We start from the raw sequence: 57,671 nt of genomic DNA, 5'->3' as shown, positions 1-57,671 counted from the left end.
CGACCGAACCGTGGTCGATAACGCCATCCCCGTGATGAAGCACTACAACTTCCCCTTCACAGCCTTCATCATCACCGGCAATACCGGCGAGTACCGCGAGGGAACCCAACTGGCAACTTGGCGCCAAATTACCGCAGCTCAGCAGTCCGCTGGGGCTCTCATGACTTTAGGGTTACACACCCACAACCTGCACCACTTGAACGCTCGTTTTCAACCAGTCTTTATGCAGCCACATTTTGCAGGTCGTTTCCAGCGCGATTTCGATCTGTCTAAACGAGAACTACGGCAACACACCGGCGTCTTGGCCACCTCGTTTGCCTTTCCTTACGGTTCTGGCACCACCCAAATCAATCGCTTTTTGGCGAGTCAGCACCTCGATTGGGTCGCTACCCTAAACTCCGGAATCGTGACCGACCAAACCGATCTCAACGTGACCCCACGAATCGTGGTTAACCAAGAGAGTTGGCCGTCTATGAAGACGTGGTTATCGTCAACCAAGCCGCAAAAAGACTAGGCACCCTGCCCGAACGATCCTGGGTCTGGGCGCTTAGTTTTTAAATCTCCGCCAACATCTTCCAATCGTCCCAAAAGTCAACTATGATAGATCTAATTACTCAGAACAGCGAGTTACCTGAACTTCAACTCATATTGGAGGAGAAATCATGACTAAACTCTACCTAAATCAAAAAGTTCTATCTTTGCGGGACAAGTTCGATATTCTTGATGAACATGATAATCCTGTCTACCACGCGGTTGGTAGCGTCTTTCGGATTCCTAAACACTTTGACATCCTCGATCTCAACGACCGCGTCGTCGCCAGCGTGACGAAGAAGCCCCTCACCCTGATGCCCCAATTCACTCTGGAGATCGGTGGTCGGGCAGTGGCAACAATTCAAAAGCGTTTCACCTTTTTGAAACCCCACTACGACCTGACAGCAGCCGGCCTCACGGTTTCCGGTGACTTCTGGGACATGGACTTTGACGTCTCGCGCCAGGGGACGGTTGTCGGCCAGATTCGTAAGCGTTGGTTTAGTGTCGGCGATAAGTACGAAATCTCGGTCTTAGATGATCAAGCCGAACTCCTATTAGTGGGCTTAGTCATTGCGATTGACTACGTCAAGAAGCAAGCGGAAGCCGCCGCTAGTGGCGCCGCGGCTGGCCATTAGGAGCACATCCCAGATACCAACAGCTAATCCACAAAAATACGTTTCGACAAAACAAACTGGTACCCATCGTTTGGAGACTTCCAAGCCATGGGCACCAGTTTTTAATTTCGTTTTATCCAACTTAAACATTTAGTAGTTCAAATGACGGCAATTCAGACCAGACCTTCTGTAGCACGGTTAAAGTCTAACCCTAACCTTAGCAGGCGGTAAACTTGAACTAGCTTACCTGCTCTTCACCGTCGACACGAGAGGTAGTGGCTGTCACCGACATCCCAATCCAGTAAATCAAAGCCGTCAAAACCATGGCAATAAACGTGGCCCCGACAGTATCCGCAATCACACTGACCTGCTTAAGTCCCCAGTAAGAAGCCACTCCAAGCGCCCAGCTAGCCACGGCTACCCAATTCACCCCATGGGCATACCAGTAAGCCCCGCGGACGGCCGTAAATTCCTTAAGTTGGTAACGACGGCGTTTCAGGACAAAGTAATCAAGTAGGAAGATGGCAATCTCCGGCCCTAGAAACATGCCAATCCCATCGAGGAAGGTTTCGAAGACGTCCAGGAAACTAGCGAGATACACCGGAATGAAACTCACTGCGGTTGCCAGAATCGTTACCACCCATAGGCTTACATTTAAGGACAGGCGATGGGTGATGTTGGTTAGGGCCGACCCCGCTGACATCAAATTGACGGCATTCGCTGTCGTACTCGTCAGGACAATCACCAGCAGAGCAATCACGCCCAGGCCTAGTTTAGCCGCCACCGTACTGGGGTCCGAGTTATTCGGGTCAAAATGGTTCAACGATACAGCCGTGCCAATCGTGGCGAAGAGGCCAATCAGTGCGAACCAGAAGAGCCCGATGTTGGCCCCTAAGAAAGACGCCGTCGTAGCCGCCGAACGTTTATTGGTAAAGCGACTGAAATCGGAGGCCGCCGTCACCCAGGCTAAGTTAAAGGCCGCCAGCGTATCCGCCGCCACACCGGATGACATCTTCAAGGCATGGGGTGGTTGCCAACTCACGATGTCGTGGAACGAGACCGTTTGAAAGACCACTACCGATTCCCAGAGAACGAAGACAACAACCAGGATAATCCCGACTCGTTCGATCAACCGCACCGATCGTTCCCCCATCGAGATGCTCAAGAGGTGCAACACACTCATGATGACAATCCCCACGACGAGGCCAAAGGTCCCGCCCGGCTTACCATAGAGCGGCCAACCGAACAGCTCGCCAAATATGTAGCTGATTGACGTCGCGGCAATGAAGGTATTCACCGCGGCCCAACCAATGAACTGAACGACATTGATTACCGATGGCACGATGCTTCCGCGCAGGCCAAACGAGGCCCGGGTCAGTGCCATCGCGGGTAATCCGGTACGATAGCCCATGTAGCTCGCCGCGGCCAGAAGAACGTAAGCTAGAACCCCCACGATCATCAGCGTCGTCGAGGCTGTCAAGAAACCACAAGCCGCGATCACCCCACCGATATACCAGGTCCCGTTGTTGGCGTTAGCCCCAATCCAGGTCGCAAACAAATCCCAGTTTCCCATACGGCGACTCTCACGCGGTACCGCATCGACGCGGCCATAAGTTTTGGCCGGCGCTTTGACTAGCGTTTTAACTTCCTGTGCCATAATTAGCCCCTCCTTGATGATCGTGAATTACAGAACTTTACCGGTAAACTCATTGCCGGGTAGTTGTTGAAAATCATAGGTAGCAAGGGCGTTCACATCTTGAGTGTACCAGTGCAAACTTTCCGAAATCATCAAGTTGACCTGTTCCGTCTTCTCTTGGAGCACGATGATTGGCTTGTGACTCATCGTGGCCACCCCCAGTTCGTAGGCCGTACCAGAATCCACATTCTCAGCCTCAAAGTCAATCACCGTCACCACGATCTGAGCCGCTGCGATCTGGTCCATGTCACGGTGATAGATCTCAGTCGCCCAAGGCTTGGTAAATTGTTCGTGTTCGGCGTCTTGATGCAGCCGTGGTGAGTAGAAATCAACGACCGTGGGATTAGCTTCTAAGGCCTGTTCAACCCGTTGAACGCGGTCGATTTGTTCGGGACTAAAGAACGGACTTGCAACGTAGATTTGTGCCATGATGAATTCCTCCAAGTGAGTTTAATTCAGTCCTGGGCCATAAAAAAAGCGGCCGAATCCCGCGAGGATTCCAGCCGCTAGCCCCCACTGGTTCCCCAGTGGTTTCTACCGTACCTTTGTTAGCCTCACGGGACTAACTTCAAAGGACTGTTTACTTATTGGAGAGTATTATACGGGCTCATCGCCAAGTCGTCAAATCCAAAATTGAGGTTATCACGCCAGGTTAATCGTTTCACCTGCCGCGATAACTGGTCTAGATCAACCTAAAAAATATTTTCCTCAACAGTGCCAATTTGCTGCGACCAACCGCCTCTGCTACACTGTTTCTAACAGGAGAGGAAGTTTACATATGTCACAAATCCGAAACCCACTGCCCAATCGAATCAAACTGATCTGGGGAATCAGCGCCATCGGTAGCCTACTGGTGCTACTCATCGTAACCGGCTTATTCTGGTTGGCTCAAACCTACTGGAATTGGGCGGCCTGGCTGACCGTCACCATGCTCGTCATTGCTATTGGTGAACCCATCGTTGAAACCGCCCTGATTCCCTATCGTTATCGCTTCACCCGTTACATGATTTCCGACACTGCCGTCGAGATGCAGGCTGGCTTTATCTTTAAGAAGCGCGTCGCCATCCCCATTGCTCGGGTCCAAAATGTGACGCTCAATGCAGGACCGCTACTCCAGTGGCAAAAACTCTCTAAAGTCACCGTGGCCACAGCTTCCACGACTCATACCATCGAAGGATTGGAGCTAGCGATCGCCGAGCAGCTACGCGATCAGATCATGCAACTCGCTCGGGAGGCCCGCCATGACCAAAACTAAACGGACCCATCCCTTAGGCTTACTTGATCACCTCGCTAAATCGGTTAAAAACTGGTGGCCACTCTTACTTATTATTCTGGCTCAGAATCAATCCTGGTGGGGTAAACTTCTCATCCCCGCAGCGATTCTGATCTTTGTCATCTGGCCCCTGATTAGCTGGTGGTCAATTAGCTACCGCATCACGCCAACGGCCCTAGAATTTCACTCGGGCATTTTAGTTCGTCATCACGAGCACATCCCATATGCCCGCATCCAAACAGTCCAACGAAAACAGTGGTTCTATTTGGCCCCGTTTCATTTAGAAGAGGTCTCAGTCGAAACGGCCAGCCATGAAGACGGCAAGCCAGAAGTTCGGCTAGCCGCAGTGACGCCCGATGTGGCGGCTTTAATTGACCGCTATCGTCAAGCAGCCAACGCAATCCCAACCGACAATAGCACGGCAACTTCAGCTGAACCGGTTGCGACGCCGCCCGTTCAGGCCACCTATGCTTTGACATCCCGTTCCAAATGGCAATTTATTCTCACATCGACGGGATTCATCCCCATTCTCTTAGTGGCCTTGGGAATCTACGGTAAACTCCCACATGATCTCATCGAACGCCTGGGATCGGACCTCGCACATTTCAGTGTTCTGCTCCTCATTGGTGGTGCGCTGGTGATTGCTTTGGGGGCCTGGCTCTTCACCGCGGTCATGCTGTTAATTCGCTATTACCGCTTTCGGGCCACTCGCACAAACGATCAAATTCAAGTCGCCAAGGGGCTCTTTCAACGCAATACGATCACCGTCCCTTTGCAACGTATTCAGGCCATCCGCTTCAAGCAGACTATCTTTCGCCAGTGGATTGCGATCCAAACGACCCAGCTTCTCTTGGCCTCCCGCGCGGCGGCCGAAGATAATAACGACGACTTGGTCCTATTGCCCGCCGTCACGCAGCAACAGAGCTATGCCGACCTGCACCCCTTCGTCGACTGGACACCAACCACCGCACCCGATCTAACTGCCCTCAGCGTCACCAATGGTCGACGCTGGTTACTGGTCCGCAACGCGCTTCTCATCGCCTTAGTTCCCGTCGCCATCGCTACTTGGCTCTGGCCCACTTGGAACGCTCTCTTTGACATCGTCTTGATTATTGCTTTTGGTCAGGGATTGTTTGCGGCCAACAACACCGGGGGCAGTCTAGTCAATCATCACCTCTTGGTCTTACAAACAGGCCACTGGTGGACCCGAGAAACTTACTTGGTGCCGCTGGCTAAGATCCAGTCGGTTCGCCTCCGTCAGTCGATCTGGATGAAGCGAACTCACCTGATGCACCTCACCGTCAACGTGCGTCACGGCAATAATAACCAAGCCATTGCCCTGCGTTATCTGACAGCGCAACAGGCCGAATCCATCTATGATTGGTATCGCATGAACGCCAATTGAAAGGAGTTTTCCCCATGTCAACACCCCGCATCTTTACCATGCCGTTTGCCAAGGTCTATCCCCTTTATCTCAACAAAGCCGCTAAAAAACACCGATCGGCGGCAGAAGTCAACGCACTTATCTTGTGGCTCACAGGCTACGACCAGTCCGGTCTCGACCACCAGCTACAGGCCAACGTGGCTTGCCAGACCTTCTTCGAACAAGCCCCGGCCTTTAACCCACGAGCTATTTTGATTACTGGATCTATCTGTGGCGTACGGGTCGAGGACGTGGCCGATCCCACCATGCAGCGCATCCGCTACCTAGATAAACTGATCGACGAACTCGCCCACGGCAAGACGCTCGACCAAATCTACCGTTAGATCAAAAAACAGGCGCCGCCGACAAGATTGTCAGCGGTGCCTGTTTTTGTCGTCCAACCGTTCCCCAACGGTCACACGCTCCCCCTGGACGGCTGACTTCCCCCAGTCATGACCATCCGCTATTACCATTTTAAATTCCTACTCTCTAGCCTGTTTACTTTCTCGCCATTGATGCCACATCTCACCCAAGCGGGGCCGCCAAAGCCAGCTGTACCCGAAGAGTGCTGAAAAGATAAACGCGCCCACCATGGTCGTCACATCGGAATCGTAGCTGTACAACCACGTGACGTACACCACAAAGACCACGTATACCGGAACCCGCAAACGTGGGAACAAGAGATATTCCCCATTGTGCTCGAGTGACAAGTGTTGATACAAAACGGCACCCCAGATAAAGAGAACCACGGCAGCAACGAGCCAAACACCCGCGCCAATCCACGGCAAAGCCGATCTGGAAATCCTGAACCAGGGCCCACTTAAGATATTACCACCAATTCCACTTGAGCCAACTAAAGAAAGAGTAAAGCCTGCAATCGTCACAATGAGTGACCCTGTCTGCCCGACAATGGTCGAAGCAAACCAACTCAGAGAAAACATCCCAATCGAAACGACCAGGCCCATGGCCCAAGACGTGATGAGTCCTGGCCAGGCCAGTGTGAAGGTCGCACCACTCGGTTTACTCAGCCAGTACAGGAGATATTGAATGGCAATGACTACCGCCGCCATCCCCAGCAGGGCCCCAAGGGCCATCCGTAGCTTAGCCCAGTAGACCCTCAACCGACTGAAGCCGCTACTAAAGAGAAACTCGTTGAAGTGATCTCGCAGGTCGAGATGCATGATTTCCAATCCACCTAGCCAAAAGGCAAGAACCAGCCACCAGGAATATGCATTAAAGTAGTCTCCTCTGTACACTTGCCACTTATGAATCGACCCCGAGACAATCTGCATATTGGGCTCGGGATTCTGCTTCATCGTATGAAGTAAAATCAACGTCATCATGACGGTTCCCAACAGGGCAATACCACCAATCACGGCCATCAACTTGCGATGACGCCGCCAAATTAAACGATCTAATTTACTGCTAAACATGTCTGCCCCTCCTACTTCATCATCTGGTAACCTGTCTCGTGAGCTAGGTTAGCCCGGAACAGGTCTTCCAATGTCAATGGTAATTCTTCAAACAACACAGGCTTCAAGTCCTTCAGGGCCTGATCAATTTCCGGCGTGTAATTAGTAATGACCACCACCAAGACCCGGCCAGAAACCCGAATTAATTGGCTGTGTTCCTTTAAGACCGCCGGAATCACCCGGTCATTTAATACCAGCTGAATCTTCTTAGCCTTAGCCCGGATGTCTTCCAGATTGTAATCGTGAACCAATTTGCTGTCCTTTAGCAACAGCACCCGGTCACTTAACCCATCGAGTTCATTCAGGTCATGTGATGAAATCAGGAAACCCTTCTGTTGGTCGGCTACCTCGTCAATCACCATCGAGGCAATATTTTCGCGAATAATTACGTCTAAGCCATCGAAGGGTTCATCGAGAATGATATACGTGGCATTAGAGGTCAAGGCCAACACCAAGTTGACCAAGGCCCGCATCCCCTTGGATAGGCGACGATACTGGCTATTCCGGTCGAGTTTGAACTCAGCTAATAAAGATGTGAACCGTTGCTCGTCGAAGCGCGGATAGACAGCCCTGAAGAAATCTGGCAGTTCCCATAACCGATAATTATTTAAAAAGTTATATTGGGTATCGATAAAGAATAATTGCTGTTGCCGGCTGGGAACCCGCTGGGTATCCTGACCATCTACCGTCACGTGACCGGCTTCTGGCACGTAGTGATTCATCATGCTCCGGAACAGTGTGGTTTTCCCCACCCCATTCCGGCCGACTAACCCGAGAATTTCTCCGGGTGCCCATTCAAAAGTAATGTCTTGGATGATCTGTTGACCACCGATTTCCTTACTGAGTCCTGTTACATTTAAAGTCACTGTGCTTCCCCCTCATAGGCCACTTTGATCCAACTCACGACATCCTCTAAAGGCACGCCGAGGTATTGGATTTCCGTCAGTAGCGTTAATAATTGCTTCTTGGTCGCGACGACTTGGGCGGAATCTCCCGCTGGCGCCGTGGCCTCCCGTACGTAGGTCCCTTTACCATGGACCGTTGAGATGACGTGTTGGGATTCCAACTGTTTATAAGCCTTGCTCACCGTGTTCGGATTCAACTGTTCCTGACGCGCCATTTCACGCACCGACGGTAACCGGTCTCCCGGTCGCAAGATTCCCTGAACGATTTGCTGTTTTACCCGCAATACCAGTTGCTCGTAGTATGGCAGACTGGATTGATCGTTAACTTGCATGCTCTTCACCCCTTGGTTTGGCTACCTGTTCTGTGTGTACTATTATACCTAGTACAGTTAAAAAGACAACCCCTCGGGACGAAATAACCCAGCGAAACCCGTTTCAAAAGAAAGAGGGCCCGCTAAACCGCGTTGCCCTCACGTTTTGCTTTTTTAAATTAAGCTTCTGGCCCTTGATCCCCATCGAAGGTATCTGCAGCCGGCTGGTCTTCGTCTCTGATCACGAGCTGGTTATAAAACTTAGCCCGGGTCTGGTCATAGTACGGCTGAACAAAGAGTGCCGCAAAGCCAAAGGTAATCCCCTGCAACAGTATCCACCCGATAAAACTCAGGTCCATGATGAACAGAAAGGCCTTGTTGCCGTCCATCAACCGCCGAGATTCCGTAATCGCCTCTAGTGGCGTGATCGGATCATTTCGGTCGATAGCGTCCCGGTAAATATAAAATGATTGCGAATATGCATAGGCTTTAATCATTCCTGGGATAAAGAATAACAGGCTCCACAGAAAGGTGAAAATTCCCACTAAAATGGCAATAAAGAGCCAACCTAAGAAATACTGACCCTTGTCAAATAAGGCAAAGCTTCGTTGAATCGGGTGGTCCATCGTGATCTTACCCCGGTCCAAGTCAATCATGGTCAATTGGGACCCCACCCGCATGATCGAAGAGGCAATTGTCAGAACCCCAGCCAACGACAGGCCTCCGCCTAAGACAAATCCGGAATTATTGTTAACGGCCATAATCCAATTCATACTGCGTTGATAGGTCAGACCCCCAATGAAACCCAAGGCCAACCAAAGAATAGTCAACAAAAAGTAGAATTTAAAATGATCCAACACCTGAGCCTTGGCCCCGAGTTTGAAATCAATGCGATCCTGTGAATCCATAGCGAATCTCCTCCTCTGATGATTGCCTCATTGTAACATAATTGTAACAATAAGTTTAGGGGGGCTCCGGAATTCAACCAAATTTGCTATTGCCAAGTTAATACCAGGCCGCTGGGGCTACAATCCACCAAAAATCAGCGACTTAATTTCCAAGTCGCCGATTCCAAATTTTCTTTACTGATTACGCGATCCAGTGTGGCTGGGCAGACTGCTGGACTTGCTAGGACGCTCCCCACTCATCCCCTTAGGTGCGTTCTTCATCTGCTGAGTTTGGGCCGACTTGGCCTGTTGTTGACCCAGTAGGTAACCCGTTCCACCACCGCCAGCAAACAGAAGGAATCCTGCCATAACAAAGACTAACCAACGCTTGGGACCTTGCTGACTTGATTTCATGACACCCTCATCCTTTCGGCAGCTTATGACTTCGTTCATAAAAATTAGTCTAGCATCGGGAACTTAATGGGAACTAAACTGGGCGCATTGCGGCATTAAAAAGGGGATGACGGCTGTCATCCCTTTTGGTGATTTGAATTTAGATGGTCGAAACGTGCGCCAGAAGGCAGCCAACTCCGCTTAAACCTGCTAACTAAATAATCCAAGACCGGGATTATTCAGTTAGCAGCCTTAATGCTCTCTGGCTAACCGCCTTCTGTCACATTCTATTCAGCGTACAACGCCGCAACCTGATCCTGAACCTGTTGGTGGCCCAAGAACTCGTCGTAAGTCGTATCGGCGCGATCGACAATCCCCTTTGGTGAGACTTCAATGATGCGGTTGGCAATCGTTTGAATGAACTCGTGGTCATGGGAAGTGAAGAGAATACTACTCTTGAAGGACACCAGCGCGTCGTTTAACGCCGTGATGGATTCCAAGTCCAAGTGATTGGTTGGGTCGTCTAACAAGAGAACGTTCGCCTTGCTCAACATCATCTTGGATAACATCGCCCGCACTTTTTCGCCCCCGGACATCACGTCAACTTCACGGTTGACGTCGTCACCGGAGAACAGCATCTTCCCAAGGAAACCACGGAGGAAGGTGTTGTCACTTTCTTCCTTGGAAGCAAATTGCCGTAACCAGTCGATCACAGACATCTCGTTGTCGGCGAAGTAGTCGTTAACATTCTTAGGTAAATACGTCGTACTAGTCGTCTGACCCCAGGTAATCGTTCCGTTGTCTGGTTCCAACTCACCGGAAATGAGCTGCATCAGAATCGTGGTCGTTAAGTCATTACGACTGATGAAGGCTACCTTCTCACCGGGACGCAGGGTAAAACTCACATCGTCGAGAATCGTGACCCCATCAACGGCCTTGCTCAAATGTTCCACGCGAACCAGGTCATTCCCGAGCTCCCGTTCTGGATTGAACGAGATGAAAGGATACTTACGGGAAGATGGCTTGATGTCATCCAACGTAATCTTTTCCAATTGCTTCTTCCGGGATGTCGCTTGCTTAGACTTCGAGGCGTTGGCACTGAACCGAGCCACGAACTCTTGTAATTGCTTAATCTGATCGGCCTTCTTAGCATTGGCGTTAGCCTTCAGCTTAGCAGCCAATTCGCTAGATTCCATCCAGAAATCGTAGTTCCCAACAAACAGGGTAATCTTCCCAAAGTCCACGTCACACATGTGCGTGCAGACCTGGTTCAGGAAGTGTCGGTCATGGGAAACGACAATAACGGTGTTTTCGTAACCCGCCAAGAAGTTTTCTAACCAACTGATAGATTGAACGTCTAACCCGTTGGTCGGTTCGTCCAAGAGTAAAACATCGGGGTGACCGAACAAGGCTTGGCCCAGTAAGACTTTCACCTTCTGGGGTTCCGTCAGTTCACTCATTGGTAACTGGTGAAGTGATTCATCGATACCTAAGGATTGTAGCATCTGGCTCGCTTCGGCCTCGGCTTCCCAGCCACCCATTTCGCCAAATTCGGCTTCGAGTTCAGCGGCACGAATCCCATCTGCATCGCTGAAATCAGCCTTCATGTAGATGGCATTTTTTTCAATCATGATATCGTAGAGCTTCTTGTAACCTTGCATCACGGTGTTCAAGACCGTTTCATTTTCGAAGGCAAAGTGATCTTGGTTCAAGCTGGACATCCGTTCATTCGGGCCCATGGAGACCGTCCCCGTCGTTGGCTTGAGTTTGTTCTCAATGATTTTCAGGAACGTGGACTTGCCGGCGCCGTTAGCGCCAATGACCCCATAACAATTCCCCGGGGTGAACTTAAGATTGACTTCGTCGTAGAGCTTCCGGTCGGAGAACTGCATACTGACATTATTGACGGTTAACATGAACGATACCTCCTGTGATTTTCGCGTAAAAAACCAACGTGTCAATTAACGGCAACGTTGGTTCTGCACTCGTATTCGTTGTGTTATGTTGGCTCAGTCTACCATAAATACCCCATACAAGCAATGGTTATGCTACGACCAAGCCCGTTGTGCGGCATAGCGTTCGCGATAAGTCATCGGCGTCATCTGGAAGTGCTGTTTGAACGTCACGAAAAAGTTCTTTTCCGTCCGAAAGCCCGTCTTGGTCGCAATGGTTTGAATTGAATCTTGGGAGGTCATCAGGAGTTCTGTCGCTCGTTCCAAGCGGATCTGACCCAGATAAGCCTTGGGGGCCACCCCCATATATTCCTTGAAGAATCGGGAGAAATACACGCTGGAGTAATTGAGTCGTTCGGCTAAGTCGGCAATTGAGAAGGCCGTGCCATACTTTTCTTGAATCTCGGTAACGGCCTGCCGGAGTGGCTCTGGCAGAGGTAATTGGTCATTGCTGACCTGCCCATTAACCTGCAAGTGCTTTAACAATTGACCCACCAATTGATATTCCGCACCTAGACTCGCAAGATAGTCCGCCCGCTGATCCGGCTCCGTCACAGCATTGGTGGCTAATGTGTCCACAGCGCGTCCCAAGTCACGATACGGCTCTGCTCTTAGATTCAGGTCCAACGGCCCCCAGATCGGTAACTGTTCGTCCTCAACCACATTGCGGAGCCAGGCTGCGGGTAAAAGAAGCGTCACGATCTGATTGTCCTCATCTAGGTACGTTTCATAACTGTGCACCACTTCTGAGTTAACCACGTAGAGGTGGTGATCTTGCATTTCAAACGTCGAGCTCCCAATATGAACGGTTCCTGGATGGCCCCGATACGCATAGGCTAATTCAACCGAATTGTGCCAGTGCGGCAAAACCATTTTTGGTCCACAAGTGCCGTGATCGATAACTCTCAGCGGCAGTGCCATCGTATAATTCAGTCGTTCGTGATACGGCTGTGGCATGGTGATTCCTCCCTTTCAAATTTTGAACAAACCCAGCCATTTCTGGCGTCATGATTTAACTAGACCAATCTTCTCAATTACGCTTAATATTAGCATACCACGTACAGGACCAACTAGGTTAAAATTAGTAACTCACTCCTTAAATTACGGGATTCACCAAACCCTTAATCCCCCATATAATGTACTTGTAACATCCGGATGGATACAAATCATTTGATACCTGATGGGCCTTTCCAACGGGACCAATTCGGGGTCAAGATGCTTTGTTTGCCGCTTCAACTTGTTTATGCGCTACTGGGGGGTAACGCATAAATACCGCGACCGTTTAGTTTGTTCGAGCCGTAACTCAACAGCTGGCGCCATCCTGGTTCATGACCACACGTTGTCCCTTTGGGGAGAGACAATGTGGCTGACACCAACCAACTATTTATTACTGGATCACTGATTCTCTTGGGGAAGAGACCAGTGATACGGTTGTTCCAACAGAATAGGCCATGGCCAATCGGAGGCTTTGGGGGAGGCAGCTAGCTTTGCTAGCTGCTTTTTTGTGTTCTCGGTGGAATTAAAAACCGTTTAGAACCTAGTGGGGCTGCGTGTTTGGTCCCTTCGTTTAATCCTTTTATAGATGAAAAAGAGCCTGGAAACTAGTCCCAGGCTCTTCTGTCGTTGGTATTTATTTGGTGGAAACGTGTGAAAAAGGGCAGTCAGTTCCGCTTAACACTGATAACCAAATAATCCAAAACCAGGATTATCTGGTTATCACCGTTAATGCTCGCTGACTAACCGCCCCTTTCCACACTCTTTTTCTTTTCTATTCTACCGATTGCATCGCTTCGGGCCGTTTCAACAGAAACGCCATCAGGTAAGAAACGATGAGGAAGCCCGCTACCACGAGGTATGGGTAGTGCGGGTTCATGTCTAGTAACATCCCCGACATGATGGGGCCGACAATGTTACCGATACTGGTAAGCGACATGTTCAATCCATTAATCAAGCCTTGGTTGGATTCGCTGGCTTTGGTTAACAGCGTGGTAATCGCTGGGCGTAATAGGTCAAATGAGGAGAAGATAATTAGTGTCGCAATTATCACGGCAATCTTCCCGTGAGCCTGAGTAATCCAGACTACACAGATGGCTGCCAGGAAGAAGCAGGCCCGAATAACCCGCCGTTCACCCCACCGACTCACCAGGGTATCAAACATCGCCACTTGCAGGAATAATGAGATTAATCCATTAAGGGTCAACACTAACGCGATGTTGCTTAAGCTAAAGTGGAACACCTCGTTGACGTAGATACTGTAGATACTTTCGAACCCTTGGAGACCAAACGAGGAAACCAAAATCATCGTAAAGAGAATGATGATGGGAACCGTCCAGAAAGCCCGACTCATGGGATGGGCTGAAGGTTCGGCAATTGGATCATCAACCTCAGCCATGGTCTTCTTAGTTTCAGCATCACTGGGTAAGAGGCTAATCAGGACAATTGCACTAACTAAGCCTAACGCACCAGCAGCCCAGAAAGGCGTCTTATAACTGATACCAGCCAAGATTCCTCCGATTCCGGGTCCCAAGATGAGTCCCCCACTAAAAGCCGCAGACAGCCAGCCAATGACTCTTGCTCGCTGATGCTTCGTGGTAATATCGGCGGCCAAGGCCATCGCGGTTGGCACTACCATGGCGGCGGATAACCCACCGATTAACCGCGAAATGTTGAAGACCATTAACCGGTTGGTCAAGGCAAACAACACCTCGGACACCATGAATAACAAGAGCCCGGCGGTTAATACGGGCTTCCGGCCGATGCGATCGGAGAGCCGCCCAATGATTGGCGAAGCCACAAATTGGGCAAAGGCAAAGAGGGAATTCATAATCCCCATATCGGTGGCGGTCAGATGCAACTCATTCTTGATGAATGGCATGACCGGAATCACTAAACTAATCCCCAGACAGACTAGGAATTCACTAAAAATTAAAATAAAAATGGCCCGTTTCGTTTTTTTCGTCACGGCGGCTCACCCCTTCTCTGATTTTTGACGACAATAGTACTACTATATCAATATTTGATAGTGTTTGTCTAATCATCTGCTCAAAAGAGTACGAGAAAAGGCGTTTTGCCGGCGAACATTAACGGGGACTGCTGGCTTATTCGCACGTTTTGCCAATATAAATTTTAGGAGGAACCTACCCTTGGTGCCCTCGCAGCCATGCTCCCCAGTTCCGATAGTCACGTGCCAGATAGCTATCACGTGGATAGACCAGATCGAGATCATGGTTGAGTTGGCCGGCCGCTAGAGGGAGTACCCGCAGGTCACCGCGGGCAATCGCGGTCGCCGCCACGGAACGATACACGAAGCTCACGCCACTCCCTTGGGCTACCAACTCCCGAATTGCCGTGGGGTTGTTCACGGTGATGACCTGGGAAAATTCCGCCAATGAGACGTTGGCCGCCCCAGCCAAATGTAGCAAGATTTCACGACTACCAGAGCCGACCTCCCGCACAATCAACGGGTATTTAAGAAGGTCAGGCCACCCCACAGTCGGCAGATCCGCCAAGGGATGATTGGCCGCCACCACACCAACAAACGGTTCTTGCCGGACGACTTGATAGTCATACTGGCTCTTATCAAAGTTCCCTTCAATCAGGGCAAAGTCACTTTCACCAGTAGTCAATGCCCGCAAGGCCGCCTGGGTATTCGTTACCCGGCAGGTGATTTCCTGGTAGGACCCGGCTAACTGAAGGTGCCTGATCAGTTGCGGTGCGAGAAATTCACTGAGCGACAGCGTTGTACTGAAGGTCAGCCGTTTCGGGGTTCGCGGATGCTTGAGGTGATCCAACACCTTATCCGTCTGAACTTGGACCCGCTGAATCAGATCCGCCAGCTCCCGTCCAGCCGGGGTAATTGTGAGATGAGGCCGCTGATAAGTGACGAGTGTCACCCCCAGTTCTCCCTCCAGACTCTTGATCTGCTGGGAAACGGCAGGCTGGGTAATGTAAAGCTGTTGTGCCGTCTGAGTATAGGACTTCGTGGTGGCAAGTACTAGAAATGTTTGATAGCGATTGTCGAGCATGTTTTTTTCCTTCTTCCAATCATAAGGTGCCCTTATAACGTCATTATTCATTACAATTTTAACTTATGATGAGTTTCCGGTAAACTAGGACTTATCATTTTTGAGGAGGATAACATCTTGGATATTCGAACAACCCTTAGTACGCGTAGCTTCTGGTTTGCCGCCGGTGCAACTCTGATTTGTGCCGTCCTAGGTAGTGAACTCGCCCAGCTCCCTTACTTAAACTTGGTAGGTGCCTTAGTTCTGGCGCTTTTGCTAGGTATGCTGTGTCAGCTGAGTCCCCGGACCATCGCCGTCAGCCGTGATGGGATTGGCTTCATTAGTAATAAATTTCTGCGTTTAGGTATTATTTTATTAGGATTCAAATTAAACCTCATTCAATTGGCCCAGGCCGGCGTTAAGACCATCGCCTTAGCCGCTGTCGTCGTGACCGGCATGGTCTTATTGACCTACAATCTTAGCCGGAAGCTTGGCGTCGATCGTGAGCTCGCAATTCTCACGGCCACGGGGACTAGCATCTGTGGGGCCGCCGCCGTCATGGGTGTCTCACCTCAGATCAAGGTCAGCCCCGACAAGGCCGAACGTCAACGGGAAAACGAAGTCCTGGCTGTGGCCATCGTGGCCATTTTAGGAACGGTGTTCACACTGATTGAGATTGGCTTGAAGCCCCTGCTTCACTTGACCGCCGTTCAATTTGGCGTCATGACCGGGGGATCACTTCATGAGATCGCCCACGCTGTTGCCGCCGGTAGTGCTGGTGGTCCGGTCAGTCTAGACACGGCCATCATCACTAAACTTTCTCGGGTTCTCTTGCTCGCACCGGCCGCCCTGATCATTGGCTGGTGGTACCAGAAACAAACGACCACCACAACTACTAATGAACATACGAAGCTCCCAATTCCCTGGTTCATGGCCGGCTTCCTACTGACTAGTATTCTAGGCACCTGGTTACCACTAAGTGCCGCTGTCTTAGCTGGTTTAGTCAAATTGGCCTACGTTTTCTTGGGAATGGCCATGGCCGCTCTGGGAATGAGCGTCAACTTCCGGGTCATCTTCCAACGCGGGGGCAATGTCTTTCTTGCCGCCACGCTATCCTCAGTGGTTCTCCTGACTGGGGTCACCATTGCTAGCAAATTATTCTTCTAACAGTAAAAATGCGACCAGGATAACCGCCCGATCGCATTTTTTATTTACACTAATAAGTGAATCAGATGGGGCACCGTGCCACTATCCCATAAGATATACAGTCCAATTAGAATGTAAACAGCCACGGTGATATAGCGGCCTTCTTTTTCGAGAATATCCGCCACGCGGGGCAAGCACGCCAGTCGATACCCAATCTCCCAGAAAATCACAACCATGACAGCAAACGTCAGGAGGATCAGGGGAATCGTGCCGGGGGCCACCGTGGTAAACAACGGCACGTAGATCCCTACGTTGTCTGCCCCACAAGTGGCCATGGTGATCAGGGCCACACTGCCAATTAACCGTTTCGGGTCCGCCACCTTGGCCGCAATGGCCTCGGTATCGTCATCATCTCCGGCAACCCACAACTTGATTCCCAGAAAAATCGGAATTAATCCCAACAGCCCTAGCAACCACGGTGCCGGAACAAAACCCAAGAAAAACGCTATGGCTAAAGAGCTGCCGACCAAGACGACTGTCCCCAAGAAGTCCCCGATTAAGACCAGCCACCGGTCTTCATGCTTTACGCGGCCAAAGATTACCATTAGAATAATTAAGTAGTCGAGTCCAGTTGACACATACGCTGTGACTCCTGTTAAAATTGTTTTTATCATGACGCATCTCCCCACATATGTTGTTCATAACATATGTTATCATGATCATATGAAAGGAGCAAGCCTTTTTATGTCGGCAACCACTCAAAACGTTCATTTAATCCAAGAACCCGCACTTGATGCCTCTCAGGATATCTTCAAGCTCTTGAGTAACACAACGCGGTTACAAATCCTTTACCTCTTAGAGCAAAAGGAACTCAACGTCAGTGAACTTAGCAATCTGCTCGCCGTGGAACAATCGGTCATCTCCCACCAGCTTGCGCTCCTGAAGAAGGAACAGTTGGTGACCTCGCGGCGGGTAGGTAAACAAAATTTCTATCAGCTCGACGATCCTCACATTCTGGATATCGTGAATGAAACCCTGGCGCACGTGGATCACGTGTTGCGGGGGAAGAAACATGGACAGTAAAAGCGCTTGGAATTTAAATTCCAAACGCTTTTTTTATTCCTATTTTGCCACTGATTACATGAGCTAATTCAGGCTATGTTTACGTTCGCCCTTGTAGTAGTGATTGCCGTACTTTTTCGCTAACTTTTTCGTATGGTAACCATGACCGGTCGTCCAATACCCGGTGGTAGGACCACCAGCTATCTGTAAAACCGGCACCTTATGGCCACCAAGCTTATGAGTCGTCACACGATAGGCAGCACAGTCGCCGCCCCATTGTTCCCAGCCCCAAACGGTAACCCAAGTTTGTTTCTTGGCCTTCGCATTCTTCGCAATAAACCAAGATGGATGTTTCGAGTTTGTCGTGTGTTTGACAACGTACGACGTCTTCCGCGAATGCAGACGCTCTACAAAACCGTTATCGACAAGTTTAGTCGCTGTAATCTTATACTTATACATCGTGTTGTACTGATAAGAATACCAAGTTCCCCGCATACGCTTTGGAAAAGTCTTTAACGTCGTCTTTGCTTTCGCATGGACAACTTGTGCTGGACTGGTAGTTGCAACACCCACGCCAATGAATAACGATAATCCTGTGACCAACAAGACACCGAACCGTCCTAATTTCATGAATATCCTCCTATAGAAAATTATTCAGTATGTACATTGTAATTATGGCACAAACATTCGCGGTCAACAATACTTTCCACTAGCCGAACATCACCTAATTATTTTGGTACTTATACATTAATTTTTGTTGGTTTTTCTGTCTCTTCTATCACGAAAAAGGTATTCGCTCAATCGTTATTGTTGGACCGACTTACTTGCGTTGGTTGACCGGATCTCGCCACTAGATCCGGAAACTTGCTGCCTCTGAAACGTGCTACGCGAGCCAGACTCCTGCGCTTAGCAAAAGAAAGGACTCCCGGTCGACGTTGTCGACCAGAAGCCCTTTCTTCGCTAATGCTCAGAGTCTAAGCGGCTCACTTCGCACTCTCTTACATTTTCATTCCCATCTTCTCATAGGAACTCATCCCCGCTAAACGGAGGTCCTTAACGTCAATTCCACGTTCTTCAGCGATCGCGTTCATTAACGTGTCCATATCCATTAGCTTATAAGTCTTCGGATTATCGGGATCGTACGCTTCGATTTGCGCCATCATCCCGCCATCTTCATGTTCGATGATGTGGCAGTGATACATGTAAACCCCAGTGTGTTCGAACCAGACCTTGATGCGAACCGTTTCACCTGGGTTGACCCCAACCGTATCCTTTAATCCGTGTTCATTGGCATAAGGTTCGTGGCCATTTCTGGATAACACTCTGAATTGCGTCCCGTGCATGTGGAATGGGTGAACCATTCCGCCATCCATATCATTCGTGTTTGTAATATCCCACAATTCAACATTGCCAACCTTCTGGCGGGCGTCGATACGTTGCATTTCAAATTTTTTGCCGTCCATCATGACCGCTTCATCCATCCCGGACATGACAACCTTCCGGACTGGGGTATCGGGCGTGACTTCTGGATCAGGGATGTCGACCAAGTGCTCTGGCAACGTCACATCATCTGCGGCAAAGTCGTGAACCCGGAACCGAACCAGTGGCACATCATCCGAGTAAAGCGTCACCGTCTTCCCAGGTTGAATCTTCCCAAAGTCGACAATGATTTCGGCCCGTTCGGCACAGGTTAACATCAAATGGGTAAATTCAACTGGACTTGGCAAGATCCCACCATCGGAAGCGACCTGCGTGAATGGTAAATCGTCACTAAAGTGAAGCCGCCATTCACGCCGGTTGGCCCCATCCAAGATCCGTAGCCGAAGCCGTTGCGTAGTGACATCAAAGTAAGGATTGATAGTCCCATTGATCATCGCCGTTGGTCCTTGGACCCCATCGGGATCGTAGTCGGCGTCGTAGTCCCACTGATTATCTTCGTGGAAGCGCCGGTCCTGTAAGACTAACGGAATGTCATCGACCCCGTAGTGACGTGGAAATGGCAATTTAGCCTCGACATCGTCGGTAACCAAGGCCAGACCAGCGAGTCCATGCCAGACCTGTTCGGCCGTTGATGGACATGGATGGGCATGTAGCCACAGCGTCGCAGCGGGTTGATCGACCTTGAAGTCGATGTGGCGGGTCTTCCCAGGATATACGGGCGCGTGACAGCCACCGTCCGTGTAAGGACCAGGAACGTTCAGACCGTGCCAGTGGAATGTGGTCAGTTCCGGTAAACTATTTTTCAAATCAATATGCATGGTCTTGCCTTTAGCGAAGACGATCGTTTGACCCAGCAGACTCCCATTGTAGCCCCAGGTCTTGGTCTTCTTACCCGGTAGGAGTTGTGTTTCTCCTGCTTGGGCTTCGACCGTATAGTAAGTATCCGTTGCGGTTTCCTTATCCGGTTTCAATAACGGTGGAATCCGCAAAGGTTGTTCAGGCGTGGTGGGTTCTTCCAAAGGAACATAGCCACCATCGTGGGTGTTATAAGCCGGTTCATCAAAGAAATAATCGGTGTAGATAGATTTTGTCATCTTTCAGGCTCCTCTTCGATTTAATTGAAACCACTTACAGCTTTATCATACCGCAATCAACCTGACTTAGGAAAGTAACGTTCTCTCCAAATGGGTGCCTAGCGATCCACTCGGGCCCGCAAGGCATAAAGGATCGTGACGGTGTCAACAACTTCTTGAAAGACAGCCCCAATGATGGCGGGAATCACCCCAAAGCTGGCAATCAGCATCAATCCGGTACAGATAAAAATTCCAATCAAGACGGCTTGTTTTGCCACCCGCATCGTATCCTGCGCAATCTTTCTGGCCACACTGACCCGCGTCAAATCATCCTTAAGGACCACCGCATCGGCGGACTCGCTGGCCGCCGTGGCACCGTGTGCTCCCATGGCAATGCCAACATCGGCCGTTGCCAGTGATGGGGCATCGTTAATTCCGTCTCCAACCATCGCGACTGGTAACTGTTCCACTGGGAGACCCGCCAACACCTTAATCTTATCGGCTGGCAAACACTCCGCGTGAACCTGGTCGATCCCAACTTCTTTGGCGATAATTTCCGCTACGGGACGGCGGTCTCCCGAAATCATGAGGAGGTGTTCCACACCGCTGTCACGCAAACCGCCCATGGTTGCTTGTGCCTCAGGCCGAACGCGATCGGTAAAGCTCACGTACCCTTGATAAATACCGGCCACGGTTACGTATACTGCCGTTTGGTCCGGCTGTTCCACTTTATTTTCGGTGACAAAGCTACGCTTACCGACCCGGACTGCTTGCCCGTCGATCGTCGCCGCCACCCCTTGAGCTGTGGTTTCATTAACCCCACTGGCTACTAGAAGTGGTTCCTGGTTAGCGGCAACTAGCGACTGCGCCAAGACGTGACCCGAGTGCTGTTCTGCACTAGCCGCGAACTGGAGGAGTCGATCATTACTGAGCGCAGTGACGGGCACCACTCGATCGACTACAAGACGTCCTTGGGTAATCGTTCCGGTCTTATCGAAGGCCACCGTTTTAACCTTGGCTAACTTTTCTAACGTCGTCCCGGTCTTCACGATAATTCCATTTCGACTAGCCCGACTCATCCCCGAGATCAGAGCAATCGGTGCCGCTAAAATCAGCGGACAAGGTGAAGCGACGACCAAGACTTCGGCAAACCGCACGGGGTCCTTTGACACCGCCCAGGCAATCCCCGCAATCACATAAGCTAATAGGGTAAAGGGCACTGCATACCGGTCGGCCAACCGAACAAATTTGGCCGGCCGTTCCTCGGCTTGTTTAACCAGCCGGACGATGTTTTGGTACTGACTGTTACCGGCCGTCTGATCGGCTCTAAGTTCCACCGCAGCCTCACCGTTCAAACTCCCGGACATCACGGTCATTCCGACTTGCTTGTCTATTGGCCGAGCTTCCCCCGTCAGTGAGGACTCATTGACCGAGGTTGGCCCCGTCAGTAAGGTTCCGTCCACGGGCATCACCTCACCAGGCTTAACTAGGAGGCGATCGCCCACGGAAATTTCACCGACAGCAACGTCTTCCCAGGATTCGTCCCCGGCTCGATGGGCAATCTGGGGCGAATTATTTAGCAGCTCCTGAAGTTCACTGTTGGCCTTACGCGCCGCAAAGTCTTCCAGTGCGTCCCCACCAGTCAACATTAGTAACACAATCAGTGCCGCCCAATATTCGCCGACGGCTAGGGTTGCTAGGACCGCCGTAATCGCCAACAGGTCAATCCCAAATTTTCCGGAACGTAGGGTCTGAACCATTTCCACAAGCATCAGCAGGGCCAGTAGTAACCCCAACGCCGTAATTAAGATCTGAGCCAGGTTAGCGCGCTGTAACCCAAATTGGAGTCCTAATGCGATGACCCCGAGCGTTATCACTGCCCAGAATTCCTTATATTGTCGTAATCGTTTCATCCACGCATCCTCCTCGACCGTTCCTTTTACCCTGAGTATAACAGAGCTTGTGCCGTTTTCCACTTAATAATCATTCTAAATTAAAAGCCCGAGCAAATTTGCCCAGGCTTTCGAAATTCATTCAATTCAGTGACTAGAACCGACGCCGTAAAACAGCACTCAGTGAAATCAAAGTTAAGAATCCAGCAACCGTGACGAACCACCCATTCCGGTCATTCGTTTGTGGTAACTTGGTGTTCTTGTTAGCAGTCGTCTTGCCAGCGGTTTGCGTTGCCGTAGCCTTAGCGACCGCCTTCTTGTTAGGCTTGGCTGGGCTCGTCTTGGCAGGTGTCTTCTTATCCTTATCCGTCGTCACCTTGTCCTCAACGAAGCCACCATCGACGTCGTCCGTCCCGGTACCAGTCTCTTCATCGGGATCTCCTTCGTCGGTTTCATGGTTACCATCGGGATCGACGTGGTCCCCACCACCGGAGCCACTGTTCCCATTAGAAGATGAGACATTGCCGTTAGCTTCTTCGGAGTTAGGCCCACCATTGACGCCACCGCCCCAATTCATCACGGCATTGTTTTTAAATTTATAGCCGGAGTCAATCAGTGCCGGATCGGTAATCTTGGTGTAGTAGTCAATCACAATCAAGTGGTCTACCGTGTCATTAAAGGTCATATCAAAGCCGTTATCCTTGTAGTTCACGTCATAGTCTTTGCCCTCTACCAAGGCTGGCTTCTTTCGCTTATAACTCGTCGTCGTTGACCATTCACCGTCACTGACAGTCACACCCGGGATCAATTCTTGATTGCTCCCAATGGTATCGCTAATCTTTAGATTTTTCAGATCAACTTCGCGGCGGTCAACCAAAATGGTCCACTTGATGGTCCCATCATCTTGGATGACGCCCTTCTTTGACAAGTTAGCTTCATCAGAGACAACGTTAATTTGTGAGGTGCTACTCCCATTGTTTTCGAGTGGGAAATTAACATCTTTTTCTCCCGTATCTTCGTAACGGTACTTCGTGTCGAGGTTCAAGGTCAACTTGTCATTGGTTTTTCCTTCGAGTTTATCATTCATGGTGATGACCACTCCGGTATCGGAAACAACCGCTTCCCCGATCACAACACCCTTTTCATCATAGACTTTGAAAGTGTCCCCTGGCGTCTTCCCTTTCAGATTCTCTGGAAAGTCCAGGGTAATGGTATCGCCACTTTTAATTGGCGTGTTCCCAAAGTCCAAGTTATATTGAACTTTAATCGTATCTTTGTGCTTAAAATCTGGGCCATTGGTTACGCTGGCCGACGTGGTAAAGTCGGCACCATTATGATTAGTTGCCGCTTGAGCTGGCGTGGCAACTTGGCCGACAATTAGGAGCAGCGCTAAACTAACGAGCCCCACAACTAGTCGCCAAAATTTATTGTTCTTCGTCAAAAAAATCCCCTCCCGCAACATTTACGTAGTTAAAGTATACGCGCACGCCCATTAAATTGGCAATAGTGTTGGGACAAGTCGATCGATCTGAGGGGGCACACTTAGCGCAAATTAAAAAGGCCTGGACGACTGTCCAGACCTCATCAAATTTCTTAGCAAATTCGGGTACCTAACGTCTGCATCTCTCGCTTCAGGTCCAAGTCGGACTTCTCTTGCGCCGTATAGGTTATCAAACCCACAGCACTATCCAGCACACCGGTATCATCTCGTAATGATAACTGATTAAAGACCCGATCCAAAATTAAACCATTACCCAGGTACAGAGCCGTGTCGGCATTCGTTCGAATCGTCAAACCGGCATTATTGTCAACAGTTAACGGATAGTTAACATCATCCTCGGTCAAAGCGACAAATTGGAACTTGTCACCGATGGCACAAGTCCCCCCGACCGTCGAATACCGATTGGACCCGTCATCCGTTGTTAGTAACAGCGTCATATTGGGCTGAACGTGAGCCGCCAGATAAGCCTGAGCGGCGTCTTTAATTGTAATGTCCATGAGTCGTTCCCTCTTTCTTGGATGAATGCACTAGTCAATTGCACACAATCCACTATACGAGGAAAATTGAGAATTGTAAACTAAACCGACTTCAAACCCCACTCTGGTGAAAATGAAAGGTGAGTCTGACAAGTGGCGGTCAGTTAATGTGCCTTAACGTCGATAGGTGAATAATTTCAGCCTTGAATTGCTTGTCTACCGGGGTTAAGCGGAATCAGTCGCCATTTGCCGGCCGTTTCAACTATAAACGTTCGGAACGCAATAGGGGTCTGAGACTTTGGTCCCAGACCCCTAGCTCTTTGATTTTAGACTGTCGAAAGGTGCGTCAGCAGGCGGTCAATTCCGCCTAAGACCCTGTGTCACACCCTCAAGCTTCATAGCCGCGCCGAATCAATTCAATTAACTCGTCTTCTGACAGATTAAGTTTACGGGCCTCACTCGTGAAACGACTGACGTAGCGATCGTAGAATTCTGCCCGCCGCTTCTCACGTATCGTCTTTTCGGCATCTGGGGTGACGAACATCCCTACGCCACGGCGCTTTTCAATCACACCTGCCGCAACGAGTCGGTTAATCCCCTTTAAAACCGTCGCCGGATTAATATGAAATTCTTTGGACATCTCAGTCGTGGACGGCACCTGTTCCCCCGCCCGATAGATTCCGGTAAAGATGGCTTCCTCCACCTGTTCTGCGACTTGCAGATAGATTGGTTCCGGACTATCGAAATTAAATTTCATTTTTCATTCCCACATTCTTTATGAACTCACTTGTGTTCCGCTTGAGCTTGGGCCGGAGCCTGAGGCAACACAATTTGCCAATATAGGGCGAGCGTAATGAGATAATAAATCGCATACAACCCGATGAAGATGGCAAACGTACTCCCGATTCCCAGGTAGGGACTCATGGGCTTGGGCATCAACGGCTTAAACATTTGGAGACCGAACAACACATCGATTACTCCCATGATACCAGGAATCATGAATAAAATCCCAATTTCTTTTGCGATCCCGTTACGCATCAGGTTGTGGCGGACCCCAACCTTGTAAAGCATCCGGTAACGTCGCTTGTCGCCGGGAGCACCAGAGAGAATCTTGAACATCAGGCAGGAAGCCAACATTGCTAGGAACGCAATTCCCAGGAAGTACCCCATGAACTCGAGGCCCCCGAAGAAGGCCAACATGAGTTCGTAGGATTGATAGTTTCCAATAGTTAATTCACCAGCATGCGGAAAGCGAGCCATTTCGAGCTGGTTGAGTTTCTTCAAAGTTACACGATCATTCCCGATGTTTTTAACACGAATCGTCGTCACCGAAACGGTCTTTCCAGATTGCCGGGCAAACTTGGTCGCGCTCAACATCTTCGGCGCGTACAGATTGTTCTGACCCAATACAGCTAGGTTCAAGAAATCGAGGCTGTTAAGGTCAGTCGATTTCATCTGTGCAGCCGTCTTCTTTTCATATTTAGGGGTCATTTCGCCTTCGTTGAATTCATAAGGTTGTTGCTTGAACTCTGCGGCATTGTAAAATACCGTCTTCCCTTGGCGCTTCTGGGTGTAAGTGGCTTGATGTGCCACGTCCAGCTTGCTAATCAACTGCTGTTCCTTAGCTGTCTTATCATGAATGGCTACCGTATAAGATCCCAGACTATCAGCCATCATTGGTAATTGGCGATGGTAACCGGACCCCACCGTGATGGCACCTAAGGCCATGGCAAAGAGCAGAGAAACAATCGTCAACATCCGTGTGTAGTTGTAGACCCGGAAGTTCAGTTGGCCCATCAGGAACCCATTGAGGTGCTTCTTAGCCCACTTGGTCTGGCGTAACCACCGAATGATGGTCAACAAGGTCGCCCTGAACAACAGGTAAGTCCCCAAGGTAATCGTCACGATGGCAAATGGAATCGCCGCCATCTGAAGCATTTTAATATTGGCTAAGGCCCAGTAACCCGCGGCCAATAACAGAATCCCCACGATACCGGCAATCATCTGCCGAACGGGTTTTACTTGGGGCTGATTTGCCTGTTCATCGGTATGCAGGAGCTTGAGAACCGTGGTCCGCGTCAACTTAACCAAGTTGAATAGCGAGGCCAAGATAAACAGGCCCACATACAGCACGGCCGTCGCGATGATCGCCGGCAAATAGAAGGACTCCAGGTGTGCTAAATGTAATCCCAAGGCATTTAGCAGGAAGCCGACGAGGAAGCGACTCATAAGTAGTCCCAGGACAATCCCGATAGCTGTCGCTACCGCTCCTAAGATCAACGTTTCCAGGAAGACCAACTGGCCAATCCGCCGTTTCTTAGCGCCCAACATCATGAAGAGGCCATAGTCATGTTGCCGCATACTAAGTAGGAAACTATTGGCATACATAATGTAGACAATGGTAATCAAAATCAAGAGAACGGCCCCGAAACCAAAGATGAGCATGGATTGGCCAACCACCCCATTGGCCTTAACGAAGGCTTTGTTGGTAGCGAGGTTCGCAAACATATAGAAGATTGCCGCGGACATGGTTAATCCGGCCAGAAGCACCAGATAGTCGCGACGCCGGTTCTTAATTCCGGCTAGCGCTAATTTTCCTAACATGTGTTTCCCCCCTACTCGTTAAACGTGCCCAGCTCATTTAAGATCTGCTGGTAAAAAGCACTCCGGTCCTGATCGCCACGCCGAATCTCTGAACCAATCAACCCATCCTTGATAAAGAGGATACGTTGACAGAAGCTGGCGGAGAACGGATCGTGGGTGACAAGTAAGACCGACATGTGTTGTTCTTGGTTGATGGTCGTCAAGAGATCTAACAACTCTCTGGCACTCGTAGAATCCAAGGCACCCGTGGGTTCGTCACCCATCAGGATTGAAGGGTGATGCACGATCGCTCTGGCCGCCGCCACCCGTTGCTTTTGGCCCCCAGATAACTCAGATGGATATTTCTGTAAAAGATCAGCGATGGACAGGGTCTCCGCCACTTCGTGAATGGCCTGATCCATAATCTTGGAAGAGGTCCCCTTCAACGCCAGTGGCAAACCGATATTTTCTTCAGCTGTTAGGCTTTCTAGCAGGTTAAAGTCTTGGAAAATAAAGCCGACCTCTTGTGCTCGAAAGTCTGCGAGCTGATTTCCCCGCATCTTCGTCACATCGTGACCGTTAACGATCACATCACCCTTGGTGGGGACGTCTAGCGTCGACAGCATGTTCAGCAGCGTGGTCTTCCCGGAACCAGAGGCGCCCATGATCCCAACAAATTCAACGGAGGCCACCTGAAAGTTTAGCCCCTTCAAGGCCTGATACTGCCGTTCGTTGACTTTTCCATACGTTTTTTCCAGGCCGTGTACGTCGACCACTGCGTTACTGCTTGTCATGATTAAAATCCCCTTACTCTTTAGATTAAGTTTGATTACGTGTGTTGGTTAGTTACTTGTGTAATTAACTATAACGGTTCTCCGAACAAAGTCAACCATTTTCTGATAAATAAAGGGCTTTCACGCGAAATCTATGGTAATCTGCGGTAAGATTATTAGTGGATTTGTAAATCTGTTTGATAAAGGAGTTTTATTGATGAAACAATTACGTTTAGGTGGGACAAACTGGCAATCTTCCGCAGTTGCCTTAGGAATCATGCGGATGGGTGTTCTCGATCAACCAGCCGCAGTGAACGCCCTCGAAGCCGCTCACGATGCCGGAATTACTTACATCGACTCCGCAGATATTTATGTCAACGGTAAGTCTGAAGAAGTCTTTGGCGGGGCCTTGAAGGCTTCCGGACTATCCCGAGACGACTTCTACATTCAATCCAAGGGTGGCATCATCGTCGACCCCGAACGGAGTCACGACGACCTGGTCTTCGGTAAGCGTTATGACTTCTCGAAGCAACACCTGATCGATGCGGTTGATGGCATCTTGTCACGGATGGGGATCGACTACCTCGACTCCTTCCTGCTTCACCGGCCAGATCCACTGATGGAACCCGAAGAAATTGCCGATGCCTTCAACACCTTGCAGGCTGCAGGTAAGGTTCGTCACTTTGGGGTTTCTAACTTTAACGTTCAACAATTCGAAATGTTACAAGAAGCCGTCGACCAAAAGTTAATGTTTAACCAACTTCAATTCAGTGCCGCTCACGCGGGCATGGTTGCCGCTGGTCTGCACGTTAACATGGACGACAAGCCAACCTCCAATGACTTGGGGATGTTGGAATACGCCCGCCGTAAGCATGTGACGGTTCAGGCTTGGTCGCCATTCCAATACGGTCTCTTCGCTGGGATGTTTATCAATGACCCGAAGTACCCTGAATTAAATGCCGAATTACAGAAGTTAGCTGACAAGTATGGTGTTTCCAAGAACGGGATTGCCGTGGCCTGGATTCTACGCCACCCTGCCAACTTACAAGTCTTACTGGGAACGATGACTCCTGCTCACATCAAGGACAGTGCGGCTGGTGCCGATGTTACCTTGACCAAGCAGGAATGGTACGACGTCTACTTCGCTGCTGGTAACGATTTACCTTAATCTATAATCTACCGAACCACGCTATCACTCGTTGATGGCGTGGTTTTTATTCTCCAAATTGGCTTAAAACAGCCCGCTTGCGGCTGTCAGGGATTACGCCGGATCTGACTGATCTTGGCCACTACTAATAACTCTGCGACTAGTAAGACTGACTGTCTTGTTCTGACTATCGTGCCCAGTGTCCGATCATAAATGACAAAACCAATAGATAATGGGAAGCATGGAACCATGTCGAATGACCGTCGTTCCATCCGAACGACCTGTTAAAAAAATCCCTAATCACCGTCAAAATGGTAATTAGGGACCTCGTTATTTAAAACCGTCTAGTCAAATTTTTAAGTGTCGACATATGTCAAACAAAAGTCAGTTTCAAAATTTTCACCGTGCGCCCTAGTCAATTCAAAGCACATTTCCCCCAACCATTACAAACACTAGGGAGCATCCGCCAGTTGCCAGCGGAGTTCGCCCTGATACTGGCCAGCCGTCGCGCCACCATGCACCCGGATCAGCATTCCCGAGTTCTGATGCCAGCCACCGATCACGTCGGTCTCTTCACCCAAACCGTGCGTCCGTTGTTCGTGGACTACGACCGGATCGGTGCCAATGACTTTCTGTTCGTGTCCGGTCTGATACACCATATCACCTTGCAATAAATGCCCCCGTTCATCTCGTAGCGGCTCCGCCAAGCTTGCCTGAAGTTTCCAACGATTCTCGCCAGCTCGTTCATCACGCACCCGCAATTTCCAACCGTTGTCTCTGCTAATCAATTGTCGCGTCCCGGTCAGCTGACCGGCAAAGCCATTTTCCGGCGAGATGGCGCTAAACACTAGGTCTCCAGAGAGCTGGATAATTGGAATTGTGAGGTCTGGGGCCACATCATCACGGTTCGTTGCCGCGATGGTCAGCTTATTCTTGCCTTGATGCAATAGTGCGGCCGGTACCCGCAATTTAAACTGACCGGTCGCCCCCGTCCACGCCCCATCAAGCTGCGTAAATGTATATGGCTTGCCGTTAACCGAAAAGCTCAGTTTAGAATCGGCCATAGCGTCTGGCTGGATCGTCCGGCCATTGTTACTTAAGCGACCCGCTATTTCGGCATCCGCTTGTGGCACCACCGCCGCGGTAGGTGTGCCCAGCTTCTCAAGTTTTAGGTTCAGCTTACGTTTCAAATAATAACCCACGGACCTGACCGCCACATAATGATTTTCGCCGTAATAAATCGCGGTCTGTGGGGCAACGTAGGTGTCTTCCTCCGGCGACTGCCCCTTGGCCTGTAGCTCGGTCTCGACGGTCGGTTGATCCTTAGTGAAGACATCCTGTCCAATGGCATGCGACATTGGCGGCTCTGCCAGCTCTGCGGCATTAAACGCATAGAGTGGCGCCGACTGCCCAGGCTGCTGGACTCTCCCCGCCAACCATTTAAGCGCTGGAGACGAACCTAGAACAACCGCAGTTGTATCACTCGTTCGAAAACCGTCTGGTTGGCCAGTTGCCTTGAAATGATAGAATACTTCCGCATCCCCCGGAATCCGATCGCCCTCATGAACCAGTTGGCGTTGCCCGTCCGCGGTGACCACCTGAGTGTCCTGGTCAACATCGAAACGCATCTGCCCAGGTTCCTGGTCAACCACTGCCAAGTTATTCTCACCTCTTGAACTCGTAGCCCCGGTCAGTCCCCAGACGGCACTGGTTGCTGGTTGATCCGGTGTCCCCAATTTGGTCAAATCAATCGAGATACTGTCCTGAACCTCCGGCGTGAGCGCCTGCCCAGTCTGTGGATCACGGTCGTTGTAGGCATAGGTCATTTGACTCTTGGCCTTCTGCCAATCCATGGTCACATGATGCCAACGGCCATTCGAAGGATTAGCCATAAGCTTAGGCTGGCGGTGTTTCAATCCAAAATAGTAATGCCCCCGACTGCCAAAGATCTGATAACTCCCCTTCTCGCCAGGATAATTACTGGCAATGTGTGGGCCTTGGCTCGGAACTGCCTCATAGTCAAAGTAATTGGCCTGACTCACGCTATTGACGACGTTGTTAACGTGGGTATCAAATTCTAATGCCCAGCTCTTCTGCAAGGCAATTTGAGAAATGTACGATGTATCCCCACTGGCGTTGGTATCGCCGCCCCAAACTCCCAGCGACTGACCGGACCCACCTCTCGCCAGCGCATCCGTGCCAGTTGCCGCATTTTGGAGCGTAAAGGTCATCCCATCCGCGGCCTTGTCACCCTTATTACCAAAGTACAACCAAAATGACCAGTGCTGATCACGGGTCAACGGAATGCGGCGCGGCTGACTCTGCGTCCCTGGCACCTTAGACCACAGCACCCCCACCTGACGGTACATCTGATTGAAATTATCATTGGTTAACTGCGCAATCTGTTTCGGTATGGCGGGACCATCCAGTAACCTGTCTGCCGCACCGTATGATCGACCGGGACTAAAGCCCCGGTCGAGTGAAAATCCCGGCGGCGCACTCGCAATCGCCGCGAGCATATCATCGTCTCGGGTTATGGCCGCTTGCGCTGAATTGCTGACCATCAGGCCCCAACCGCAGATCACAAGTAATAGAAATAATTGATACAGCTGCTTACGCCCCAAAGTAAGCCCCCCAGTTCTGATCTAGATTCTGAAAGTATACTGGAAAAGTTTGGAACATCGTGTCCCGCGTTAGTCTTCAGCCACAATCCATTATAAAATCACTAATATTACGAGTAGCGTTGCCTACTACCTCGCTCTTAACTGGACAACGCTTCTCCCACGCATCTTTAACAGGGATTTCTTCGAAAAGTGACGACTCCCGAATCATCACCCACCAAAAAGAGGCCCCCAACAACCTGTCGAGGACCTCTTCAATCATTCATTCTCTCTAACGATTAAACTTTTTAACCAATCGCTTGGCCGGACGAGCTAAGCGAATCAGGCCGACCGTAAGGCCAATACTGATGGCCACCATCACGGCACCGAAGAACGGTGTCCATCCTAACCCAACTTGGCTTGTGACCTGACCACCGATGCCAGAACCCAGAGCGATCCCCACGTTAAAGGCTGAGATGTTCAAGGCTGAAGCCATCGTAATGTCAGCTGGCGTGTACTTTTCCGCTAACTGGACGATATACAACTGTAGGCCCGGTACATTCATGAAGGCGAAGAAACCCATCGCCAGAACGGTTAGGAGACCCAACCAGTGGCTACTTGCCGTCACAGATAAGACCAGTAGCGTCACGAAGAGTCCCATGAACATTTTCAATAAAGCTGCCAAGGGCTTCTTGTTCGCCCAACGGCCACCCAGGGTGTTTCCTAAGGCCACCATCAAACCATAAACGACCAGAATCACCACGACGGCACTGCTCGACCAGCCCATCTTTTGTTCCAATAAGGGTGACAAGTAGGTGTAAGCGACGAAAGTCCCCCCGTAACCCAAGGCCGTGACTAAGAGTGCTAATAAGAGTTGCGGGTTACCCAAAACGCGTAACAACCCCTTAGCGGTCGCCTTACTTGGTAATGGCAACTCGCGTGGCACTAGAATATAGTCGGCGACCAAGCCAATTAACCCAATCACACTAATAAAGATGAACGACCAGCGCCAGCCACCCAGCTGCCCGATCATGGTGCCCATTGGCACCCCAGTAACCGTGGCTACCGTCAGTCCGGTAAACATTACGGCAATTGCCGAAGCCCGTTTGGACGGTGCCACGACATCAGCCGCGATCACCGAGGCCACCGTCATGAAAATCCCATGAGCCAGAGCAGCAATCACCCGTCCTGCCAGCAAAACAGCAAACGTTGGGGCAAAGGCCGCCACCAGATTCCCGGTGATAAAGAGTAACATGATGATGACCATTAAGGTGTGACGGTTAATCTGACCGGTCAGGAGAGTCATGACGGGTGCCCCAATCATGATTCCCATCGCATAGACGGAAACCGTCAATCCGGCCTGCGCCATGCTAACGTGGAAGCTTTGAATCAACATCGGAATCAACCCGACACTAATGAACTCGGTTGACCCAATGGCAAAGGCACTCACAGCGAGCGCTAGTAACGTCAAGGTTGCTGAAATTTGTTTTTGTTTTGTCATAATACCCTCCTCAGATTGCGTACGTGATAAATATTGATTATACTGGCTAATAACTAGGGAACAAGAACCCACTTTAAAGTGCCCTACTTACCAAAAAGTAACCATCAACGAGGAGAACTGTTTTATGCCCACCAAGACCTATCACATTGGCGTCGAGGCTACCATGGAAATCATCGGTGGCAAATGGAAGTCAATCATTCTATGTCACTTGCGTCACCGCACCATGCGGACCGGCGAACTAGCCCGGGCCATCCCTCAGATTTCGCAGAAGATGTTGACCCAACAGCTTCGCGAGTTAGAAGCTGCCAATATCGTCTCGCGCCACGTCTTTCACCAGGTCCCACCCAAGGTTGAATATGCCCTGACCGATTATGGTGAAAGTCTCTCAGGAATTCTCCACGAACTCTGTGTCTGGGGAGAAGACAACATCGATCGCCGGCAAGCTAACGGTGAGGCGATCACACTCTTAAGCCGCGACGATGTTTAAAACCCTTCAATATTAGGGTTAAGAATTTCACCTTTTTGCATTTTTAGGTGGCAACCCTCCCAGATCTCGGTATAATAGGAGTCGTTGCCAAATTACTGTCTACTAAACTTACATACATTACGGAGAAGGAAAAATTATGCACGTTTTCGTTAACATCGTGCCGCAAGCACAGTTGGACTGGGCCAAGCTCAGTTCCCTCATTGAGGAACTCGCCAACCAAAACTTTGCCGCCACGACGCTGAATCTACAACTACCAACTGAACAATCGCTAACGGCCGAACAACAGGCCCAAGCCGCCAGCTGGCATCTCTCAGTCAATGACCTGAATTTGCCCTCGACACCCCACAACTATCTCCTTAATCTACGCGAGACGGATCATGTTTTACCGGGTGCCCTGCAACAATGGGATCAACTGGCAACGCAACATCCCGGCAGTCCGATCAGTCTGTCAGCCTTTGAGACGACTCAGGATCTTGACGAACAGATCTCAACTTATCTCGCCGAACACGATTCATCTGCGACTCAACTGACCTTTCAAAATCTAACCTCGGCCACACCGACGACCCCCACTGAACGCCAAATGACGTTATGGGCCCGTCAAAGTTACAGCATTCAAACCGATTTACAAAGTGTGGGTCGTCTGACCCAACGCATCCGTCCAACCGGGTTATTGTTACCCGTCACGTTACTGGATCACGACCTGCCCCTAGTTTCCATCGCGCAGGCCTTTCATGTGCTCCAGCTCAGCCAAGACGTCTTACGGCTCCACGTGCCAACGATTCAACGGCAAATTTGGGCGGAAGCCACCCCTGTCGAATGGCTCGATGAGCTCCAACACATCGACGTACAATCATTGGGTGTCATGTGGCAACCTGCCTTTACGGAGTACTTCCAGCGCCAGCTGAATACGCTGTTAGACACTGCTGGCAAAAAAAATCTCAGTGCGGCCAATCATGTCCAGCTCCTGAGTCGGATTAAAGAACTCATTACCCCACCAACCAAAGTTTGGTCGCGGTTAGGGCTCTTGCGGATGGTGTCACCACAGATGGCACATCGGCTGTTTTATTAGGAGGTTGTCATGAAATTTAGTTTAATTACACCCTGCCAAACGGGTGAACTACATCAACTATTAGCCCTACGGCAGAACTTAGTACACCAAACGACTCACGACTTCGAGTGGATTATCGCGCTCAACGCGCCCCTCGACTTCACTGAATCAGAGTGGCAGGTGCCTTTCAAGGTCCGTCAAGTGTCCTTTGATGGTAACACCATGGGTGCGGCCCGCAATGCGGCCGTAGCTGCGGCAACCGGTGACTGGTTAGTCTTCGTGGATAGCGATGACTTCCTGGTACCCAGTGCCCTGGCAGAAATGGCAGCGATCAATCCCGCTACCGACACCCTGGGCGACTTGAACCAATACCCCACTTACGAACCCCAGTCGTCATTCCTCAATAGCTTGGAACAGACGGAAGCCCTGGACACCCTGCCCAAATGGGGTGGTGCCAAGCGGCGGGCACCTAAGAACTTTGCCTTAAACTTCGATCCATCTGTCACCCAACAATTGCCAGATGCCCCAGCGGTTGACGCCAGTGCGTTGAACTGGTTGGAACACAAGTATGTTCAATTGCGTGGTGACACGCGTTGGGATCAATTTAACCGTCAAATTAAACTGACCGGTAAGGTGATCGACCGTAAATTGGTTCAGGATCATGACATTCAATTCATGCCTGACAACCAACTCTACCCCGACTTTCCCTTCTTAGTTCAGGTCATGGCCTTAACCAGCTCTTATCTGCGGTTAGCCACGCCTCACTACATCCGGGTCAAGCACAACGACCCGATCAACCAACCTTCAATTCACCAACTCGAGGTTGGGACCCGTTGGCAACAACGGGTAGCCGCCTGGCAGGCGAGTCTGGATCTCATCAAGGATGACGATCTGCACTTTGCCTTCAGTCGTTATACCTTGCTACGGATGCACCGGTTCCTCTATCAAGCCTTGGCTACCAGCTCACCGGTCACGGTGGACGACGTGCCAGCCTTAATGAACGACCTGCACCGTTACCTGAAGGATACGGATGCTGCCGCATATGGCGACGTCTCCCTCCTTAGTCGGCAAATCTTACATCACATCCGGCGTCGCCCAACCTGCCCACAATCCCGAATTAACGGGTTAGTGCGGTTACGGCAGTTGAACCGGGTGCTCCACCATCACGGTCGGGGTCTCACCCGTCTGTCTTACATCTGGTGGTTTACCAAGATGCCGATCAAGCCACGAGTCATCATTTACGAATCCTTCCTGGGACGGAATTTCTCGGATAGCCCTAAAGCCATCTACAACTACATTCAGGAAAACTATCCCGGCAAGTTCAAGCACGTTTGGATCATGAACCCCGACGTCGACGATACCCCTGCCGATCGACCAGACACCATCGTGGTCAAACGGTTTGGCTGGCGCTACATGTACTACCTGGCAACGTCTAAGTACCAGGTCATCAACATGCGTCAACCTCAATGGTTCGTCAAGCGTCCGGGAACTAAATTCCTGTCGACTTGGCATGGAACGCCATTGAAGCACCTGGTCTTCGATATGGATAACGTGGCCAGTGCCAATCCCATGTACAAGGCAATCTTCTTCTCTCAATCCCGTCAATGGGATTACCTGGTCACCGCTAACCAATTCTCCGTCGACGTCTTCGAACACGCCTTCATGTATCCCGAAGGTCAGATGTTGAAGTCAGGTTACCCACGTAACGATATCCTAAGTGCCCCGGACAAAGATGACCGCGCGCGTAAGATTAAGGAACAGTTGGGCATTCCACTCGACAAGAAGATCATTCTCTACGCCCCAACGTGGCGTGACGATGACTACTACGGTGTTGGGGACTACAAGTTCACGTTGAAGCTCGATATCGAACGTCTGAAACGCGAACTTGGTGACGAATACGTGCTGGTCTTACGGACCCACTACTTCATCACGGAACACTTAGACACGACCGGCTTCGGGGACTTCGTTTATAACGAATCCAGCTACGACGATATTGCTGAGCTGTACCTGATTGCCGATGTGCTCATCACTGACTACTCCAGTGTGTTCTTCGATTACGCTATTCTGAGACGGCCAATTCTGTACTTCGTTTACGATTACGAGAAGTATGGCAGTGTCCTGCGTGGCTTCTACCTCGACATGGAAAAGGATCTCCCCGGACCACTGTTGAAGACCAACGACGATGTGTTGTCAGCCCTGCACAACCTGCCTAAGGTTGAACAGGAGTACGCCGGTGCTTACCAACGTTTCAGCGATCGCTTTAACAATTGGGAAGACGGCCACGCTAGCCAACGTGTTGTTGATGCTTTCTTCGACAAGGAAGATTTGAAGTAACCTCTTTTTAAAGTTAAACCGCCAAGCAGTGTAAAAATCACTACTTGGCGGTTTTTGTATTTCAGACTATTCTGAAAGTAAAAAGGCACCCAATTCGTTTTGAATTGGATGCCTACGTTTCATGACCTGTAAAATACAAGCGCTTCTAGCCAGTTGTTTTAATCCAAGGCGGGCTCTCAAAGAGCTGGCACTATGTATTTTAGAATTCACTTACTGGCAATTTTCCTTCTAAACTGACTGATCACTCGTCATCTGTAAAATCGTAAATTATATCGCCATCTTCAGCTGTGTAAAGATGAAGGTTGGTATTCTGCGGATTCAAAAGTTCCACCCGAACATCTTTTAAATTAGTTGGCATCAGTGGCGCCATGGCCGTAGAAATCTTCTTTAGCTTGGTAAGATAGGGCGCCATGTCATCAGCTTCATCATAGCCATTCGTCATATCATAAGCGATATCATAGAGATCCGTATCCTCATCTGCTTCTACCGTTAACACATTATCACTCTTACTATAGCGGACCGTTGTGGAATTGCCCAAATATTTTGAGGTCACGCCATCACCAATATTGGCAATCTCTTGTTCCGTTAAATTGTCCCGCTTATAAGTGTTATAACCGTTATACCCAGCCACACCAATCAGGATGAGGACAATTGCCCCAACCACGACCCAGATGGTTCGAGAATCTCCAGCCGCTTTGGCCACTGTCTGTGCTGCCGTAGTGGCTGGTTGCGTGGCGACCTGCCCGTATTGAGAAGGATTACTACTGTTAGGAGCAGTTGTTCCTGTAGTCGAGGTTCCTGGCTGTTGCGGTGTCTGCGTTGGTGAGCCTGATACACCCGTGTCTCCTGCAGTCTGTCCTGCTGGTGCATTCACGTTAGGTGTAGCTGGCTGTTCCGGCGCATCAGTAGTCGACGCATCTGTTGGCGTTACGAGTTCATCAACACTCGGCGTCACCGGCGATTCAATTGGGGCCACATCTGGCGTAACCGGTGCTGACGCCTGTGAAACTGGCGGCTCTGCATCAGACGTCGACAGTGGTACCTCTGGCTCAACCGGCGGTTCCACTGGGGTGGCTTGTTCCTGCGTCGGGGCCACTGGCGTCGCTTGCGGGGGCACAGGTGCGGCCGAAGATGCTGGTGTCACAGGTTGCGTGAACTCTGGTTGCTTCGCCCCACAATGGGTACAGAACTTTTGTCCAGCTTTTAATTGCTGGCCACAGTTAATACAAAACTTCATTTTCAACACTCCCATTTAAGTTAATTTTCCTTCTCGTAGCTCGCGAATTTCACGTAAACCGGCGTTAATTAACACTAAAACTATCACCCAGGCCACCGCGATCAGGATGCCTGACTTCAATAGACTAGGCAATGGTAAGGGCATGTCCCATAAAGCATGTAAGCTCACGGCCAACGCAAAGAATCGGACGAACCGACCATCTTGAAATGTATTCGCGGCTAATGGGTGATCACCCTTCACCATAACTAAGGCGGCGCCACTAATGGCTCCCCACATGGTGTGGGTTCCCAGCGAATCTATGGCCCGTAACAGTAACACCCATAGGCCATAGTCTTGCGCATAACCGGCCGTTTCAAACGCTGCAAAACCAGCCCCGATTGCCGCGCCAATCAGTAGGCCATTTAAAATGAAATGCGCTTGGGTTCGTTTCACATAGTAGGCGATGATGACCAGCTTCCCCGTCTCCTCAATGATGGCAACCAGAATTGCCGCCACGATCGTCATGTTTTGAATGTTGACGAACTGATAGAGACCCATGCTGGTGAGAACCGAGGCAACCCCACCCACCATAAAAATTTTGGTCACTTTAAAAATACTAATATTACGGAACGTATTAATTTCAAAAAACATAATTAGCAGGGAAAATGGGACGGCCAAGGCACTCATAAAAATTAGCCCGTTATACATCTTTTCCCCATTAAAAATAAATAGGCTTCCCGCTAGAATCGCGATCGTCAACCCAAATACGGCTAATACTCGGGTAAACAACCAGGGCTGAACCGGAGAATCACTGACGGTGGCCAGCGATGGCGTCGTCTTTTCCGTTCCCCCGATGAAAAGCGTTTCGGCTTCGGCCTCTGTATGCGCTTTAAAAACTTGGCTAAACATGCTGCCTAGCTGGATAGGTACCTTACGCCGTTGACCGGTCCAGCTATTGAGTTGGGCTGTCGCTGAATCCAATAGGTTGGGACTTGAACTCACCTTCGCTTTTGCCTGCGCCTGTGGTGCAGCCGAAGGCGCAGGCTGATAGGCTCGTAAGTCACGCCCACAATATGGGCAAAAGTTCAGTCCCAGCCTCACGGGTTGCCCACAATTCGGACAAAAGAAATTAGAATTCATGGCTAACTCCTAACCAAAACGATTGGCTTGTTGGTCAGCTGGCTTGCAGAGTAAGACAAGGAGATAAATACTTCCAAAAACCGGGACAAATGACCAAAGAAAATTGACTCCCGAGAGGTTGCAATCATGCAAACGACGAAACATGCTTGAGTACCCTGGTAATGCGAACAGCAGACTTTCAGCAGTCATAAAAACAACACTACCAACAGCATATGATAAAAAGATAGCAATTACACCAATAATAGAAACTGCCAAGGTAGCCCACCAGTAGTTTGCACGGCTCATACGTCCATCAAATTTGACGTATCCTTTCATATACTCTGAAAACGCCCCAAATAATCCCAAATTACTTTGGTAGTCGATGGCACCATTACCCGCAGCTTGAGGTATAGGTGCTGCCATGGTTGCTTGTTGTTGAAATTGTACCTGAGGTTGAGCTTGTGGCTGTGGTTGAGCCTGCGGTTGTACCTGTGGCTGTGGAGCTGACTGAACTGGTTCACTCGCAGCCGGCGTTGGCGTTGCTCCCTTTACCTGTAAATCAAACCCACAGTTCGGGCAAAAACGAGCTCCCGCCTTAACTGACGTGCCACACTTTGGACAAAAATTCATAATCTTACCTCCATCATTTTGTTTTACTTTTGTGAACGTTAGTAACTGAAGAGATCGTTGTCTTGACTATTCACGTGCCCATCATCTCTTGTAACCGCTATATCAAGGTTATTAAAGGGATAGTAAAACCGCTAATTAACTAGACTTCTGCCAGTTTGAATTCATAAGAGCTAACTTAATTATAAGTATAAGTCTCGTTTTTTACTTTTGCAATCACAATTTGTGCTTCAAAAGCCCAAGATCTCGGGATCCGTTGCTATACTAGTTAGATACAAACGGGGTGAGAACGATGCAGGATTCAACATTTGGCAATGAATTAAGAAAGATCCGTCGTGGCAAAGGTGATTCAGTACGTAAAGTTGCTCTATATGCGGGAATCTCGGCATCGTATTATTCCCAGATTGAAAACAATAAGCGGCAGATCCCCAAGCCCAATACCCTACGCAAGATTGCCAAGGGCTTACGTATTTCGGAAACTCAGATTTTCGAGTTGGCCGATCTGATTCCTGACGACCTTGAAAAAGCCAAGTCCCCCGACAAAAAGCCATCAGGCAGGACCAAGTCCCATAGCCTCAACATGATGGCGAACACCGACAGCCTGCCAACCACCTCTTCCCTACGCATTCCGATCAGCGATACTCACACTGAATTACGCATTCCTGACAACATGAAGGTCTCCAGTAAGCTACCGGTTCGAGACGCGAAGGCAACTGGCCTGGCTTGGCTCAAGGTCACCGATACCAACTTAATGATGCTGGGCATTTTACAAAATGATTTGGTCGTTGTCGACTCGACCGAAGAAGCTTGTCAATTAGCCTCGGAAAATGCCAAGTTGGTTGCCATTAATCTTAAGTCGGGCAAAACCACTATCCGGCGCGTCCTGCCGGTAGCGAATGATCAGGTATTGCTCACCACCGGTTTCCCGTCAGAGAAGTCAGTCTTCCTCTCTCGTGACAAATTCGAAGCCCAGTTGGCTGGTGCCGTTATTAATCTCTATCGTGACGTTCACTAAACTTCATAAATAAATCTACCGTTAATAAAACAGCGTGATCACTTTGTATTTCAGTGATCACGCTGTTTACTTTTTTATTTGGATCAACAAAGTTTAACGCCGATAGTTCTCTTTCAAAAACTCCGGTAACGACTGTGCCGGATGTCCCATGATAGCGGCATAGTCATCGGTCGTAATGTCCAGCAGGCCCATGGACCCACCGGCATACATGGAGGACAACATATGCCCCTCATTGCCTTCATTGTAGATGTTCCCAAACTCAGCGTTAGTCACTGGCGCGTAGCCAATCTTTTCGCCAGAGACCGTCGAGAGCACTTCGGCCAATTCGGGCATGGTGTAGGCCCGGTCTTGTGTCAACGTGTACATAGGACGGGTCCACAAGGCTGGTGTGACGGCAATCTTGGCAAAGGCTGCGGCACTATCAGCCAGGCTGATGAAACTCAACGCCTGATCACCCATTGGGTAAATGACGTTTTGCAGTTCGATTAATTCCGGTAAATAGGGAACCAATGGGTCAGCATACAGCGCATTACGAACGATGGTATAGCTCAGGTCACTTGAGGCCAATCGACGTGGTACGTAACCATAGAAGGCGGACAAATCAAACGGATTGTTGGCCTGATCAGCAATAAAGCCCATGACCACCAAGTGTCCAACCTTGGCTTGAGTCGCGGCCGTAACGACGTGTTCAAACTCGGTCACCCGGCTGAAGCTATCATGACTCTTGCTAGGCACGTAGACCGCAACATCTGCCCCATCCAAGGCTGCCGCTACGGTTGCTGGTTCGGTATAATCCAAAGACTTAATCGTCATGCCCTGGTCAGCGTAGTCCAGGGCCTTACTAGGGGTATGAACGCCCAACGTCAAGTTAGTTGGAGCAACTAATTCAGTTAAATGATCCACAATCTGGCGACCCAAATGGCCGGTGGCTCCCGTAACGACAATTTTCAAATTCAACACGCCTTTCCTTTTTCTGTTACTTTTAAAGTAACATCTTAACCCCACTAAGTCAACTTTCTTATTGAAATCTCATTTTTCTCTCCCTTCAACCTAATGATTGCTTTATAATGGGAGCAGGATGGTTAATCCTAAAACTAGTTTCTTTAAGGAGTGAGTCACGTGGTTGAACAATTAGCGAATAAAGTGGCTATCGTTACCGGGGCGGGGTCTGGTAAAGGCCAAGCCATCGCGGAACTCTTCGCCCACGAGGGGGCCAAGGTCGTTGCCGCAGATAGCAACGCCGAACGACTGGATCAAGTCGTTTCAAAGATTAAGGATGCGGGTGGTGAGGCCGTGGCTGCCGTCGCCGATGTAACGAAGGAAGCCGACGTCGAAGATATGGTTCAGACCGCCGTTAAGCAGTACGGCCATCTTGATATTCTGGTGAACAATGCCGGAATGCTCGATAAGCTCGCTCCCGTTGGCACCCTCACCAACGAGCTTTGGGATCAGGTCATGACGGTCAACACGACCAGCGTGATGATTGCCACTCGAGAAGCCTTGAAACTCTTCACCGAACAAAAACACGGCGTCATCTTAAATATTGCTGCCGTTGAAGGCACTACTGACAACCGGGCCAGTGCCGCGGTCGCCGCTTCGAAACACGCCGTGGTTGGTCTCACAAAGAATACGGCCTACATGTACCAGAACGTGGGTATTCGGACCAACGCCATCGCCCCAGGTGGGGCCGACGCAGACGAGGAAAGCTTGAACATCCCCGTTGCCCCTAATGGTAACGAGATTGCACAGACTGCCCTCTTCCTGTGTTCCGACATCTCCAGTTACGTTAATGGTGTGGTCGTTCCAGTTTAATCGCTTATCTATAAGTAAGGAGTCGTGGCTAGCCACGGCTCCTTCTTTGATCGAATTGAATGACTAGAAATCAACGTTCACAAATATTGACCTATTAATTGCCAGCCAAGCCTAACGCAACGGCTTCAGCAGAAGGTTAATTGATCTTCGCCACCTAAAAACATAGACTAGAAACTAGTACCTCTATGAAAGGAGTCTGGTCTCATGGTTTGGATTACTTTACTGGTCACGGGGTTCCTCGTGGGCCTCTTTGTCCTATCGACCGGCGGTGGTGGCGCAGCGGTCTACCTCGGGTTACTAACCACCGTCTTCCATCTCAGCCCAGCGGTAGCCGCGGCAACATCCTTGTTCACGGCCTTCCCCTCGCTCCTGGTTGGTGCCTATGGTCACTATCGGACTGGTCAAATTCACTTTCGTGTCGGAAATCAAATGCTGCTTGCGGCTATTCCTGCGACCATCGTTGGTGCCTTACTTTCACCGGTCATTCCTCAAAAGCTCTACACTTGGCTCGTGGCGGCTATTCTCTTGCTACTGGGCGTTCAAATTCTCGTTAAAATCCTCATCAAGAGTGCCCAACGACCCGCAAAACATAAGTCGCTTCAGGCCGTTCTTTACGGAATTGTCAGTGGCTTGATGGTCGGGGTTGCCGGCCTATCTGGCGGTGGCCCGATCATCGCCGGGCTCTTGGCACTGGGTCTCGACATGGTCCCGGCCGCCGCAACCTCGGCTTACGTCTTGGTTGGAACGTCCTTCGTCGGTCTACTCTTCCACCTCTCAGCCAACAACATCGACTGGAGCATTGGCATCTGCCTGATGATCGGGGCTGTTCTAGGCGCCATCTGTGCCCCAAGACTCTTAGCCAAGGGTAATCCTCAAAAACTAAACGCCATCATGAAACCACTTATGGCCCTGCTATTAATCGTCATGGGAGTCAAAATGGTTCTCTAAAAGTGGTCAAACAAAGCACCTGTCACCAAGCCACCGGACAAATTCGTTCGGTGGCTTTTTCGTGTTGTAGACACCTGAAGATAACAATGTTATTCACAATTCACACAACCTCGCAAAAAGCGCCCCAGACCAACAGGTCCAGGGCGTTCATTTTAACTTTTAATCATCCATTTCAACCGTACGAGACTGCTGTGGCACGACTTTCACGTCAACCACGAGTATCACCACACTAAGTCCCAGCACATACCAAGGCAGGGTCGTAATGGCCCCATTATGCAGGCAGCTCATACCAAAGGTCATCCCACTCACCAGCAGGTAATACCCCAGGCTGAACCAACCACTGGCACTCCCCATCACGTCTTCGTAACCCACTAGTGCCCGATTCAGAGCATTGGGCAAGACAATATTAAGCCCCAGGAACGTCAAAAAGATACTGACCAGCATCAGTCCAGGATACTCGCCATACGTCGTTAAAACGAACGTCAGGGCGGCTACGACACTAAATAGAAGTCCCCAGCGAGTCAGCTGTTCCGGCGACCACCAGGTCAGTAGACGATTCACCAGAATCGCGCCCAAAAGGCTGGCCCCAGCGAGTACCAGGCCCAGCCAGCCGTACTGAACGGCACTGAAGCCGAAATGATTCACAAAGATAAAGGGGGCCTCGGCATAGTAACTAAACAGGATACCGTTGATACCTCCAATCAGCAGGCCATAGGCCCAAACCACAGGATTGCTAACGAGCCGTTTAATCACCTGAATCTGAGAAGCCGTGGCGACGCGATCATCGGCCGGTTGGGTTTCCGGTAGCCGCCACCAGGCATAACCCCCAACAACAACGGCGAGCGTCACCAATCCGGAAAACACACTCCGAAACCCCCAATAGGTTTGGAGAACGCCCCCGATTAACGGCCCTAAAGCGGGGGCTAACGCCATGGCCGCGCTGGTGCGCGCGAAAACCTTGGCACCAATCACACCACTGAAACTTTCGCGCATGATGGTCTGGGTCACCACAGAACCCGCACTGGCCCCAAATGCTTGGATTAGCCGACTCACCAGTAAGAGTCGGAAGTCACTGCTTAGCAACAAACCAACATTTCCCAATAGGTACACGCCAATCCCAGCCAACATGGCTGGACGCCGGCCCAAGCGATCCGCGAGTTGTCCCCAGACGAGGACCCCCACGGCAAAGGCAACAAAGTAACTACTCATGGTTAACTGCGCCCGATTAGCACTCACTGCAAAGGCTGTTTGCAGAAATGGTAAAACCGGGGTAAAAATGGATTCGCTGATTTGTGGAAAACCAACGAGGGTAATGATCAGTCCCAAGGACGGAACTGATCGACGGACGTTTTTCATTATATTTCTCCTTAAAATTTACTTTGCGGAAAAACGTCCTTGGCCGTCTGCGGGGACACACGCCATTAATACGTTTAAACTCATGGGTTGTCACCCCTTTCTGTTAGATGTCGTTCTACCATACGGGATCAGAGTCTACCTTGTCAAGCTGTGGAGACGACAAAACAGGAACTGCGATCGTTATCGTAGTCCCTGTTTCTCTTTGAATTTCTATTGCCGAAACGTGTGCCTGGAGGGCAGTCGGTTCCGCCCTCCATCACATGCTACTTAATTGTGACGCTGTTGCCGCTTGAAAATCAGGGCACCTAGAACCCCCGTCAGCAAGGCTAACCCCACGACTTGCATCGTCCGGGGACTAGTTTCATCGGTTTGTGGCAATTCGCCAAGGTCTGCGAGAATCCGGTTGCGCATCCCCTCGAGTTCATTCAACAAGGCGGTATCACCGTGGGCCTTGGCCCAAGCAATCGCCGAGTCAATTTCATTCAAAACGGCTTCTTCAGCGGTGCGGGAATCTTCCTCCTCGGCATCGATCATATCATCCCAGATATCCTCAATATCTTCGTCACCATAGTTTGGCCGTTCGTGTTCGAACTCTTCTTCCTCTTCACCATCATCCGTATCCGGTTCCTCAACATTGGGATTTTCGATGTTGGGTTTGTCCGTTCCTGGACGCTCAGGCATTTCAATGCCAATCCCCGGAATCGTCACTGGCTTATCGTAATCATCCGGATCGGGATTCTCATCCTCATCGTTGTGGTCTTGGAGGTCCCACCGGTGGGTTTCGGCGTTAACCACGACCCGCTTGCCAATGATATTACCATCTAAGTTCTGGTTAACCGTAATGTCTGCGGAAGGTGCCAGCACACTCCCTTGGAATGGGGCATCGACGATAAGATTGCCGTTAAACTGTTGGTCGTTAGCCGACCGATCAATGAAGTTCCACAGCAAGTGGTTGTCCCCGAAGTATTCCGTTTCATGGCTATTCCGGTCACTTCCGTCACTGTAAGTAATCTTGATCGGTGAGTTGACGTGGTAGTCCGCTTGACTCCCGGTATCCACGTTAATAATCACCGTGGTCCCCGTCTCTTCTGGTGACAGGCCGACGATCTTCAATGGCGTATTGCCAGCTAAAACATCTGGCGAAAGGTTAATAATGATTTGGTTGTTGGCGTTAGGTGTCATGTCACTCACGTCAATGACCCGGTTGTTCAAATCATCGAAGTCGCCATTGGTATAGCTGGCTTCACTAGCTTTACCACCCAACGATTCATTCAGGGCCTTAAGCTTTGCGAACTCGGCATCGAAATCAATGTAGGTCTGCCCATTCTTATCCTGATACGTTTCGGAAGCCAACAAGTGATCGATGTAAACGCCATTGACCATTGGTCGGTTAGGATTGCTGATATCAACTGTAATTCCCTCACCGAAGACCACTTTGTTTTCTCGCGTGTCCCCTTTAGAAACGAAGGAACTGCCGGCAATATTGCTAAAGTTCTGTATGTAAGAAATATCCTTGTCGAGCAGTTCTTCTATCACGTTGGTTCCGAAGTTTACATTACCGATCAAGTTCCGAACGGCAATGTTTCCGTTGGTGTGAGAATTCAATTCGGCTTCCAATGCGAAGATATGGAACATGGAAGAAACCCCGAGGATATTATCCAAGTTGCCATAGTCATCGTAGACGCTCCCACCATCTTGAACGGCATCGTTATCATAAGCCGAAATAGCTGAGGCGTCGGTATTTCTGGAACGAGCTAACTTAGTTGCAGCCTTGGCAGCGGCAATAGCCGCCTTCAGGTTGGCCTTCTGCTGGTCAGAAAGAATTCCTGACAAGGCCTTGATGCCACTAACTGGAGACTGTGCAGGTGCTTGAACCTTATCAGTCGTCTCCGACTTGTCAGCTGGCTTCTCAATAGCCTGCTCTTTGTCTTGAGTCTTAGTCACATCAGTTTGGCTGTCAGCGGTACTTTCCTTTGTGGCGTCATCTTTCGTGGAACTATCTTTCGAGCCATTATCTTGACTATCACTAGTCTTAGACCCGTCAAGCTCACTCTCACTGTCAGACTGGCCATCCTGCTGAGACTGGCCATCCTTGTCAGAACCTTGCGTATCACCCTGGCTAGACGCCAACTTGTCACTCGTCGCGTCAGCTATTTTACTGGTCTGCTCACTATCATGCCCCGTGGTTGCGGCCTCTGCCGTGACGACGGAGCCCCCACCAATAACCAACATGAGTGCACAGGCAAAGACCCACTTACGACCTGCCTTGTACATCTTAAAATGCGTCCGTTTCGTTTCCATATCGATTAAATCCCTACCTTTCCTAGCAGTATTCACCTTCCATTCTCACCCTGGTACAGTCAGAATTCAATGCTATTTTAAAATTATTTTTGTCCAAAACTAATTAATGGCGTGTTGATTAAGTCGTACAATTATCTTCCTATAAGCTCACTAAAAAGAGGATCACGACCAACGTCGCGATCCTCTAGTATTTTAGTTGCGTTTACGTCTGAAGAACAGTCCTGTGACACTAGTGCCAAGTAATAGGAGTAGTCCCAGTAAAGGTGAAACCGCCTTGTCAGTGGTTTGTGGCAAAGTAGTCTCTGCCTTGGTTGCTTGAACCGGTGCGGCTAATTTAGTTGCCTGACCACCAGTTACTGGTGTCTGACCGGATACCTTGGCTGTGCTCACAACCTTGTCCGCAGTGCCACCTGAGGTCACTGGCAACTTACCGGGTTGGCCCGGCTTGTCGGATTGACCTGGCTTGCCGGGTTTCACCGGCTTTTCTGGTTCGGGGTTAATTGTCGCTCCCCCACCACCAGTCGTGACTTCAGCATACGTGAACGTCACGGTTTGACCGGCTGTGGTATACGTCCCCGTGGCACTGTTATTACCCGTAACCTGATATCCTTCAATTTCCGGTGCCGTAATCGCGTAGCTGTCACCGACTGTCCCGGTTTGAGTTGTCTGGCTAAGAACCTTTCCAGACTGATCAACACTGACTACCGTCACGGTTCCCGTTTCGGTTGGGGTTGGTGTTGGACCAACTGGTTTCTCAACGGCTTTGTAGGTGTAGACCACGTTGATTGGGTCCGTACCATACGTTCCTGTAGCATTAGTCGGTGTGGTGAGGAGCTTATAGCCCTCAATATCAATCGGTGTCGTGGTATAGGCATCCCCCACACTACCTTGTGCTAAGGTCGTGGTGGGACTGAGTTGCTTGCCAGATTCATCCTGGTAGGAGACGGTCACAGCGGCCGCCGTAACTGCCATCGTGTAGGGCTGAATGACCATTAAATCATATGCCCCTTGGTCATAATGGCCAATCATGTAATAGTAATTGTCCATTGGGTAAATCTTGACCCAATCGGCATCCGGATAGACGGTAATCCCGGGTTTTTGTGCCGGAATATTCGTAAAGTTCAAGCCACCATTGCCATCCGAAGTTGCGTCACCGGCTGGGAAGTAAATCCGCCATCCCAGCTTCATTGGGTTACCAGCCACCCATGATGTATGTTCATCGTAATGGGCATCCGTATAGGGGATTAAGTCAATCCTTCCGGTCGGCGTTGATGGACTAATTGCCATATGGTAATCTTCACCCGGTTTCAACGCAATTGGTGGCAAGATCAGCTGTTGATAGGCCGTCGAGTAAATCCATAACTTTTTGAATTTACTGTATGGCGTAAAGTCAATAATTGAATTATAAGCGAGGTCGAGTTCCGTCAGATCTGTTAAGTTTTCCAACGGTGAAATATCTTGAATTCGGTTGAACTGGACATTAACTCCAGTTAGCTTGGTTAAATCCTTAACTGGGCTGAGATCAACAATGTCTCCACGTAGCATTCCTGGATAGCCTTCGTTACCTTCCAAGTCTAAATATGTTAGATTTTTGGCATACTGTAGGCCCTCAAGAGAAAATGCCGTGTGACCATCAATATAGGTGTTCATGCCGTTGGCGACTGGACCGCCATCCGCCTGAATCATTTTCAACAGTAGCATGTCATCTTGCGTAATGTCATCGACACTCTCCCAAGTGCGGTCCTTGTTTTGAGCCTGAAGATCCATCAAAACAATTTTCTGCAACGTCTTATTGGGCATCCAGGTATCAATCGAAGTATCGGCTGGAACCGCAGCCTGTGGCGTTGCAACAACGGGAGTCGCCATCATCCGTGACTGGGGCCGAACTGTCGACTTCGGCGTCGTGGTTTCTTCTACCTTTTCATCGTCTGCCTCACTTGTACCTTTTTCAGGAGCTGGCGTAACCGGTGTCGTTTTTTCTGGTGTCTTGTTGGTTGAATCCGATGTCGCCTTTTTATTAGGGGTCGTCACCTTTTCTGGATTAACCGACTCAGGATCAACACTATCTGGCGTTTGTTTTTCCGTTGTATTCGACTGGACGCCTGATTGTTCATCGACATCGTTATCAGTGACCATCTCCGTCTTATCTGTGGGATCAGTTACCGTTGCCGCGTGGGCACTAGGCGCAACCGCCATGCCCACCCCTAAAGCAATAACAGTAATGCTGGCGTAAACCCAGCGTTTCCCTGCCTTATAACTCTTGTAATGTGTCTTCATTTCCCCGATATGTTTACTCATGATGTCGTCCTCCCTAGTGGACAATCGACTTAAGTTTTGTAATGTTACACATTTTGTTGTTTGGATAAGTTTCTACCTTCATTATACCCGAGAACGCTGTTAAATCAAGAGATCACTAGTTTTTATAAAATAAACAAGGCCTATACGTTTTCATGGAATAATGATCGTTGAAAAGGACGATTATTACCTCGAATTGGTAATAATCGTCCTTTTCAAAAAATTAGTCTCATTACTGCTACTTTCCCAGTTTTATGGGCAGTGTCGTCATCTTTCAAACACCTTAATGCCGGCGGCGACCCCACCAGCCCCAAAGACTGCCCAACAGGAGCACACCACCCAGCCAGGCTGCAATCGTCCGTTGTTCATTGGTCTGTGGCAAGCCAAAAGTGTGGCTTGGCGTTGCGTCATCATAATCACTCCAGCTGGTCGCTGGCCCCACGGAGGACGTACTGCCAATCTGACCGGATTCTTCTCCTGTGACCATATCGCCATCCCCGCCAGAAACCGACTCGGAACCAGCGTTATCTGAACCCGGCTGATTGGGATCCTCGGTATCCGTTGTTTCATCCGGATCAAGGCCCCCGTCCGGATTCTGTGGATCAACTGGATTCACCGGTGGTTGGGGATCCGTCGGTGTCGTGATCGGTGGCGTCACGCCACCATCACCATCCCCACCGGTCGAAATTGGTGCGTAAACATAAGTGATCTCAAGATCAGCTTCGCCATAGGTCCCGGTTGACTGGCCGATAGTCTTGACCAGCTTATAGCCGTCAATCACCAAGGCTTCCGTTTGGTAGGCTTCCCCAGGTAGGCCAGTTAACACAGTGTCTACGTGTAAGTCCTTTCCCGCTTCATCTTGATAGTGAACCGTCACCTTGTGCTTCGTCACCACTGGTTCCGCCTTACGATAACGGTAGATGACCGTCGTTGGCTCTTTACCGTACGTTCCCGTGGCGTTCTTCGGTGTTTCAATCAACTCGTAATTCACGATACTTGCGGGTTCAGTGGTATACGGCTGGCCCACCTCCCCGTCTAAAGTCGTTGGCTCGGCAATCGCCTGGCCCTTTTCATCCTGGTAGAGCACCTCAACCGTCGACTTCACGGCTTGTTTCTTGTAGGTAAACGTCACCGTAATCGGGTCCTTACCAAAGGTTCCTTGGGCATTCTCAGGGCTCTTCACCAGATCATAGCCAGGAATATCGATTGGTTTCGCCGTATAGGTTTCCCCCAGCATCCCCTCCAGCGGTGCCGCATCCGGTGCGACCTCTTGGCCATTTTCATCGTGGTACTGCACCGTAACCGGCGCGGCAACATCTCCCAGCCTGTAAGGTTGCATCAACAAGAAGGCGTAATTGCCATCATCGGTCACATACTGCGCATTGAGATAATACTTATCAGGCAAGGGAATGACGCCCGGGCCAGTAATCCCTGGCTCTTGATCCTTAATCTCTGAAAAGTCGAGACCACCCTCGGCATCTCCGGTCAACTCGCCTCCTTTAGCGTAAAATTGGAACGTTTTATCCTCATCCTCATCTGCGTAATAATGCCAAGCCGTCACATTTTTGGCAACTGGGTTTTGAGCAAACGTGCCATCTTGGAGCTTAATACCAGAATTAATATGAGCCTTCCGGGTCTTTCCATCCACTATAATGGGGTTCCGACGTTCAAGATATTGAAAACGGAACTGGCTCGTCTCGTAACTTATCCCCTTTAACGGCGAGAAGTCTGAAATATGGTTAAAGGTCAGGTCCAACCAGGTCACATTCTTCAGATTGGCTAATGGTGAAATATCCTCAATCTGGTTATTCTGCAAGAGCACCGTTGTGAGCTTGGTCAGCTTGGCCAATGGCGAAATATCTACGAGGTTCCCAAACATTTGCTGCGGGCCATCGCTCATCCCGCCACCACCAAAGTCCACGGTTTCTAAATTTGTCGCGTACTCAATGCCTTCGATTGAATATTCCGATCCATCAGGATTGTAAGTTGATTCGCCATCTTCACCACCCAAGGCTCCCACATAAATCCCCTTGAGGCGCTTCATATCCTCCTTGGTAATATCCGCAACGGAATTCCAAGTTGGCTCGTCATCTGGCACTGGTGATAAGTTTTGAAGCTGATATAAAACGGCCCGTTGTAATCTTTTATTGGGCATCCATTGATCGATGGATTCGCTTTCTTTTTTGCGTTGCCGTGGCTTGTCGGTCTGAACATCTGCCGGGTCACTCGTCTTTTCCACCGAACTATCGTCGCTGGTTGTGTCGGCTTCACCGCTCTCCTCAGTTGTACTATCAGCCGGCTCCTCAGTAGCCGTCGTAACCGTGTCTTCGGCTGATTCGGCCGTGACAGCCTCACTACTTGCCGTCGTAGTGGCAGCTCCAGAAGCCGCGCTCGCACTCTCCTGTTGCACCGTCGTCGCTGACGTCGCCGCATGCCCCACGAGTGGCGTGCCGACCGAACTCCCTAGGCTCGAAAGGATGGCGACGGTCATCAACCACCCCTTACCACGATTAGACGTTAGCTTAAACCCTTCCTTTTCTCCCCAATACATCCTGTTTCCTCCTAAAATTCATTTCATAATAAGCGCATAAATTCAGCGTTTTTATTATGAAAATGATAATTAATCATCACGACTTTCGTGTACGCGCAGTATAGCCTATCTGATCGAAAAAATCTAGTATAAGATAAACAGTTCATAGTATGCTGAACAGGCCTAACCAATTACCTTTTAAGCCGTCACTGGGGGTCGTGATCGGTTCAAAAAAGGACGTGCCCGTTTGAGCGCGTCCTTTTCCAGATTCAATTTAAGCATCTATAAAACTAATTGTGACGGCGTAACCAGCCACCTAATCCCAACGTTGTCAGTAACGTTACCAATCCCAAAACGATTGGTGAAAGTTTCCGCTGTTCATTGGTCTGTGGCAAGCTAACTGCCTGGTGACTCTGGGCTGGTTCACCCGACCGCTGGGTACTTAACGGCGTCACACTGGCCTTCGTTGCCTTAACAGCCGGTGTTGCCTTAGCCGACTTTGCTAGCGTTGCGATCCCTGCCGCTTGTCCATCATCGGACTTAAGCGCTGCCTGCTGCCCTTTCTTCGATGGGGTTACCGGCTTGTCTGACACGACGTGATCACCGTCATTACCGCTATCACCCACAGTATAGGTAAAGGTAACCGTATCACCCGCGGTGGTGTAAGTTCCACTAACACTGGCCTTGCCCTTAAGCTTGTAGCCAGCCAATTGATCAGCTTGTGCAGTGTATCTATCGCCAACGGTTCCCGTCATCGTCCGTTGATGTAAGACCTTCCCTTGCTGATTAACTTCAACAACAGTGACCGTTCCGGTCTGCTGACTCGGTGTGGGATCTACTGGTGTGACCGGTGTGACCGGCGCATCATGGGTAATCTTGAAGGTGATAAAGCCAACGTATCCGCCGAGGTCATTGTCGTAACTCTGATTCATAATCCCCAGCGTGTAACTCCCAGCTGGTGTATCCAGACTAGCAATCAGGTTAAATCCTAATGGATTCGTAGGATCCGCCACCTTAACAAAGTTGGCGGTTGCGCTCGGCTGACCGGCCGCCCAAGTTAAAAAGTCGGCTTTGCTATCAGCGTCATTCAAGTCACCCGAAACAATCCAGGCCCCATTAGAGAAGCCATAGGTGATAAAGCTCTCGTCGGGATCGATCTGGCCAGTCTTCATGTCTTGAATCCCCGCAACCACACCGGTTAAGGGATCAAAGGTTTGATCTGGTCCAACCAAGTTATAAGTCTTGCCGTTTAAGAACTGATACCAACTATAATTATCGCCGGCTTGGCCGTTGTCATTATAGAAGGTGAGTAATCCCGAAGACAGACGGTTATAGTATTCCCGGAAATCCGAGACCTTCAAGTTTTTCAAGTCTGGTAGTGCCCCACTGAAGTCATTATTGGAAATATCCAACTGATCTAACACCGGCCAATCTCCAAAGTTAGGCAACGTTCCCGACAGTTGATTATTCTCCAAGTTGAGACGGTCCAGAACCGGTAGATTCCCCAGATCGGGCAAGGTTCCCGTCAACTGATTATTACTAAAGTTAATAGTCTCTAGCTTTTGATAAGCAGACAAGTCTGGAAAACTTCCTTGGAGGCTATAGTTAAGGCCCAAATTCGTCAGGGCTGTGTTTTGGCTCAAGTGGTCTTTCATAAATTGCGCAGCATCCGTCAAGTGTTGGCTGTCACCAAAGTAAGTAAAGAACCGCAGATTGGGGGCAAAGGAAAAGTCTGGCAGAATGGATGCCGGAATCTGTTGATTCGTTGCCGCAAACGAGGTCAGATTCGTAAAGTATTGTAAGCCCTCAAATGAGGCCACGCCAGTAGCTGCGGGGTAACTAGAGTCCCCAGTATCCAGGATTAAATTATGATCCAGATATGTCGACAAATTGGCATCCGTCACGTTCTCAAAAACGCCCGGGCTCCGTGTCAAATTACCTTCGACCCAAGTCCGTAGACCTGCATCGGGCATCCATTTCGAGGCGTCCTGACCGACAACACTGGGTGTGGTCTCCCGTGGGGTGATCTTTGCCATCCGAGACATCCCCTGAACCGACCCATTGGTAACGACTGGTGTTTCTGGTTCTTGCGGGTGATCCTCTTTTTCAGATGTCGTCGGATCAGTTGTTTTTGTTGGTCCTGGCGTCGTAACTGACGGCTTTTCTGGTTGGTCTTGGTTGACCGGATCAGTGTCGCTCTTGGCCGGAGCAGGCGTTACTGCTGGTTTCGTTCCTAGTGCCACTGTTTCAGCATCTGTCTTCACAGGCACAACGTCATCCGGCGTTGCCGACCGTTCGCCACTCTGCGTCGTTTCGACTGCCGGATCAGCACTCGTAGCCGCGTTAGCAGTATTTGTAGCTCCCATAGCACCCAAACCAAGTGCCGCAACCGTGAGACAAGCGTAAACCCAGCGCTTGCCTGCCTTATAACTCTTGTAGTGTTCCTTGGTTTCACCTAAATTTAATTGACGCATAATCGTGCTCCTCCCTGGAGAACAACCTGTTCGTCACAACCCGTTCTCGCTAAACGTTCAATTACGAACCTTTCTACGGACCGTCAGTCTACTAGTCACGCTGGCAAGTCACTGCCAAGCACCCCTTTTTGTGAGTTCCCTTGGTCTCATAAACTTGAATTACCACAAATTAGTCGAAGTGTGGTAACCCCTTTAACTTCATTGTAGGTCACCCCACAATAAGTTCAAGATAGAATCGTTTATTGGCAGCAACTAATTCGGTGACTAAACATACTAAAATTCGACCTAAAGAAAAAGGACCAGCATGGCTGATCCTTTCGAATTGATACAATTAGTCTTGCTTCCGCCGTAAGGCCAGCCCACCGAGACTGAGAACCGTGCCCAATAAGGCTAATCCCCAGGTAGCTGCCGTCCGGTGTTCATTCGTTTGTGGCAACGTGGTTGCATTAGTCGTCTGCGCAGATGATGCTAACTGTTGTTGATGAGCTTGGGCTACATGACTCGTCCCAAGGCTTTGAACCTTACCAGTCGACTTAGCAGTGACAGTTGCCGCCTGACCACCCTTGTGGGTTGGCGTTTGCTGGTTGTCCGTCTGCTTACCCGGCTTGTCTGGCGTCACAACGACCTTATCGCCATCCCCACCATTAGTAACGGCGGCATAGGTAAAGGTAATCGTTGATCCAGACTGGGTATAGGTTCCGGTAACACTAGCGGGACTGGTCAACTGGTAACCATCTAACTTGTCGGCAGTTGCCGTGTAGGTATCTCCAGCGGTCCCCGTCAAGGTCTTGGTGCTCAAGGTCTTGCCATCTTGATCGACGTTAACGATGGTAATGGTCCCTGTCTGAACGGGATCGACTGGGGTACCTGGATCAACTGGTGTCTCCGGATCAACCGATGCGTCACGTGTAATCTTGAAGGTAATGAAGGCAATGTAGCCTCCGTTATTGTACTTGTCGTTAACCACACCCATGGTGTAAGTTCCAGGCTTAACATCCTTGCTAGCAACTAAGTTAAAGCCAAACGGGTCATCAGTCGTCGCTTGTCTCTGAAACTGGGATGAAACATCCTGTTGACTGCCTAACCAACTGATCAGTTGGTCTGACGTAAAGGTTGGATCTGGTTCACCGTAGTAGACCTTACCGGCACCATAAGCATAGAGGAAGAGACTATCCGTTGGATCGAATTCCCCGGTCTGCGCGTCCTGAATACCTGAGACAACATTCTTAATTGGATCAAAGGTGTTCTTGTCATCCGTCAGATTATAGGTTCCACCAGTCAAAGTCTGGTACCAAGTATTGATAGCTCCTGGCATGTTGTTCAAACCAGAACTGAAGTGATTATACGTGCCATCAAAGTTTCCAATAAAGCCCTTGAAGCTTGGCAAGTCACCGGTCATATTATTGTGGCCGACCCAAACATCACTCAACCGTGGCGTACTCCCATAGACTGGGTTCAACGTGCCACTTAACTGATTGTTTTGAACATAGAGATCTTTCATTTGAGTTCCCGTAACCAGATCGGGTAACTCTCCAGTAAGCTGGTTGTTAGCGACGTCCATAATAACGACGCTCGTTAATCCCTTGAGTGGCGTCAAATCACCAGTCAAATGGTTCAAACTCAGGTCCAACCGATAGAGCTTATCGTAAGCTGAAAGGTCAGGTAAGTTGCCCTTCAATAGATTGTGAACTACCAAGAATTGAAGATTCTGATTACCACTCAGATAGGTATTCATGAAAGTCTGGGCATCAATATCAGCGGGGGCCCCATTGGCATCGCCTTCATAGGCGAATTCAGTCATGTTAGGCGCAAAGTCAAAGTTAATGAATCCATCCTTTGGATAGTAATGTAAGATGACATGGTGCAAGTTAGTGAAATACTGCAGGCCTTCCAGGTTTTGAATCTTGAGGTTGCCCGTGTAGTTATTGTCGTCCAAATCTAGCTGTTCGCCAATGTACTGGTAAAGATCGGAATCCGTCGCTTTAATATAGTGGTTAAACAACAAAGCCGATTTGACCATGTCCCGTAACCCTGCATCTGGCATCCATTCTGAAGCATCCTTGCCTTGAATTTCTGCTGGATCATAGGCCTTTACCGCAGCGGCAGCCGGTACCGCCATTCTACGCATATTCTTTGGCATTTCAGTCTTTTCAGGTGTCGTCACTGGTGCTGGTGTTTCGTCTTTGTCTGGCGTTACCACTGGTGCCGGTGTTTTATCTTTGTCTGGTGTGGGCGCTGGTGTCTTATCCTTATCTGGCGTCGCAACCGGAGTCTCACTATCTGTTACCGTCTTTTCGTTTTCTGTAGTTGTCGTTAATGTGTCACTCTTAGACGTTGCATCTGGATCAACTACCTGTGTTTGCGTGGCTTCAGTTCCTTGAACGTCAGCCGCGTGAGCGGTAACGTCCATCCCCGTTAAGCCCAACCCCATTGCGACAGTTGCAATTCCGGCGAAAACCCACCGCTTGCCTGCCTTGTAACTCTTGTAGTGCACCTTAGTTGTTGTTAGTTCGTTGTTCCGCATGATAAACTTCCTCCTCGCAAAGTTTGACATTGCCCTAGTCTGTCTCACCCAGTCGTTAATCCACGGCTACAAACAGTGTTTGTAGCTTTTATATAATCGGCTCATAGGTTAAATATCAAGCTATGATTACCACAAATTAGTAAATGTGGACAACTACTGTCACTTTTATTGTAACCGCTACCGAAAAAAGTTCAAGGGGGGTTATATCGGAGCATAACTAATAACCCTCTGTTTAACCGCCACCCCCAGCACCGTAAACCCTTTAACTAACCTTTTTTAACCACTTTGTAAAAAACGTCACAATAAAAATTAGCCTTAAAATTAACTCTCACTGAAACTAAAAAACGGTTGGCATTATAGTTCCAACCGTTTAGGAATTAAATTAGTTTTATTGTTCTTTCCGCTTCGTACCGGCTAAGCCTAACAACGACCCTAGTAGGACGACGATGCCCCACAGACCCGCGGACCGGTGTTGTTCACCCGTTTGCGGTAAGGCGGTCTTGGCTGAGTTGGTTGCCGGACGACTGGCTAAGTTGGTCGTGCCACCCTTGATGGGATCCTTACCCGTGACAATCTGATCGCCACTGCCGCCATGATCGGTATCTGGTGTCGCGGTATCACCGTCGTCGCCACCCTCATCGGTGTCCGTCCCTGGCTCATCCGGGTCAATCAGGTCGCCACCACCACCGATATCTAATGGTGCATAGATATAAGTGACCGTGATATCACCCTCACCCAGGGTACCGGAAGCATTCCCTGGCGTTTCAACCAGGGCATACCCCTTAACCGTGACGGGACTCGTGGTATACGTCGTCCCCTGCTTACCCGTGAAGACCTGGTCCGGAGCCACGGTCTTGCCATCCGCCGTTTGATAATGTACGGTGACCGTCACGTCGGCTGCCGGATTAACCACTGGTGGGTCAACCGGAT

The 57,671-nt window shown here is 49.9% G+C and carries 47 protein-coding genes (2 of these 47 cut by a window edge); 14 read left to right on the top strand and 33 right to left on the bottom strand.

Annotated elements, in window-relative coordinates; translation table 11 throughout:
• Positions 1–514 carry the 3' portion of a polysaccharide deacetylase family protein gene (locus tag EKM70_RS03230; RefSeq protein ID WP_125545198.1) on the top strand. The gene continues 392 nt to the left of window position 1, outside the view, so 514 of the gene's 906 nt are visible here — the last part of the coding sequence; its start codon lies off the left edge, out of view; the stop codon is at positions 512–514.
• 148 nt (positions 515–662) lie between these two features.
• Positions 663–1,166: an LURP-one-related/scramblase family protein gene (locus EKM70_RS03225; RefSeq protein ID WP_125545196.1), complete on the top strand. Its 504-nt coding sequence runs from the start codon at positions 663–665 to the stop codon at positions 1,164–1,166.
• A 217-nt stretch (positions 1,167–1,383) separates the two neighbouring features.
• Here EKM70_RS03225 and EKM70_RS03220 read toward each other — a convergent pair whose 3' ends face one another.
• Both EKM70_RS03220 and EKM70_RS03215 read right to left on the bottom strand, forming a co-directional pair.
• On the bottom strand, positions 1,384–2,802 hold the full coding sequence (locus tag EKM70_RS03220; protein ID WP_125545194.1) for a cytosine permease: 1,419 nt from the start codon (positions 2,800–2,802) through the stop codon (positions 1,384–1,386).
• Positions 2,803–2,829: 27 nt separating this feature from the next.
• Positions 2,830–3,270: a nucleoside 2-deoxyribosyltransferase gene (locus EKM70_RS03215; protein ID WP_125545192.1), complete on the bottom strand. Its 441-nt coding sequence runs from the start codon at positions 3,268–3,270 to the stop codon at positions 2,830–2,832.
• 349 nt (positions 3,271–3,619) lie between these two features.
• Here EKM70_RS03215 and EKM70_RS03210 point away from each other — a divergent pair, with 349 nt between their 5' ends.
• The 3 genes from EKM70_RS03210 to EKM70_RS03200 are packed head-to-tail and all read left to right on the top strand — an operon-like array spanning position 3,620 to position 5,881.
• A complete protein-coding gene (locus tag EKM70_RS03210) occupies positions 3,620–4,096 on the top strand; it encodes a PH domain-containing protein (RefSeq protein WP_125545190.1) in 477 nt (158 codons plus the stop codon).
• Positions 4,083–5,519 (top strand): PH domain-containing protein, encoded by a 1,437-nt coding sequence (locus EKM70_RS03205; RefSeq protein ID WP_125545188.1) that lies wholly within the window; start codon positions 4,083–4,085, stop codon positions 5,517–5,519. The genes EKM70_RS03210 and EKM70_RS03205 overlap by 14 nt, the downstream gene beginning before the upstream one ends.
• Positions 5,520–5,533: 14 nt before the next feature.
• On the top strand, positions 5,534–5,881 hold the full coding sequence (locus EKM70_RS03200) for a DUF2200 domain-containing protein (RefSeq protein ID WP_125545186.1): 348 nt from the start codon (positions 5,534–5,536) through the stop codon (positions 5,879–5,881).
• 138 nt (positions 5,882–6,019) lie between these two features.
• Here EKM70_RS03200 and EKM70_RS03195 read toward each other — a convergent pair whose 3' ends face one another.
• The 9 genes from EKM70_RS03195 to EKM70_RS03155 all read right to left on the bottom strand — a co-directional run bounded on the left by EKM70_RS03195 (position 6,020) and on the right by EKM70_RS03155 (position 15,482).
• On the bottom strand, positions 6,020–6,970 hold the full coding sequence (locus tag EKM70_RS03195) for an ABC transporter permease (RefSeq protein WP_125545184.1): 951 nt from the start codon (positions 6,968–6,970) through the stop codon (positions 6,020–6,022).
• Between the two features lie 11 nt (positions 6,971–6,981).
• Positions 6,982–7,875, bottom strand: a complete 894-nt coding sequence (locus EKM70_RS03190; protein ID WP_125545182.1) for an ATP-binding cassette domain-containing protein — start codon at positions 7,873–7,875, stop codon at positions 6,982–6,984.
• The gene (locus EKM70_RS03185; RefSeq protein WP_125545180.1) at positions 7,872–8,246 is read right to left on the bottom strand and encodes a GntR family transcriptional regulator; all 375 of its coding nucleotides are present in this window, start codon (positions 8,244–8,246) and stop codon (positions 7,872–7,874) included. Before EKM70_RS03185 ends, EKM70_RS03190 begins: the two co-directional genes overlap by 4 nt.
• Before the next feature lie 158 nt (positions 8,247–8,404).
• Positions 8,405–9,133 carry a DUF975 family protein gene (locus tag EKM70_RS03180; protein ID WP_125545178.1) on the bottom strand — a complete coding sequence of 243 codons (729 nt, stop codon included), beginning with the start codon at positions 9,131–9,133 and terminating at the stop codon, positions 8,405–8,407.
• A gap of 174 nt (positions 9,134–9,307) precedes the next feature.
• Positions 9,308–9,526, bottom strand: a complete 219-nt coding sequence (locus EKM70_RS03175) for a hypothetical protein (protein ID WP_125545176.1) — start codon at positions 9,524–9,526, stop codon at positions 9,308–9,310.
• Positions 9,527–9,792: 266 nt separating this feature from the next.
• Positions 9,793–11,421 carry an ABC-F family ATP-binding cassette domain-containing protein gene (locus tag EKM70_RS03170; RefSeq protein ID WP_125545174.1) on the bottom strand — a complete coding sequence of 543 codons (1,629 nt, stop codon included), beginning with the start codon at positions 11,419–11,421 and terminating at the stop codon, positions 9,793–9,795.
• 132 nt (positions 11,422–11,553) lie between these two features.
• Positions 11,554–12,414, bottom strand: a complete 861-nt coding sequence (locus EKM70_RS03165; RefSeq protein WP_125545173.1) for an AraC family transcriptional regulator — start codon at positions 12,412–12,414, stop codon at positions 11,554–11,556.
• Positions 12,415–13,225: 811 nt separating this feature from the next.
• Positions 13,226–14,419: an MFS transporter gene (locus tag EKM70_RS03160; RefSeq protein ID WP_125545171.1), complete on the bottom strand. Its 1,194-nt coding sequence runs from the start codon at positions 14,417–14,419 to the stop codon at positions 13,226–13,228.
• 175 nt (positions 14,420–14,594) lie between these two features.
• The gene (locus tag EKM70_RS03155; protein WP_125545169.1) at positions 14,595–15,482 is read right to left on the bottom strand and encodes a LysR family transcriptional regulator; all 888 of its coding nucleotides are present in this window, start codon (positions 15,480–15,482) and stop codon (positions 14,595–14,597) included.
• A gap of 117 nt (positions 15,483–15,599) precedes the next feature.
• On the opposite strand from EKM70_RS03155, the gene EKM70_RS03150 reads away from it, so the two are divergent.
• A complete protein-coding gene (locus EKM70_RS03150; RefSeq protein ID WP_125545167.1) occupies positions 15,600–16,628 on the top strand; it encodes a YeiH family protein in 1,029 nt (342 codons plus the stop codon).
• A gap of 44 nt (positions 16,629–16,672) precedes the next feature.
• Here EKM70_RS03150 and EKM70_RS03145 read toward each other — a convergent pair whose 3' ends face one another.
• Entirely contained in the window at positions 16,673–17,281 is a 609-nt protein-coding gene (locus EKM70_RS03145) for a cadmium resistance transporter (protein ID WP_125545165.1), read from the bottom strand.
• Between the two features lie 70 nt (positions 17,282–17,351).
• On the opposite strand from EKM70_RS03145, the gene EKM70_RS03140 reads away from it, so the two are divergent.
• Complete coding sequence (locus EKM70_RS03140; protein WP_125545163.1) at positions 17,352–17,690, top strand: ArsR/SmtB family transcription factor; 339 nt, start codon at positions 17,352–17,354, stop codon at positions 17,688–17,690.
• A 63-nt stretch (positions 17,691–17,753) separates the two neighbouring features.
• On the opposite strand, the gene EKM70_RS03135 is transcribed toward EKM70_RS03140, so the two are convergent.
• From EKM70_RS03135 to EKM70_RS03100, 8 genes are all read right to left on the bottom strand, one after another.
• Positions 17,754–18,299 (bottom strand): hypothetical protein, encoded by a 546-nt coding sequence (locus tag EKM70_RS03135; RefSeq protein ID WP_125545161.1) that lies wholly within the window; start codon positions 18,297–18,299, stop codon positions 17,754–17,756.
• A gap of 368 nt (positions 18,300–18,667) precedes the next feature.
• The gene (locus EKM70_RS03130) at positions 18,668–20,203 is read right to left on the bottom strand and encodes a multicopper oxidase family protein (protein WP_125545159.1); all 1,536 of its coding nucleotides are present in this window, start codon (positions 20,201–20,203) and stop codon (positions 18,668–18,670) included.
• A gap of 98 nt (positions 20,204–20,301) precedes the next feature.
• On the bottom strand, positions 20,302–22,095 hold the full coding sequence (locus EKM70_RS03125) for a heavy metal translocating P-type ATPase (RefSeq protein ID WP_125545157.1): 1,794 nt from the start codon (positions 22,093–22,095) through the stop codon (positions 20,302–20,304).
• A 133-nt stretch (positions 22,096–22,228) separates the two neighbouring features.
• Positions 22,229–23,515, bottom strand: a complete 1,287-nt coding sequence (locus tag EKM70_RS03120) for a collagen binding domain-containing protein (protein WP_125545155.1) — start codon at positions 23,513–23,515, stop codon at positions 22,229–22,231.
• A gap of 152 nt (positions 23,516–23,667) precedes the next feature.
• Entirely contained in the window at positions 23,668–24,072 is a 405-nt protein-coding gene (locus EKM70_RS03115) for an iron-sulfur cluster biosynthesis family protein (protein WP_125545153.1), read from the bottom strand.
• A 367-nt stretch (positions 24,073–24,439) separates the two neighbouring features.
• Positions 24,440–24,808, bottom strand: coding sequence for a GntR family transcriptional regulator (locus EKM70_RS03110; RefSeq protein ID WP_057877858.1), 369 nt, complete (start codon positions 24,806–24,808; stop codon positions 24,440–24,442).
• A 26-nt stretch (positions 24,809–24,834) separates the two neighbouring features.
• Positions 24,835–26,655, bottom strand: a complete 1,821-nt coding sequence (locus tag EKM70_RS03105) for an FtsX-like permease family protein (protein WP_125545152.1) — start codon at positions 26,653–26,655, stop codon at positions 24,835–24,837.
• Positions 26,656–26,666: 11 nt separating this feature from the next.
• Positions 26,667–27,428, bottom strand: a complete 762-nt coding sequence (locus tag EKM70_RS03100) for an ABC transporter ATP-binding protein (RefSeq protein ID WP_125545150.1) — start codon at positions 27,426–27,428, stop codon at positions 26,667–26,669.
• A 196-nt stretch (positions 27,429–27,624) separates the two neighbouring features.
• Here EKM70_RS03100 and EKM70_RS03095 point away from each other — a divergent pair, with 196 nt between their 5' ends.
• Positions 27,625–28,575, top strand: coding sequence for an aldo/keto reductase (locus EKM70_RS03095; RefSeq protein WP_125545148.1), 951 nt, complete (start codon positions 27,625–27,627; stop codon positions 28,573–28,575).
• Positions 28,576–29,006: 431 nt separating this feature from the next.
• Here the strand turns inward: EKM70_RS03095 and EKM70_RS11680 are convergent, their stop codons facing one another.
• Positions 29,007–31,178: an L-type lectin family protein gene (locus tag EKM70_RS11680; RefSeq protein WP_125545146.1), complete on the bottom strand. Its 2,172-nt coding sequence runs from the start codon at positions 31,176–31,178 to the stop codon at positions 29,007–29,009.
• Positions 31,179–31,446: 268 nt separating this feature from the next.
• On the bottom strand, positions 31,447–32,655 hold the full coding sequence (locus EKM70_RS03085; RefSeq protein WP_125545144.1) for an MFS transporter: 1,209 nt from the start codon (positions 32,653–32,655) through the stop codon (positions 31,447–31,449).
• 124 nt (positions 32,656–32,779) lie between these two features.
• Here EKM70_RS03085 and EKM70_RS03080 point away from each other — a divergent pair, with 124 nt between their 5' ends.
• The 3 genes from EKM70_RS03080 (at position 32,780) to EKM70_RS03070 (ending at position 36,524) form a co-directional block, all read left to right on the top strand.
• Entirely contained in the window at positions 32,780–33,142 is a 363-nt protein-coding gene (locus tag EKM70_RS03080) for a winged helix-turn-helix transcriptional regulator (protein ID WP_057877852.1), read from the top strand.
• Between the two features lie 136 nt (positions 33,143–33,278).
• A complete protein-coding gene (locus tag EKM70_RS03075; RefSeq protein WP_125545142.1) occupies positions 33,279–34,211 on the top strand; it encodes a hypothetical protein in 933 nt (310 codons plus the stop codon).
• Between the two features lie 9 nt (positions 34,212–34,220).
• Complete coding sequence (locus tag EKM70_RS03070) at positions 34,221–36,524, top strand: bifunctional glycosyltransferase family 2 protein/CDP-glycerol:glycerophosphate glycerophosphotransferase (protein WP_125545140.1); 2,304 nt, start codon at positions 34,221–34,223, stop codon at positions 36,522–36,524.
• Between the two features lie 241 nt (positions 36,525–36,765).
• Here EKM70_RS03070 and EKM70_RS03065 read toward each other — a convergent pair whose 3' ends face one another.
• The 3 genes from EKM70_RS03065 to EKM70_RS11635 are packed head-to-tail and all read right to left on the bottom strand — an operon-like array spanning position 36,766 to position 39,489.
• Positions 36,766–37,761, bottom strand: coding sequence for a zinc-ribbon domain-containing protein (locus EKM70_RS03065; protein ID WP_164506312.1), 996 nt, complete (start codon positions 37,759–37,761; stop codon positions 36,766–36,768).
• 15 nt (positions 37,762–37,776) lie between these two features.
• Positions 37,777–38,880 carry a PrsW family glutamic-type intramembrane protease gene (locus tag EKM70_RS03060; protein ID WP_125545220.1) on the bottom strand — a complete coding sequence of 368 codons (1,104 nt, stop codon included), beginning with the start codon at positions 38,878–38,880 and terminating at the stop codon, positions 37,777–37,779.
• Positions 38,881–38,889: 9 nt separating this feature from the next.
• Positions 38,890–39,489: a DUF805 domain-containing protein gene (locus tag EKM70_RS11635; protein WP_125545218.1), complete on the bottom strand. Its 600-nt coding sequence runs from the start codon at positions 39,487–39,489 to the stop codon at positions 38,890–38,892.
• Positions 39,490–39,778: 289 nt separating this feature from the next.
• Between EKM70_RS11635 and EKM70_RS03050 the strand changes: the two genes are divergently transcribed.
• The gene (locus tag EKM70_RS03050) at positions 39,779–40,501 is read left to right on the top strand and encodes a LexA family transcriptional regulator (RefSeq protein WP_125545136.1); all 723 of its coding nucleotides are present in this window, start codon (positions 39,779–39,781) and stop codon (positions 40,499–40,501) included.
• 93 nt (positions 40,502–40,594) lie between these two features.
• Here the strand turns inward: EKM70_RS03050 and EKM70_RS03045 are convergent, their stop codons facing one another.
• Positions 40,595–41,452, bottom strand: a complete 858-nt coding sequence (locus tag EKM70_RS03045; RefSeq protein WP_125545134.1) for an SDR family oxidoreductase — start codon at positions 41,450–41,452, stop codon at positions 40,595–40,597.
• Between the two features lie 168 nt (positions 41,453–41,620).
• Here EKM70_RS03045 and EKM70_RS03040 point away from each other — a divergent pair, with 168 nt between their 5' ends.
• Positions 41,621–42,313, top strand: a complete 693-nt coding sequence (locus EKM70_RS03040; RefSeq protein WP_125545132.1) for an SDR family NAD(P)-dependent oxidoreductase — start codon at positions 41,621–41,623, stop codon at positions 42,311–42,313.
• A 204-nt stretch (positions 42,314–42,517) separates the two neighbouring features.
• On the top strand, positions 42,518–43,261 hold the full coding sequence (locus EKM70_RS03035; RefSeq protein WP_125545130.1) for a sulfite exporter TauE/SafE family protein: 744 nt from the start codon (positions 42,518–42,520) through the stop codon (positions 43,259–43,261).
• A gap of 159 nt (positions 43,262–43,420) precedes the next feature.
• On the opposite strand, the gene EKM70_RS03030 is transcribed toward EKM70_RS03035, so the two are convergent.
• The 7 genes from EKM70_RS03030 to EKM70_RS03000 form a co-directional block, all read right to left on the bottom strand.
• Entirely contained in the window at positions 43,421–44,617 is a 1,197-nt protein-coding gene (locus EKM70_RS03030; RefSeq protein ID WP_125545128.1) for a multidrug effflux MFS transporter, read from the bottom strand.
• Positions 44,618–44,884: 267 nt separating this feature from the next.
• The gene (locus tag EKM70_RS03025; protein ID WP_125545126.1) at positions 44,885–46,918 is read right to left on the bottom strand and encodes a collagen-binding domain-containing protein; all 2,034 of its coding nucleotides are present in this window, start codon (positions 46,916–46,918) and stop codon (positions 44,885–44,887) included.
• Positions 46,919–47,110: 192 nt separating this feature from the next.
• Positions 47,111–49,216, bottom strand: a complete 2,106-nt coding sequence (locus tag EKM70_RS03020) for a MucBP domain-containing protein (protein WP_125545124.1) — start codon at positions 49,214–49,216, stop codon at positions 47,111–47,113.
• Between the two features lie 280 nt (positions 49,217–49,496).
• Entirely contained in the window at positions 49,497–51,764 is a 2,268-nt protein-coding gene (locus EKM70_RS03015) for a MucBP domain-containing protein (RefSeq protein WP_125545122.1), read from the bottom strand.
• Between the two features lie 269 nt (positions 51,765–52,033).
• Positions 52,034–54,217, bottom strand: a complete 2,184-nt coding sequence (locus EKM70_RS03010; RefSeq protein ID WP_125545120.1) for a MucBP domain-containing protein — start codon at positions 54,215–54,217, stop codon at positions 52,034–52,036.
• Between the two features lie 331 nt (positions 54,218–54,548).
• Positions 54,549–56,741, bottom strand: a complete 2,193-nt coding sequence (locus tag EKM70_RS03005) for a MucBP domain-containing protein (RefSeq protein ID WP_164506311.1) — start codon at positions 56,739–56,741, stop codon at positions 54,549–54,551.
• Positions 56,742–57,129: 388 nt separating this feature from the next.
• Positions 57,130–57,671, bottom strand: partial view of a MucBP domain-containing protein gene (locus tag EKM70_RS03000; RefSeq protein ID WP_164506310.1) — the end only. Its footprint extends 1,609 nt past the window's final position; only the last 542 of its 2,151 coding nucleotides appear in the window; its start codon lies off the right edge, out of view; its stop codon occupies positions 57,130–57,132.

Source organism: Levilactobacillus lindianensis (assembly GCF_003946095.1).
GTDB classification, from domain to species: domain Bacteria; phylum Bacillota; class Bacilli; order Lactobacillales; family Lactobacillaceae; genus Levilactobacillus; species Levilactobacillus lindianensis.
The sequence above is the reverse complement of the archived record's forward strand: the minus strand, read 5'-3'. Positions and strand labels throughout refer to the sequence as shown.

Coding starts and splice junctions, on each gene's coding strand:
- EKM70_RS03215 (WP_125545192.1), bottom strand. CDS start 3,270: ATGGCACAAATCTACGTTGCAAGTCCGTTCTTTAGTCCCGAACAAATC.
- EKM70_RS03175 (WP_125545176.1), bottom strand. CDS start 9,526: ATGAAATCAAGTCAGCAAGGTCCCAAGCGTTGGTTAGTCTTTGTTATG.
- EKM70_RS03085 (WP_125545144.1), bottom strand. CDS start 32,655: ATGACAAAACAAAAACAAATTTCAGCAACCTTGACGTTACTAGCGCTC.
- EKM70_RS03170 (WP_125545174.1), bottom strand. CDS start 11,421: ATGTTAACCGTCAATAATGTCAGTATGCAGTTCTCCGACCGGAAGCTC.
- EKM70_RS03220 (WP_125545194.1), bottom strand. CDS start 2,802: ATGGCACAGGAAGTTAAAACGCTAGTCAAAGCGCCGGCCAAAACTTAT.
- EKM70_RS03010 (WP_125545120.1), bottom strand. CDS start 54,217: ATGCGTCAATTAAATTTAGGTGAAACCAAGGAACACTACAAGAGTTAT.
- EKM70_RS03095 (WP_125545148.1), top strand. CDS start 27,625: ATGAAACAATTACGTTTAGGTGGGACAAACTGGCAATCTTCCGCAGTT.
- EKM70_RS03115 (WP_125545153.1), bottom strand. CDS start 24,072: ATGGACATTACAATTAAAGACGCCGCTCAGGCTTATCTGGCGGCTCAC.
- EKM70_RS03125 (WP_125545157.1), bottom strand. CDS start 22,095: ATGAAACGATTACGACAATATAAGGAATTCTGGGCAGTGATAACGCTC.
- EKM70_RS03210 (WP_125545190.1), top strand. CDS start 3,620: ATGTCACAAATCCGAAACCCACTGCCCAATCGAATCAAACTGATCTGG.
- EKM70_RS03205 (WP_125545188.1), top strand. CDS start 4,083: ATGACCAAAACTAAACGGACCCATCCCTTAGGCTTACTTGATCACCTC.
- EKM70_RS03155 (WP_125545169.1), bottom strand. CDS start 15,482: ATGCTCGACAATCGCTATCAAACATTTCTAGTACTTGCCACCACGAAG.
- EKM70_RS03225 (WP_125545196.1), top strand. CDS start 663: ATGACTAAACTCTACCTAAATCAAAAAGTTCTATCTTTGCGGGACAAG.
- EKM70_RS03030 (WP_125545128.1), bottom strand. CDS start 44,617: ATGAAAAACGTCCGTCGATCAGTTCCGTCCTTGGGACTGATCATTACC.
- EKM70_RS03070 (WP_125545140.1), top strand. CDS start 34,221: ATGAAATTTAGTTTAATTACACCCTGCCAAACGGGTGAACTACATCAA.
- EKM70_RS11635 (WP_125545218.1), bottom strand. CDS start 39,489: ATGAATTTTTGTCCAAAGTGTGGCACGTCAGTTAAGGCGGGAGCTCGT.
- EKM70_RS03025 (WP_125545126.1), bottom strand. CDS start 46,918: ATGGAAACGAAACGGACGCATTTTAAGATGTACAAGGCAGGTCGTAAG.
- EKM70_RS03050 (WP_125545136.1), top strand. CDS start 39,779: ATGCAGGATTCAACATTTGGCAATGAATTAAGAAAGATCCGTCGTGGC.
- EKM70_RS03130 (WP_125545159.1), bottom strand. CDS start 20,203: ATGACAAAATCTATCTACACCGATTATTTCTTTGATGAACCGGCTTAT.
- EKM70_RS03005 (WP_164506311.1), bottom strand. CDS start 56,741: ATGCGGAACAACGAACTAACAACAACTAAGGTGCACTACAAGAGTTAC.
- EKM70_RS03110 (WP_057877858.1), bottom strand. CDS start 24,808: ATGAAATTTAATTTCGATAGTCCGGAACCAATCTATCTGCAAGTCGCA.
- EKM70_RS03015 (WP_125545122.1), bottom strand. CDS start 51,764: ATGTATTGGGGAGAAAAGGAAGGGTTTAAGCTAACGTCTAATCGTGGT.
- EKM70_RS03195 (WP_125545184.1), bottom strand. CDS start 6,970: ATGTTTAGCAGTAAATTAGATCGTTTAATTTGGCGGCGTCATCGCAAG.
- EKM70_RS03165 (WP_125545173.1), bottom strand. CDS start 12,414: ATGCCACAGCCGTATCACGAACGACTGAATTATACGATGGCACTGCCG.
- EKM70_RS03180 (WP_125545178.1), bottom strand. CDS start 9,133: ATGGATTCACAGGATCGCATTGATTTCAAACTCGGGGCCAAGGCTCAG.
- EKM70_RS03035 (WP_125545130.1), top strand. CDS start 42,518: ATGGTTTGGATTACTTTACTGGTCACGGGGTTCCTCGTGGGCCTCTTT.
- EKM70_RS03135 (WP_125545161.1), bottom strand. CDS start 18,299: ATGAAATTAGGACGGTTCGGTGTCTTGTTGGTCACAGGATTATCGTTA.
- EKM70_RS03185 (WP_125545180.1), bottom strand. CDS start 8,246: ATGCAAGTTAACGATCAATCCAGTCTGCCATACTACGAGCAACTGGTA.
- EKM70_RS03145 (WP_125545165.1), bottom strand. CDS start 17,281: ATGATAAAAACAATTTTAACAGGAGTCACAGCGTATGTGTCAACTGGA.
- EKM70_RS03100 (WP_125545150.1), bottom strand. CDS start 27,428: ATGACAAGCAGTAACGCAGTGGTCGACGTACACGGCCTGGAAAAAACG.
- EKM70_RS03200 (WP_125545186.1), top strand. CDS start 5,534: ATGTCAACACCCCGCATCTTTACCATGCCGTTTGCCAAGGTCTATCCC.
- EKM70_RS03075 (WP_125545142.1), top strand. CDS start 33,279: ATGCACGTTTTCGTTAACATCGTGCCGCAAGCACAGTTGGACTGGGCC.
- EKM70_RS03020 (WP_125545124.1), bottom strand. CDS start 49,216: ATGAGTAAACATATCGGGGAAATGAAGACACATTACAAGAGTTATAAG.
- EKM70_RS03105 (WP_125545152.1), bottom strand. CDS start 26,655: ATGTTAGGAAAATTAGCGCTAGCCGGAATTAAGAACCGGCGTCGCGAC.
- EKM70_RS03065 (WP_164506312.1), bottom strand. CDS start 37,761: ATGAAGTTTTGTATTAACTGTGGCCAGCAATTAAAAGCTGGACAAAAG.
- EKM70_RS03140 (WP_125545163.1), top strand. CDS start 17,352: ATGTCGGCAACCACTCAAAACGTTCATTTAATCCAAGAACCCGCACTT.
- EKM70_RS03080 (WP_057877852.1), top strand. CDS start 32,780: ATGCCCACCAAGACCTATCACATTGGCGTCGAGGCTACCATGGAAATC.
- EKM70_RS03060 (WP_125545220.1), bottom strand. CDS start 38,880: ATGAATTCTAATTTCTTTTGTCCGAATTGTGGGCAACCCGTGAGGCTG.